General features: G+C 62.4%; 46 protein-coding genes (1 of these 46 running past the window's edge). 20 read left to right on the forward strand and 26 right to left on the reverse strand.

Annotated elements, in window-relative coordinates; all coding sequences use genetic code 11:
* The 3 genes in view from ACI2JX_RS20710 to ACI2JX_RS20720 are tightly spaced (at most 10 nt apart) and all read right to left on the reverse strand, a layout consistent with a single transcriptional unit that may run on beyond the window.
* A protein-coding gene (locus ACI2JX_RS20710) for a heme A synthase (protein ID WP_264234243.1) crosses the window boundary here: on the reverse strand, positions 1 to 241 show its beginning. It extends 827 nt beyond the left edge of the window; only the first 241 of its 1,068 coding nucleotides appear in the window; the start codon lies at positions 239 to 241; its stop codon lies beyond the left edge, outside the window.
* A 10-nt stretch (positions 242 to 251) separates the two neighbouring features.
* Positions 252 to 836 (reverse strand): hypothetical protein, encoded by a 585-nt coding sequence (locus ACI2JX_RS20715; RefSeq protein WP_368972638.1) that lies wholly within the window; start codon positions 834 to 836, stop codon positions 252 to 254.
* Positions 802 to 1,542 carry an SURF1 family protein gene (locus ACI2JX_RS20720; protein ID WP_404690892.1) on the reverse strand — a complete coding sequence of 247 codons (741 nt, stop codon included), beginning with the start codon at positions 1,540 to 1,542 and terminating at the stop codon, positions 802 to 804. Before ACI2JX_RS20720 ends, ACI2JX_RS20715 begins: the two co-directional genes overlap by 35 nt.
* Positions 1,543 to 1,605: 63 nt before the next feature.
* On the opposite strand from ACI2JX_RS20720, the gene ACI2JX_RS20725 reads away from it, so the two are divergent.
* Positions 1,606 to 1,809, forward strand: coding sequence for a twin transmembrane helix small protein (locus ACI2JX_RS20725; RefSeq protein WP_186553183.1), 204 nt, complete (start codon positions 1,606 to 1,608; stop codon positions 1,807 to 1,809).
* A 137-nt stretch (positions 1,810 to 1,946) separates the two neighbouring features.
* Here ACI2JX_RS20725 and ACI2JX_RS20730 read toward each other — a convergent pair whose 3' ends face one another.
* The 4 genes from ACI2JX_RS20730 to coxB are packed head-to-tail and all read right to left on the reverse strand — an operon-like array spanning position 1,947 to position 6,188.
* Positions 1,947 to 2,834, reverse strand: a complete 888-nt coding sequence (locus tag ACI2JX_RS20730; RefSeq protein WP_186553182.1) for a cytochrome c oxidase subunit 3 — start codon at positions 2,832 to 2,834, stop codon at positions 1,947 to 1,949.
* Between the two features lie 16 nt (positions 2,835 to 2,850).
* Positions 2,851 to 3,417, reverse strand: a complete 567-nt coding sequence (locus ACI2JX_RS20735) for a cytochrome c oxidase assembly protein (protein WP_264234237.1) — start codon at positions 3,415 to 3,417, stop codon at positions 2,851 to 2,853.
* Between the two features lie 10 nt (positions 3,418 to 3,427).
* The gene (gene ctaD / locus ACI2JX_RS20740; protein WP_186553180.1) at positions 3,428 to 5,017 is read right to left on the reverse strand and encodes a cytochrome c oxidase subunit I; all 1,590 of its coding nucleotides are present in this window, start codon (positions 5,015 to 5,017) and stop codon (positions 3,428 to 3,430) included.
* 43 nt (positions 5,018 to 5,060) lie between these two features.
* Positions 5,061 to 6,188, reverse strand: coding sequence for a cytochrome c oxidase subunit II (gene coxB / locus ACI2JX_RS20745; RefSeq protein WP_264234236.1), 1,128 nt, complete (start codon positions 6,186 to 6,188; stop codon positions 5,061 to 5,063).
* Between the two features lie 387 nt (positions 6,189 to 6,575).
* Between coxB and ACI2JX_RS20750 the strand changes: the two genes are divergently transcribed.
* On the forward strand, positions 6,576 to 7,217 hold the full coding sequence (locus ACI2JX_RS20750; protein ID WP_404690893.1) for a hypothetical protein: 642 nt from the start codon (positions 6,576 to 6,578) through the stop codon (positions 7,215 to 7,217).
* 103 nt (positions 7,218 to 7,320) lie between these two features.
* Here the strand turns inward: ACI2JX_RS20750 and ACI2JX_RS20755 are convergent, their stop codons facing one another.
* From ACI2JX_RS20755 to prlC, 6 genes are all read right to left on the reverse strand, one after another.
* Complete coding sequence (locus ACI2JX_RS20755; RefSeq protein WP_404690894.1) at positions 7,321 to 8,853, reverse strand: SulP family inorganic anion transporter; 1,533 nt, start codon at positions 8,851 to 8,853, stop codon at positions 7,321 to 7,323.
* Positions 8,854 to 9,044: 191 nt separating this feature from the next.
* Positions 9,045 to 9,767 carry a carbonic anhydrase gene (locus ACI2JX_RS20760; RefSeq protein ID WP_186553176.1) on the reverse strand — a complete coding sequence of 241 codons (723 nt, stop codon included), beginning with the start codon at positions 9,765 to 9,767 and terminating at the stop codon, positions 9,045 to 9,047.
* A gap of 398 nt (positions 9,768 to 10,165) precedes the next feature.
* Positions 10,166 to 11,224 (reverse strand): PA0069 family radical SAM protein, encoded by a 1,059-nt coding sequence (locus ACI2JX_RS20765; protein ID WP_264234230.1) that lies wholly within the window; start codon positions 11,222 to 11,224, stop codon positions 10,166 to 10,168.
* Positions 11,225 to 11,293: 69 nt separating this feature from the next.
* Complete coding sequence (locus ACI2JX_RS20770; RefSeq protein ID WP_404690895.1) at positions 11,294 to 13,330, reverse strand: M3 family metallopeptidase; 2,037 nt, start codon at positions 13,328 to 13,330, stop codon at positions 11,294 to 11,296.
* A gap of 114 nt (positions 13,331 to 13,444) precedes the next feature.
* Positions 13,445 to 13,726 carry a YheV family putative zinc ribbon protein gene (locus tag ACI2JX_RS20775; RefSeq protein ID WP_189661663.1) on the reverse strand — a complete coding sequence of 94 codons (282 nt, stop codon included), beginning with the start codon at positions 13,724 to 13,726 and terminating at the stop codon, positions 13,445 to 13,447.
* Entirely contained in the window at positions 13,723 to 15,774 is a 2,052-nt protein-coding gene (prlC, locus tag ACI2JX_RS20780) for an oligopeptidase A (RefSeq protein ID WP_404690896.1), read from the reverse strand. Before prlC ends, ACI2JX_RS20775 begins: the two co-directional genes overlap by 4 nt.
* Positions 15,775 to 15,876: 102 nt before the next feature.
* Between prlC and ACI2JX_RS20785 the strand changes: the two genes are divergently transcribed.
* A complete protein-coding gene (locus tag ACI2JX_RS20785) occupies positions 15,877 to 16,425 on the forward strand; it encodes a gamma carbonic anhydrase family protein (protein WP_264234222.1) in 549 nt (182 codons plus the stop codon).
* A 132-nt stretch (positions 16,426 to 16,557) separates the two neighbouring features.
* Complete coding sequence (locus tag ACI2JX_RS20790) at positions 16,558 to 17,208, forward strand: HAD family hydrolase (protein ID WP_264234219.1); 651 nt, start codon at positions 16,558 to 16,560, stop codon at positions 17,206 to 17,208.
* A gap of 55 nt (positions 17,209 to 17,263) precedes the next feature.
* On the opposite strand, the gene ACI2JX_RS20795 is transcribed toward ACI2JX_RS20790, so the two are convergent.
* Positions 17,264 to 18,385: an aminopeptidase gene (locus tag ACI2JX_RS20795; RefSeq protein ID WP_404690897.1), complete on the reverse strand. Its 1,122-nt coding sequence runs from the start codon at positions 18,383 to 18,385 to the stop codon at positions 17,264 to 17,266.
* A gap of 67 nt (positions 18,386 to 18,452) precedes the next feature.
* Between ACI2JX_RS20795 and ACI2JX_RS20800 the strand changes: the two genes are divergently transcribed.
* Entirely contained in the window at positions 18,453 to 18,866 is a 414-nt protein-coding gene (locus ACI2JX_RS20800; protein WP_264234215.1) for a hypothetical protein, read from the forward strand.
* A 56-nt stretch (positions 18,867 to 18,922) separates the two neighbouring features.
* Entirely contained in the window at positions 18,923 to 19,336 is a 414-nt protein-coding gene (locus tag ACI2JX_RS20805) for a hypothetical protein (protein WP_186553169.1), read from the forward strand.
* A gap of 72 nt (positions 19,337 to 19,408) precedes the next feature.
* Here the strand turns inward: ACI2JX_RS20805 and ACI2JX_RS20810 are convergent, their stop codons facing one another.
* Both ACI2JX_RS20810 and ACI2JX_RS20815 read right to left on the reverse strand, forming a co-directional pair.
* A complete protein-coding gene (locus ACI2JX_RS20810; protein ID WP_186553168.1) occupies positions 19,409 to 19,642 on the reverse strand; it encodes a DUF1161 domain-containing protein in 234 nt (77 codons plus the stop codon).
* Between the two features lie 73 nt (positions 19,643 to 19,715).
* Entirely contained in the window at positions 19,716 to 20,141 is a 426-nt protein-coding gene (locus tag ACI2JX_RS20815) for an OsmC family protein (RefSeq protein ID WP_264234210.1), read from the reverse strand.
* Positions 20,142 to 20,294: 153 nt separating this feature from the next.
* On the opposite strand from ACI2JX_RS20815, the gene ACI2JX_RS20820 reads away from it, so the two are divergent.
* The gene (locus ACI2JX_RS20820) at positions 20,295 to 21,299 is read left to right on the forward strand and encodes an LLM class flavin-dependent oxidoreductase (RefSeq protein ID WP_404690898.1); all 1,005 of its coding nucleotides are present in this window, start codon (positions 20,295 to 20,297) and stop codon (positions 21,297 to 21,299) included.
* Positions 21,300 to 21,425: 126 nt separating this feature from the next.
* On the opposite strand, the gene ACI2JX_RS20825 is transcribed toward ACI2JX_RS20820, so the two are convergent.
* Both ACI2JX_RS20825 and ACI2JX_RS20830 read right to left on the reverse strand, forming a co-directional pair.
* The gene (locus tag ACI2JX_RS20825; RefSeq protein ID WP_404690899.1) at positions 21,426 to 21,647 is read right to left on the reverse strand and encodes a DUF1161 domain-containing protein; all 222 of its coding nucleotides are present in this window, start codon (positions 21,645 to 21,647) and stop codon (positions 21,426 to 21,428) included.
* Between the two features lie 102 nt (positions 21,648 to 21,749).
* Positions 21,750 to 21,965, reverse strand: a complete 216-nt coding sequence (locus ACI2JX_RS20830) for a dodecin (RefSeq protein WP_186553164.1) — start codon at positions 21,963 to 21,965, stop codon at positions 21,750 to 21,752.
* 153 nt (positions 21,966 to 22,118) lie between these two features.
* On the opposite strand from ACI2JX_RS20830, the gene ACI2JX_RS20835 reads away from it, so the two are divergent.
* Positions 22,119 to 22,442, forward strand: coding sequence for a YqjD family protein (locus ACI2JX_RS20835; protein ID WP_186553163.1), 324 nt, complete (start codon positions 22,119 to 22,121; stop codon positions 22,440 to 22,442).
* On the opposite strand, the gene ACI2JX_RS20840 is transcribed toward ACI2JX_RS20835, so the two are convergent.
* Entirely contained in the window at positions 22,439 to 23,335 is an 897-nt protein-coding gene (locus ACI2JX_RS20840) for a LysR family transcriptional regulator (protein ID WP_404690900.1), read from the reverse strand. The genes ACI2JX_RS20835 and ACI2JX_RS20840 overlap by 4 nt on opposite strands.
* Before the next feature lie 110 nt (positions 23,336 to 23,445).
* On the opposite strand from ACI2JX_RS20840, the gene trpB reads away from it, so the two are divergent.
* Complete coding sequence (gene trpB, locus ACI2JX_RS20845) at positions 23,446 to 24,663, forward strand: tryptophan synthase subunit beta (protein WP_264234201.1); 1,218 nt, start codon at positions 23,446 to 23,448, stop codon at positions 24,661 to 24,663.
* The gene (gene trpA / locus ACI2JX_RS20850; RefSeq protein ID WP_404690901.1) at positions 24,660 to 25,469 is read left to right on the forward strand and encodes a tryptophan synthase subunit alpha; all 810 of its coding nucleotides are present in this window, start codon (positions 24,660 to 24,662) and stop codon (positions 25,467 to 25,469) included. The genes trpB and trpA overlap by 4 nt, the downstream gene beginning before the upstream one ends.
* 122 nt (positions 25,470 to 25,591) lie before the next feature.
* On the opposite strand, the gene ACI2JX_RS20855 is transcribed toward trpA, so the two are convergent.
* On the reverse strand, positions 25,592 to 25,924 hold the full coding sequence (locus ACI2JX_RS20855; protein WP_264234196.1) for a DOPA 4,5-dioxygenase family protein: 333 nt from the start codon (positions 25,922 to 25,924) through the stop codon (positions 25,592 to 25,594).
* A gap of 55 nt (positions 25,925 to 25,979) precedes the next feature.
* On the opposite strand from ACI2JX_RS20855, the gene ACI2JX_RS20860 reads away from it, so the two are divergent.
* The gene (locus ACI2JX_RS20860; RefSeq protein WP_404690902.1) at positions 25,980 to 26,585 is read left to right on the forward strand and encodes an NAD(P)-dependent oxidoreductase; all 606 of its coding nucleotides are present in this window, start codon (positions 25,980 to 25,982) and stop codon (positions 26,583 to 26,585) included.
* 114 nt (positions 26,586 to 26,699) lie between these two features.
* Here ACI2JX_RS20860 and ACI2JX_RS20865 read toward each other — a convergent pair whose 3' ends face one another.
* On the reverse strand, positions 26,700 to 27,599 hold the full coding sequence (locus ACI2JX_RS20865; protein WP_404690903.1) for a choline sulfate utilization transcriptional regulator: 900 nt from the start codon (positions 27,597 to 27,599) through the stop codon (positions 26,700 to 26,702).
* 108 nt (positions 27,600 to 27,707) lie between these two features.
* Between ACI2JX_RS20865 and betC the strand changes: the two genes are divergently transcribed.
* From betC to ACI2JX_RS20880, 3 genes are all read left to right on the forward strand, one after another.
* Positions 27,708 to 29,225: a choline-sulfatase gene (gene betC / locus ACI2JX_RS20870; RefSeq protein WP_404690904.1), complete on the forward strand. Its 1,518-nt coding sequence runs from the start codon at positions 27,708 to 27,710 to the stop codon at positions 29,223 to 29,225.
* A gap of 14 nt (positions 29,226 to 29,239) precedes the next feature.
* Positions 29,240 to 30,166 carry a choline ABC transporter substrate-binding protein gene (gene choX / locus ACI2JX_RS20875; protein ID WP_404690905.1) on the forward strand — a complete coding sequence of 309 codons (927 nt, stop codon included), beginning with the start codon at positions 29,240 to 29,242 and terminating at the stop codon, positions 30,164 to 30,166.
* A gap of 125 nt (positions 30,167 to 30,291) precedes the next feature.
* Entirely contained in the window at positions 30,292 to 31,857 is a 1,566-nt protein-coding gene (locus tag ACI2JX_RS20880; protein WP_404690906.1) for a SulP family inorganic anion transporter, read from the forward strand.
* Positions 31,858 to 31,961: 104 nt separating this feature from the next.
* On the opposite strand, the gene aroE is transcribed toward ACI2JX_RS20880, so the two are convergent.
* Entirely contained in the window at positions 31,962 to 32,786 is an 825-nt protein-coding gene (gene aroE, locus ACI2JX_RS20885) for a shikimate dehydrogenase (protein ID WP_186553153.1), read from the reverse strand.
* A gap of 26 nt (positions 32,787 to 32,812) precedes the next feature.
* Entirely contained in the window at positions 32,813 to 33,724 is a 912-nt protein-coding gene (gene hemF / locus ACI2JX_RS20890) for an oxygen-dependent coproporphyrinogen oxidase (protein ID WP_312151878.1), read from the reverse strand.
* Positions 33,725 to 33,859: 135 nt separating this feature from the next.
* Between hemF and ACI2JX_RS20895 the strand changes: the two genes are divergently transcribed.
* Positions 33,860 to 34,837, forward strand: a complete 978-nt coding sequence (locus tag ACI2JX_RS20895) for an NADPH:quinone reductase (protein WP_264234182.1) — start codon at positions 33,860 to 33,862, stop codon at positions 34,835 to 34,837.
* A 128-nt stretch (positions 34,838 to 34,965) separates the two neighbouring features.
* On the opposite strand, the gene ACI2JX_RS20900 is transcribed toward ACI2JX_RS20895, so the two are convergent.
* The 3 genes from ACI2JX_RS20900 to dprA all read right to left on the reverse strand — a co-directional run bounded on the left by ACI2JX_RS20900 (position 34,966) and on the right by dprA (position 37,448).
* Positions 34,966 to 35,277 carry a DUF3077 domain-containing protein gene (locus ACI2JX_RS20900; RefSeq protein WP_186553150.1) on the reverse strand — a complete coding sequence of 104 codons (312 nt, stop codon included), beginning with the start codon at positions 35,275 to 35,277 and terminating at the stop codon, positions 34,966 to 34,968.
* A gap of 477 nt (positions 35,278 to 35,754) precedes the next feature.
* Positions 35,755 to 36,312, reverse strand: coding sequence for an L-threonylcarbamoyladenylate synthase (locus ACI2JX_RS20905; RefSeq protein WP_186553149.1), 558 nt, complete (start codon positions 36,310 to 36,312; stop codon positions 35,755 to 35,757).
* A gap of 38 nt (positions 36,313 to 36,350) precedes the next feature.
* A complete protein-coding gene (gene dprA, locus ACI2JX_RS20910; RefSeq protein ID WP_404690907.1) occupies positions 36,351 to 37,448 on the reverse strand; it encodes a DNA-processing protein DprA in 1,098 nt (365 codons plus the stop codon).
* A 209-nt stretch (positions 37,449 to 37,657) separates the two neighbouring features.
* Here dprA and def point away from each other — a divergent pair, with 209 nt between their 5' ends.
* Genes def through ACI2JX_RS20935 form a run of 5 tightly spaced genes read left to right on the forward strand, consistent with a single transcriptional unit; the run spans position 37,658 to position 42,186 of the window.
* Entirely contained in the window at positions 37,658 to 38,164 is a 507-nt protein-coding gene (gene def / locus ACI2JX_RS20915) for a peptide deformylase (protein WP_186553147.1), read from the forward strand.
* A gap of 60 nt (positions 38,165 to 38,224) precedes the next feature.
* Positions 38,225 to 39,157 (forward strand): methionyl-tRNA formyltransferase, encoded by a 933-nt coding sequence (gene fmt, locus ACI2JX_RS20920; RefSeq protein WP_264234173.1) that lies wholly within the window; start codon positions 38,225 to 38,227, stop codon positions 39,155 to 39,157.
* The gene (gene rsmB / locus ACI2JX_RS20925; RefSeq protein ID WP_404690908.1) at positions 39,154 to 40,464 is read left to right on the forward strand and encodes a 16S rRNA (cytosine(967)-C(5))-methyltransferase RsmB; all 1,311 of its coding nucleotides are present in this window, start codon (positions 39,154 to 39,156) and stop codon (positions 40,462 to 40,464) included. Before fmt ends, rsmB begins: the two co-directional genes overlap by 4 nt.
* Positions 40,465 to 40,486: 22 nt before the next feature.
* Positions 40,487 to 41,860, forward strand: coding sequence for a Trk system potassium transporter TrkA (trkA, locus tag ACI2JX_RS20930; protein WP_186553144.1), 1,374 nt, complete (start codon positions 40,487 to 40,489; stop codon positions 41,858 to 41,860).
* A gap of 11 nt (positions 41,861 to 41,871) precedes the next feature.
* Positions 41,872 to 42,186 (forward strand): tetratricopeptide repeat protein, encoded by a 315-nt coding sequence (locus ACI2JX_RS20935; protein ID WP_264234170.1) that lies wholly within the window; start codon positions 41,872 to 41,874, stop codon positions 42,184 to 42,186.
* Positions 42,187 to 42,786 lie beyond the last annotated feature (600 nt).

Here is a 42,786-nt window from a genome sequence, read left to right on the forward strand (position 1 = left end):
CAAAGTAGCGGTGGACCATCTCCGCCCAGCCTTTGGCCGCTTCCACCGGGTGTTCCGGGAAATGCAGTTCGGCGTGGGCCAGCTGAGCGTCGGACTTGGGCACGCTGATAAAACCGTAGCAGCCCGGCCAGTCGGGGCAACCCAGGCCTGCATGGGTGAGGCGGGTATAGGCACCGAGCAGAACGACCACAAGTGCCAGCAGGGTGGCGAACACGGCGAGGCGGTATCCGGGTCTGGCCATGGTTTGGCTCCTATCCGATGTTGGACAGCTTGAGCAGGTGACGCAGATCGTCCAGCACGTGCTTGCCCTTGACCTTGGCGTCGTAGCGCAGCACCAGGTTGCCGTGCGGATCGACGATCCACAGCTGCGGGCCAGGCTCGCTGACCTTGTGGCCGTAGCGCTGCAGGTCGAGGGGATAACGCTGTAGTTGCGGGTACTCGCGGCCGAGCAACGCTTGGTAATCAGCGGCCAACGGCTGGGCACTGGCCAACGCATGGCTGGCACGGCTGGCGTCGCGACCCAGGCCTACCTGAATCTGCCGGGCCAGGTACACCAGCTGCTGGCAGTCCTCGGCACAGGCGGCAGGTGCGCTGACCAACAGCTGCCAGCGCTCACCCTGCGCATCGATACCGATATCGGCCCGGGTCTGGCCGTTGCCGATCATTGCGCCGTGATAGCTGCGCCCCTCAGGCACCCAGAACTTGAACTTGTACATGCTGGTGGCCAGGATCATCGGGCCGACCGCCACCAAAAGAATCAGCAGCAGCTGCAAACGCCCGCGGGCTCTAGGTTTGCGGCCTTCAGGCACGTCCAGTGGACTCGTGGCGGTGCTCATGGTCGTTCTCCTTTTTGTGGTGCCAGCCGAAGTACAGGTAGAGCAATACCAGCGCCGCCGACAGGGCGAACCACTGCACGGCATAGCCCAAGTGCTTTTCCGGGCCCATGGCGACTACCGGCCAGTCCAGCCGATAGCTGCCAGGGCCAGGCTCCAGGCGCAGTTCATGGGCAAAGCCGTCGCGGCCTAGCTGCTGCCACAGTTGGCCGGCGTCGATGGTGGTCAACAGCTGCGGCCATTGCTCGCCGACTGGGTCGGCGTGTAATTGGAAGGCACTGCCCGGCGTTACGTAGACCGAGGCTTGCAGGGTCAGCGCTTGTGCAGGGGTGTCGAAGGCCACTGGCACGCGCCGATCAGGCCACGGCAACCAGCCTCGATTGACCAGCAACCACAGGCCGCTGGCCTGATCGTGGAACGGTTGCAGCAACTCGACGCCCGCGCGGCCATCGCGCAGGCGGTTATCCAGCAGCAGGCTGTGCTCGCTGTCGAAACGGCCATGCAGGTGTACCCGGTAGAACGCTGGATCGGGCAATTGCTCGATTTGCGCTATGGCCAGTGGCGCCTCGACGCGGCGTTCGGCATAGGTATCGAGCAGCACGCGTTTTTCATCGGCCCGGCGCAATTGCCAGCAGCCGAGCGCGATCAAGCCCGGCAGCAGCGCTAGCACTACCAAGGTGGGTACCAGGCCTGGGCGAAACGGCTTCACCGGGGCCTCGTCAGGTCGAGCGCTATACTCAAAGTCATCACTGCATCCCCCCGGAGTGCCGCCATGCTCAAGGCCGCGATTGTCCTATTGCTGTTGGCCACTATCGCCAGCCTGTTCAGTGGCCTGGTGTTTCTGGTCAAGGACGATGAGAACTCGACCCGCTTGCTCAAGGCGCTGACGGTGCGGGTCACCCTGGCGGCCCTGACGCTTGCGCTGGTCACCTGGGGCTTGATGAGCGGCCAGCTGGTGTCTCACGCGCCCTTCTGAATTTTGGGGCCGCTTTGCGACCCATCGCAGGCAAGCCAGCTCCTACAGGTATTGAGTCTTCATGCATTGCGCAGTACCTGTAGGAGCTGGCTTGCCTGCGATGGGCTGCAAGGCAGCCCCCAAACCCCCAGCCAAACTCAAAGCACATAGACAAAAATAAACAGCCCCACCCAAACCACATCGACGAAGTGCCAATACCAACTGGCCGCCTCAAAACCAAAGTGCTTGTCGGCATTGAAGTGCCCGCGCAACACCCGACAGAACATCACGATCAAGATCAAGGTACCCAAGGTCACATGCGCGCCGTGGAAACCGGTAAGCATGAAGAACGTCGCCCCGTAGATCCCCGACCCCAGGGTCAGGCCCAGATGGGTGTAGGCCTCGTAATACTCATAGGCCTGCAACGCCAAAAACGACAGCCCCAAGACAATGGTCAGCCCCAGCCACAGTTTCAGCGGGCCACGGTGATCCTTGCGCAACGCATGGTGGGCAATGGTGATGGTCACGCTGGAGCTGACCAGCAAGATGGTGTTGATCAATGGCAGGTGCCAGGGGTCGATGATGTCCTTGGGCGGCGGGAATAGTTTCGGGTCCGGCGTATGCAGCAGCGGCCAGGCAAACTCGAAGCTCGGCCAGAGCATGTGCGCCACGCCCTTGTCACCCTCGCCGCCCAACCATGGCCCGGCCAGCACCCGCACGTAGAACAGCGCGCCAAAGAAGGCCAGGAAAAACATCACCTCGCTGAAGATGAACCAGCTCATGCCCCAACGGAACGAACGGTCCATCTGCGGGCTGTACAACCCCGCCTTGCTCTCCTTGATCACCGCGCCAAACCAACCGAACAGCATGTAAGCCAGGCACAAGGCACCAACGAAGAAGATCAGCGGCCCGAGGGAATCCGGGTGGCCAGCCTTCATATCATTGAACCAGGTTCCCAGGCCGAACACGGTGATGAACATGCCGACCGTGGCGATGATCGGCCATTTGCTCTGCGCCGGGACGTAGTAGTGATCATGACTTGCCATTGCTGTTCTCCTTCCCTCAGCGGGCGCGCTGGACGTCCTCGGCGGCGACATGCGCAACCGGCGGGTGGCGAGCGGTGATGTCGAACAAGGTGTAGGCCAGTGTCAGGTGCTTCACGTTGCCCGGCAGGTCGCGGTCAACAATGAAGCGCACCGGCATCTCGATGCGTTCACCGGGCTGCAGCACCTGCTGGGTAAAGCAGAAGCACTCGGTCTTGTGGAAATACGCTGCCGCCTCGGCCGGGGTGATGCTGGGGATGGCCTGGGCGCTCATGGGTTTGTCGGTCGGGTTGTGGGCAACGAAGACCATCTGGTTCACCGCCCCCGGGTTGACCTCGATCTGGTCAGCGGTGGAGTAGAAATCCCAGACCATGTCGCTGGCATTGGTCGACATGAACTGCACGCGCACCGTGCGCGAGGGGTCGCTGACCTGGCTGCCCGCGTACTGCCCGCCAGTCTTGCCATTGATGCCGAACGCCTTGCACATCACGTCATAGATTGGCACCAGGGCAAAGCCGAAGGCGAACATCACCACCGTCAGCAGCAGCAGGCGTCGCACCAGGCGCTTGAGCGGCAGGCTGTTCATCGAGGCGCTCCTACTTCACTTGCGGTGGGGTCTGGAAGGTGTGGTACGGCGCCGGCGATGGCACCGACCACTCCAGCCCCTCGGCACCGTCCCATGGCTTGGCCGGTGCCGGGGCGCCGCCACGAATGCACTTGATGACGATGAACAGGAAGAAGATCTGCGTGGCGCCAAACATGAATGCGCCAACCGACGAGACCATGTTGAAGTCGGCAAATTGCAGGTTGTAGTCGGGAATCCGCCGCGGCATGCCGGCCAGACCGACGAAGTGCATGGGGAAGAAGGCCAGGTTCATACCGACGAACGACAGCCAGAAATGCAGCTTGCCGAGGGTTTCGTCGTACATGTGGCCGGTCCATTTCGGCAGCCAGTAGTAGGCCGAGGCGAAGATGCCAAAGATCGCCCCCGGCACCAGCACGTAGTGGAAATGCGCGACCACGAAGTAGGTGTCGTGGTACTGGAAGTCCGCCGGGGCAATCGCCAGCATCAGCCCGGAGAAACCACCAATGGTGAACAGAATGACGAAGGCGATGGCAAACAGCATCGGTGTCTCGAAGGTCAGCGCGCCCTCCCACATGGTGCTGACCCAGTTGAACACCTTCACCCCGGTGGGCACGGCGATGAGCATGGTGGCGTACATGAAGAACAACTCACCGACCACCGGGATGCCGACCACGAACATATGGTGGGCCCAGACGATGAACGACAGGAAGGCGATCGCCCCAGTGGCGTAGACCATCGAGGTGTAACCGAACAGCGGCTTGCGCGAGAACGCTGGGATGATCGAGCTGACCGCGCCGAATGCCGGCAGGATCATGATGTACACCTCGGGATGGCCAAAGAACCAGAACACATGCTGGAACAACACCGGATCACCGCCGCCGGCAGCGCTGAAGAAGCTGGTGCCGAAGTGGATGTCCATCAGCATCATGGTCACCACGCCCGCCAGCACCGGCATTACCGCGATCAGCAGGAACGCGGTGATCAGCCAGGTCCAGACGAACAGCGGCATTTTCATCAAGGTCATGCCGGGCGCACGCAGGTTGAGGATGGTGGCGATCACGTTGATCGCGCCCATGATCGAACTGACCCCCATCAGGTGAATGGCGAAGATGAAGAAGGTCACGCTGGCTGGCGCGTAAGTGGTGGACAACGGCGCGTAGAACGTCCAGCCGAAGTTCGGCCCGCCGCCAGGGCTGAACAGGGTCGAGACCAGCAGCAGGAAGGCCGCCGGCAACAGCCAGAAGCTGAAGTTGTTCATCCGCGGCAGGGCCATGTCGGGGGCGCCGATCATTAGCGGGATCATCCAGTTGGCCAAGCCGACGAAGGCCGGCATCACCGCACCGAACACCATGATCAGGCCATGCATGGTGGTCATCTGGTTGAAGAACGCTGGCTCCACGATCTGCAAGCCCGGCTGGAACAGCTCGGCGCGGATCACCATGGCGAACGAGCCGCCAAGCAGGAACATGATGAAGCTGAACCACAGGTACATCGTGCCGATGTCCTTGTGGTTGGTGGTCAGCACCCAGCGCATCAGGCCCTTGGCCGGACCGTGGGCGTGCTCATGGCCGTGGGCGTGGTCGTCGATCACTGCACTCATGTCCTGTCTCCTGCAATCCACTGGCTGCGGCGGGGATAGCGGTTCATTGGCCTTCTGCCTGCTTGAGCGCCAGTACATCCTTCGGCGTGACCATGTCGCCCTTGTTGTTGCCCCAGGCGTTGCGCTCGTAGGTCACCACGGCGGCGATATCGACTTCCGAAAGCTGCTTGCCGAAGGCCGCCATGGCGGTCCCCGGCTTGCCGTGGAAGACAATCCCCAGGTGCGCATCCTTCGGCCCGGTGGCGATCTTCGATCCCTTGAGCGCCGGGAACATCGGCGGCAAGCCCTGGCCCTCGGCCTGGTGACAGGCCACGCAAGTGGTGTGGTAGACCTTGTCGCCACGCTCGACCAGCTCTTCAAGCGTCCATTCCTTGCTGGTCAGCTCCTTGAGCTTGGCCGCTTCAGCCTTGCGCTCGCCAAGCCAGGTGTCGTAGTCGGCCTTGGACTTGACCTCGACCACCACCGGCATGAACCCGTGGTCTTTGCCGCACAACTCGGTGCACTGGCCGCGATAGATGCCGGGCTTCTCGATCCGGGTCCAGGCCTCGTTGACGAAACCAGGGATGGCGTCACGCTTGACCGCGAAAGCCGGCACCCACCAGGAGTGGATGACATCGGCGGCAGTGACCAGGAAGCGCACCTTGGCGCCCACCGGCAGTACCAGCGGCTGATCGACTTCGAGCAGGTAATGCTCGTCTTTGGGGGCCTTGTTCTGGATTTGCTCGGCGGGGGTGGCCAGGTTGCTGAAGAACTCGACGTCCTGACCGAGGTATTTGTAGTGCCATTTCCACTGGTAGCCGGTGACCTGGATGTCGATGTCCGACTCGCTGGCGTCATAGATGTCGATCAGGGTCTTGGTGGCCGGGATGGCCATCACGACCAGAATCAGGAAGGGGACCACGGTCCAGAGAATTTCTACCCAGGTGTGCTCGTGGAAATGCGCCGGCTGCTGGCCGGTGGAGCGGCGGTGGATGACCATCGACCAGAACATCGCGCCGAATACCACGATACCGATGACCACGCAGATCCAGAAGATGGTCATGTGTAGGTCGAACACAGCGTGGGAGACTTCCGTAGCCCCCGGTGCCATGTTGACGGTCCATGCGCCGTGCGCCTGACCGAAAACCGACCACAACAGAAGGCCCATCCAGACATGTGGATGTCGCATCATTGCGGGTTCCCCTTATCGTTCTTGTAGTCCCGGAGGCGTAGACCTTGGGCAAGGGGGGGCGGCAGTCAAGACAGCCTACTTCGACGACCGAGCTCCTCTGCAAACTGCAGGCGGGCCTCATCAACGAATCACGTTCAACCCGAGTATAGACAGCGACCAATGGCGCGCAATGCAGCCTATGAAATGATCGTCACGAATCGACAAAAACACTTGAAAGCCGCATGAATGCTGGGCTCTGGCACAATAGTGGCACCGTGATATATCGCAGCGCGCACACGTTTGCCTGTTTTATAACAAATGCGTCTTAGGCATTCCGTATACCGAGCTAACTTAGAGTCTTCCGTAAAATATGTCTTCCGTTTGTCATCCCTTGTCCCTGGAGTTGTCATGAACATCGCTGCTGTACGCGAGCAGATCAAACAAGCCCATCAACATGAGAGCCTGACCGGCCAACTGAAACAACGACTCGAGGCGCAGCTGCCTCACCTGCATCCTTCGATCCAACTCCCCGAGCAGGATGCCCAGGGCACCATGGCGCGCTTCGTCGGCGCCTACATCGATGAGGTTCCGCAACTGCTGGAGGCTGCCCATGAGGTGGCGCGTGAGGCCGGAATCGAATCGCAGATCAAACCGGTGTTGAAGATCGCCGAGGCCTACTTCCTGCAGCCACCGAGTGTGATGGCCGGGCATGTTGGCCTGGATTGCCTGCTGGATGAGGCGTACTTGGCTCATCGTTTGGTAGAGGAGGTCAATGACCTGTACATCCGCCACTTCCAGCAGCCGTTGATTCCGGTGGATACCACCGTGGCCAACGTGATTGCCCATCAGCTGATTGGCGAGACGTTTGCCAATCAGCTGGATGAGGTGGTGCATCATTCGGTGGATGAGATGTTGAATGATGAGAGTTTTGCCCTGGAATCGGTGGAAGCCTATCGGGCCAAGCTGAGCAGCCCTGAGACGGGCGAAGCGTGGAAGCGTTGGCCGTGCCTGTCGCGCCAACTCGGTGTCGAGCTAGGACAGCCGGCCTGAAGTGTCTTGATATAACGCCATCGCGGGGCAAGCCCGCTCCCACGCCAGGCATTACGCAGGCTGCGTGGGAGCGGGCTTGCCCCGCGATGGCGTTTTCCGGGTATTAAACCCCCACGCCAGCCGTAGTCCGAATCCTGCCCTCGATCCTGCGCTTCAACCGCCGCTGCTCGATCTTCAACCTCGATCCCTTGGCGGCATTACTGCGTCCCCAGTCCTCGAGCAATTCCAGGCACGAGTGGTCGATATAGCTGAGATTACCCAACGGCACATGCAAGGTCGTCCCGGCCGGTACCGCTTCGAGTACCTGGGTCAGCGCCGGCACCTTGAGGAAGGTGGCCGCGCCGCTCAAACGCAGCTCCATATGCCCAGGCTTGTCCAGCGTGACCAGATTGATCTTCAGCCGTGCAGCTTTGAACGCCAGCTTCAACAGGGTCAGGGCAAAGCCCAACAGCACCCCGGTCAGCAGGTCAGTGAAGATAATCGCCAACGCGGTCGCCGCGTAGGTGAACATCGGCATCCGCCCATAACGGCCAAGCCCGCGAAAGGCCTTGAAATCGACCAGTTTGACCCCGGTGTAAACCAACACACCGGCCAGGCTCGCCACCGGAATCTGTTGCAGCACGCTGCTCAGCACCACCACGAACGCCAGCAGCCAGAGGCCATGCAGGATCGCCGAGGCGCGGGTCTGTGCACCGGCCTGGACGTTGGCCGAGCTGCGCACGATCACCCCGGTCATCGGCAGTGCGCCAAGGATGCCGCAGAGCATGTTGCCGATACCCTGGGCCGACAGTTCCTTGTCGAAGTCCGAACGTTGGCCACTGTGCATGCGGTCTACCGCTGCAGCCGACAGCAGGGTTTCGGCACTGGCGATGAAGGCCAGGGCAAAAGCGGCTACCAGCAAGGTCGGATCGGCCAGTTTCAGCAAGTCATCAGGCCGTAGCCAGTCGATCGCCTCGGACAAATCCGCCGGCACCACCACGCGATTGACTGGCAACGCCAACCACATGCTGATCATCGTCATCGTCGCCACGCCCAACAGCGCACCGGGAACGAAACGCAGACGCTGCGGGCGCCAGCGCTCCCAGGCCCACATCATGGCGATGGTGCCCAGCCCTAATGCGCCCGCCTGCCAGCCACTGCCCGCGTTTTCCAGCGGCATCGCCGCCATTAACGTCGCAGGGAATTCCAGCAGGTTTTGCAGCCCCGAAGGCTGCGGTGCGGTGTCGAACATCACATGCACCTGAGACAGCACGATCAGCACACCAATACCGGCGAGCATGCCGTACACCACCGCAGGCGCGGTGACCCGGAACCAGCAACCCAGGCGAAAACGCCCGGCCAGCAGTTGCAGCAGACCGGCCAACAGCAGGATCGGCCCGAGCATGGCCATGCCATGCTGGCGCACCAGCTCGAATACCAGTACTGCCAAGCCTGCGGCAGGGCCGCTGACTTGTAGCGGCGAGCCTGCGATAAAGCCCACCACGATGCCACCGATGATGCCGGTGATCAGGCCCTTGGCCGGCGGCATGCCCGAGGCAATCGCGATGCCCATGCACAAGGGCAGGGCCACCAGAAAGACCACTACCGACGCCAGCAACTCACGCGGCAGGGCCGCTTTGATCTGTGTCTTGTTCACCCTACTTCTCCTTTCTCTATCACACGGCCATTCCGCTGGCCGTGGGCACGTGGGACCCCTGACTCGCGCCCAGGCGCGGGCCGCCAGCAGCTATGCCGGCAAGGCAGTCAGGGAAATTCAAGGCAGCCGAAGGCCGCACCACACCCCTAGGGGTGTAGCCGGCTATCAAGGTCTTAAGGTGTCAGGGTCGCTTAGTAGCGGCCTCTCGGGGTGGCGCTAGGGATCGGCTCGCCTGCGGTCAGCGGCAGGAAGCGGTCGCTGGCGGCATCATAGGCTTCGATCTTGCTGGTCTCGATGTCGTAGATCCAACCATGGATATACAGCTGACCGGCAGCCAGGCGCGAGGCCACAGAGGGGTGAGTGCGCAAGTGATGCAGCTGGGCGATGACGTTCTCTTTGGTGACCACTTGCATGGTCTCGTGCTCACTGCCACACGAGCAGTTGTCCTCGACCACCGTGCGCGCGACCTCAGCATGGCGCAGCCAGGCTTTGACCGTTGGCATCTTTTCCAACGAATTGGGGTTGAGTACCGCACGCATGGCGCCGCAGTCAGAGTGGCCACATACGATGATGTGGTGCACGCCCAAGGCCAATACGGCGTATTCGATGGCGGTGGACACGCCGCCGTTCATCTGGCCGTACGGCGGCACAACGTTACCGACGTTACGAGTCACGAACAGATCGCCAGGCGAGCTCTGGGTGATCAGCTCAGGGACGATGCGCGAATCGGCGCAAGTGATGAACATGGCGCGCGGCTTCTGCGCGGTGGCGAGCTTCTTGAACAGCTCCTGCTGCTCCGGAAACACGTCATGGTGGAAGCGCAGGAAGCCGTCGACGATATGCTTGAGGGCGGCATCGGCGCTCTCGGCGGGAGCATCAGCCGGAGTGGCCTTGGATGGGTCCTTGATGGGCATGATTCATCCTCTTGACGGTGTGTAGGTAAGTTCCATTTTACCGGTTAAAGATCATGGCTATGCGTGGAATTAGATGACGCGCAGGGGCCATTAATCACAGTCGGTGTGGACTGATTTCATACGCTACGGGAGAAAACTTAATTGAAACTGAATTTGAAGGCTCTAGAACGGGCGTTCCAGCTTCATGAGGCGGGACTTTGATAATAGCAAAAAAACATCAAACGCCAAGACCCATTAGTAAAAATAGTGTGAAGTATTAGTTGTACTTGTTGTTTCGGCGGTGACTTCTTCGCGGGCAAGCCCGCTCCCACAGGGGTAGCGTTGATCATCAGAACGGCGCTGTCCCTGTGGGAGCGGGCTTGCCCGCGAAGAGGCCAGTATGATCAAGGCTCAAAGGTTCAGAACAACGCCATCTGCCCACCCGGTGGACAAAATGCCGAGCAGTCCAACACCTGTGCCTCCCGCCCTTCGAACTGCAACCGACGCATTGCCCGGGCAAACCGCTGCGCCAGCAACTCGGCAAACACGCCTTCACCCCGCATTCGCGAACCAAAACGGCTGTCATACAACTCGCCGCCTCGGCTTTGGCGAATCAAGCTCAGTACATGCGCCGCCCGCTGCGGGTAGTGATCCTGAAGCCACTGCTCGAACAACGGCGCCACCTCCAATGGCAGACGCAGCATCATGTAGGCCGCGCTTTGCGCGCCAGCCTCCTTGGCCGCCTCCAGCAGATGCTCAAGCTCACTGTCGTTGATCATCGGAATCATCGGCGAGCACAGCACGCCCACGGGCACACCTGCCTCGCGCAACACCTTAATCGCCCGCAAACGCGCCTTTGGCGCGGCCGCCCGAGGCTCGAGTACACGCTTGAGCTCATCGTCCAGCGTAGTCAGGCTGATCATCACCCGCGCCAGGCGCTGGCTCGCCAGCTCGGCAAGCACGTCGAGATCGCGCAGGATCAGCGAACCCTTGGTGACGATGGTCACCGGATGGCGATAGCGCAACAGCACTTGCAGCAGGCGTCGGGTGAGCTGCTGTTCACGCTCGATGGGCTGGTAGGGATCGGTATTGGAGCCCAGATTGATCGGCGCGCAGATGTAGCCAGGCTTGCTCAGTTGTTGCTCGAGCACTTCGGCAGCGTTGGTCTTGGCGATCAGCTTGGTTTCAAAGTCCAGGCCTGGCGACAGGTCCCAATAGGCGTGGCTGGGGCGGGCATAACAGTAGATGCAGCCATGCTCGCAGCCGCGATAAGGGTTGATCGAACGGTCGAAGGGCAGGTCGGGCGAGGTGTTGCGGGTGATGATGGTCTTGGCCGTCTCGATCCGCACCTCTGTGCCTTGGGTAGGCGGGACTTCCTGGTACCAGCCATCGTCCTCGGCCACCGAACGGTTAGCGGCAAAGCGGTTGTCGGGGTTGTGGGTCGTACCACGACCTCGAACCGGTGCTGGAGTGTGCATGGCTGTGCCCTGATACTGTTTTTATATACAGTATCCGAGTACATGCATTTGCTCCAGCACCGTTGGGCATTATTCTGGCGCGGCCTCCAACCCATTCCAGCGCAAGTAGGCATCAAGGTTCAATGGGCGACCCAGGAAGTCTGCAACGCTCATCGCCAGGCTTCGCGATATTCCATGAGCAATGAATTTCTCGCGCAACGCATGCCCCGTTGCCCCGTCGCGCAAGCCCACTTGCTCGAAGCAGGTAAATAGATCGACGGCGTGGGCATCCGACCACAGATAGGCAAAATAGCTCCCATCGTAGCCACCCACCAGATGCTCGAACGCCTGGGCTGGCCGCTCGAATTCGGCCAGTGGCCTGCCGAATACCTGGCGGTAACTGTCCTCTACACGCACCTGTAGGGCTCGACCGTCCTTCACATTGCGATGCAGATCCAGGTCCAACAGGGACAGCGCCAACCCCCTGGCAACTTCACCAACAGCATCACGCTGCAAGCGCTTGAGCACAGGTTGCAGCGTCGAAACGGTCAGTCTCCCCCCGGTCTGGTAATCCGCTGAAATGCTGGCCAGAAACTCTGCCGACCAGACCCAACGCTCGAGCAACTTGCTGCACACCTCATTACCTACCCTGCCCAACCGGCGGGTATCGGACAGCAAATGATTGCGGGTTCGCAGCAAAAGATGCTGCAGGGCATGGCCGAATTCATGGAACAGTTTGCGCAATGCCAAGTGGTCCAGCAGTGGCGGGGCGCCGTCGACGGCCTCGGGCACATCACAGAAGATCATTGCCATAGGCCCGTGGTAGACACCCTCGGTATCGACCCGGCGATTGAAGGCATAGCTGGTGTAGACACTTCCAGGCTCCTTGCCCTCCCGGGCAACGCCATCCACATAGAGGTGGCCGATGGTTGCGTGATGTTCAACCAACTCGAAAGTCAGCACCTCAGGATGCCAAGCCTGCACCGAGGTCACCGGTACCAAGGCGATACCGAACAGCTCTCGAGTCAGCTCTACAAGCGCCGCGATAACCTTGTCATAGGGGAAAAACGCGCGTACCTGTTCTTCATCAAGTGCCGTTAGCCGGTCTTGCAGCGAGTGCTGCAGGTTGGCGACATCCCAAGGTTTGAGCTGATCAAGGCCTTGCTCCTTGGCCTGTTCCAGCAATGTGCGCCAGTGCCCCTGTACCACGGGGGTGACCCTTGCTTGCAGGTCCTGGAGAAAACCTTGTACTTCACTCCAGGCCCCCAGGTTTTTCTCCTCCAGGCTGAGCGCCACGGCATCTGTAAAGCCAAGCAACTCAGCGCGTTCCTGCCTGACCTGGGCCAACGCCTGTAGCACTGGGCCGTTATCGAGCGCGGGGTCATCGTGCGCGCCGCGGGTGTGGTAGGCCCGATACACCTGCTCGCGTAGCAAGCGATCCTGGGCGTACTTGAGGACCGCCTTGCAGGGCTGATCTTCACAGGGCACCAACCAGCCTTGAAGGCCTGCGGCGTGGGCATGAGCGGCCAGTTCTGCAAGGTTGCGCGCAGGCAGGCCGCGCAGACGCTGCTGATCTTGGACATGTATTTTTCGATCGCTGACCGAGCGATCCAGATTGTCGCCAAATTCACGCTGTAGACGAGCAATCGTCGTGTCTAGCTCACCCAATCGTTGCCGTGCCGACTCATCCAACAGTACGCCTGCCAGACGAAATTCGCGCAAACGCTTCTGCAGGGTCAGCTGCTTGTCCGCAGAGAGGCCACGGCCAATTTCGCTCTCAGCCAAGCGCTGATACAGCTGGTACAAACGCAGGTTTCTGTCCTTTTGCTTGAACCAACTGTCCACTTTGCCCAACAGCTCAATCACCAAATCAGACCAATCAGGGCCACGAGTGTGCAGAGGCATGACGCTATACGCAGCGCCCTGCAGGCGTGCCTCCAATTGATCCACGGCCAGCACCAGGTCATCCCAGGTCGGCAGCTGTTGCTGGCGTTCGATGATCTGCTCAAGCAGCGCTTCATCGGTACTTGCCAGGGCATGCTCTACAGCCGACTTCAGGTGTTCCAGGGTGACCTGGTCGTAGGCGATCAACCGATCGCCACGCAGCAAGGGGTTTGGGTTAGGCATGGGACATCCTCGGACCTTGGGAGAAAGGTCCGAATGTGGGCTACCCACCGGCAATACAGGTGCTAAATAGCTAACACCGCACCGCCCAGGCAGATGCCTGGGCGGTGGGTCAAGTTACTCCGCAGGCTTCTTCAGCTTCGGATTGGGGAAGAACTGCACAGTCTGCACCTTGACCGGCTCGGCTTTGACCGCCTGCTGGTTGACCCGGGTGCCCAGCTCTTTGGGCACCGACAAACCCTGCTCATTGAGGGTGTCGGTAAAGCCACAGGCGACGCACTCGCGGTGCGGTACGCCATCCTCGTTCCACATCATCAACCGGTCCGGCTCGCTGCACGCCGGGCAGACAGCCCCGGCGATGAAGCGCTTCTTGGTCTTGATCACAGACACCTCACTCATGCCGCCGCGTCCTCGCTCAGGCCACAATGGCGCAGCAAGGCATCGATGGAAGGCTCACGGCCGCGGAAGTCGACGAACAGCACCATAGGCTCACGCGAACCGCCACGGGCCAGGATCGCCTCACGGAAGGCGCGGCCGGTCTCGGCGTTGAGCACGCCTTCTTCCTCGAAGCGCGAGAAGGCATCGGCCGACAGCACTTCGGCCCACTTGTAGCTGTAGTAGCCCGCCGCATAACCACCAGCAAAGATGTGCGCGAAGCTGTTGGGGAAGCGGTTGTAGGCCGGCGGACGCATGACCGACACCTCGTCTCGTACGCCTTCGAGCACTTGCAGCACGCTGCGGCCATCGCCATGGCTGGCGTGCAGCTCGAAGTCGAACAGCGAGAACTCCAGCTGGCGCACCATCATCATGCCGGACTGGAAGTTCTTCGCCGCCAGCATTTTGTCCAGCAGGTCCTGAGGCAGTGGCTCGCCGCTCTCGTAGTGGCCGGAAATCAGCGCCAGCCCTTCCGGCTCCCAGCACCAGTTTTCCATGAACTGGCTCGGTAGCTCGACCGCGTCCCAGGCCACACCATTGATACCCGACACACCCGCGTGCTCGATGCGGGTCAGCAGGTGGTGCAGGCCGTGGCCGAACTCGTGGAACAGGGTGGTGACTTCATCGTGGGTCAGCAGCGCAGGCTTGCCAGGGGCGGCCGGGGTGAAGTTGCATACCAGGTTGGCCACTGGGCTCTGCAGAGTACCCGCCTCGGTACGACGACGGTCGCGGGCGCCGTCCATCCAGGCGCCGCCGCGCTTGTTGGCACGGGCATACAGGTCGAAGAAGAAGCGGCCGACGTGCTGGCCGTTTTCTTTGATCTCGAACAGACGCACGTCAGGGTGCCAGGCATCGAAGCCCTTGAGTTCGGCAATTTCGATGCCGTACAGGCGCTGGACGATGGTGAACAGGCCAGACAGCACCTTGTCGATCGGGAAGTAGGCGCGCAGGGTTTCCTGCGAGACGCTGTAGCGCTGCTCACGCAGCTTCTCGCCAAAGTAGCCAGCATCCCAGCTGGCCAGCTCCGGGCAGCCCTGCTCGGCAGCGTAGGCCTTGAGCTGGGCCAGGTCCTGGGCGGCAAATGGCTTGCTGCGCTTGGCCAGGTCACGCAGGAAGCTCAATACCTGGTCGCTGGATTCGGCCATCTTGGTCGCCAGGCTCAATTCGGCGTAATTGGCGTAACCCAGCAGTTGGGCCAGCTCTTGGCGCAGGTCGAGGATCTCGCCCATTACCGGACCGTTGTCGAACTGGCCAGCGTTCGGGCCTTGATCCGAGGCGCGAGTGCAGTAGGCGGCGTACAGCTCTTCGCGCAGGGCGCGGTCGCTGGCGTAGGTCATTACCGCGTAGTAGCTGGGGAATTCGAGGGTAATCAGCCAGCCGTCGAGGCCCTTGGCCTGGGCAGCGGCGGCCATCTGTGCCTTGGCCGACTCCGTCAGGCCGGCCAGTGCGGTTTCATCGGTAACGTGCTTGGTCCAGGCCTGGGTGGCATCGAGCAATTGGTTGGAGAAACGGCTGCCCAGTTCGCTGAGCTTGCTCTGCACTTGGGCATAGCGCTGCTGCTGGTCTGCCGGCAGGTCGATACCCGACAGGCGGAAGTCGCGCAGAGCGTGTTCGAGAATGGTTTTTTGCGCCACGTCGAAACCTGCCGCTTCCGGGCTGTTGGCCAGGGCATGGTAGGCCTCGAACAGCGCGCGGTTCTGGCCAAGCTCGGTGGAATAGGCGCTCAACGCAGGCAGGCAGGACTCATAAGCCTCGCGCAGCTCTTGGCTGTTGCACACCGCATTGAGGTGGCTGACCGGGCTCCAGGCAGCGCCGAGGCGGTCGTTGAGTTCGTCCATCGCCAGCACCAGGCCCGCCCAGGTCGGGGCTTTGCCTTGCTCGGCGAGGATCTTGGCGATGGCTTGGCGGTTGTCGGCCAGGATCTGTTCGATCGCCGGCAGCACATGTTCGGCACGGATCGCCGAGAAGGGCGGCAGATCGTAGGACTGCAGAAGTGGGTTGTTCGCACTCACGGTTTAGATACCTTGGCAGGAGAAACACGGGACCATCTTAATTACAATCGACGCCGTCCGCAGCAGGCAGCCCGCCTATTGGCAATCAAGAGAGGCGCTATCATGGCCATTCGAAACTTCCAGCAACACACTCCGAAAGTTGGACCACGCGCTTTTATCGACCGTTCGGCGGTGGTGCTGGGGGATGTGGAGATCGGTGAAGACAGCTCGGTCTGGCCACTGACGGTGATCCGCGGTGACATGCACCGCATCCGCATTGGCGCGCGCACCAGCGTGCAGGATGGCAGCGTGCTGCACATCACCCATGCCGGGCCGTTCAACCCCGATGGCTTTCCACTGATCATAGGTGACGAGGTGACCATCGGTCACAAGGTCATGCTGCATGGCTGTACCCTGGGTAGCCGGATTCTGGTTGGCATGGGCAGCACCATCATGGATGGCGCGGTGGTCGAGGATGAGGTGATCATCGGTGCCGGCAGCCTGGTGCCGCCCGGCAAGCGCCTGGAGAGTGGTTACTTGTATGTGGGTAGCCCGGTGAAGCAGGCGCGGGCGCTGACTGACAAAGAGCGGGCGTTTTTCCCGTACAGTGCCAGCAATTACGTCAAGCTCAAGGACCAGCATCTGGCCGAAGGCTACGACCAACCCGAATGACGCTATCGCGGGGCAAGCCCGCTCCCACGAGAGTTCCACAGCCCTACAAGTTTTAGCAACCTACTGGGCTATCGTGGGAGCGAGCTTGCCCCGCGATGAGGCCCTCAAGACAACCCCAGTGGACCGCACCGCATGCACCAGCAGAACATCCTCTTCGACCTCGACGGCACCCTGACCGACCCACGCCTGGGCATCACCCGCTCGATCCAGTACGCGCTCGCCAAGCTGGGCATCGACGAACCCGACCTGACCCGCCTGGAACACTTCATCGGCCCGCCGCTGTTGCAGGCGTTCATGCAGTTCTATCGCTTCGATGAGGCCAAGGCCTGGGAGGCGGTGAATTTCTACCGGGAACGTTTCAAAGTCACCGGTCTATACGAAAACCTGGTGTTCGACGGCGTGCCGGCGTTGCTCCAAGCGCTCAACGGCCAGGGCCGGACCTTGTATGTCGCGACCTCCAAGCCGTGGCAATTCGCCCGCGAGATCGCCCGGCATTTCGACTTCGCCCATCACTTCAAGGTGATCTACGGCAGTGAGCTGGATGGCACCCGCACCAACAAGGTCGAGTTGATTGGCCACCTGCTGGAGCAGGAAGGTCTGGACCCGGCGCAGACTCTGATGATCGGCGATCGCAAACATGACCTGATCGGCGCGCGCAGCAATGGCTTGCAGGCGGTGGCAGTGGGCTATGGGTTTGGCAGTCGCGAGGAGTTGGTGGCTGAGCAACCGGCGTTCCACTTTGAGACGCTGGCTGAGTTGCATCAGGCCTTCATCAACGGCTGAGCCGTCCGCCCTCATCGCCGGGCAAGCCCGTTCCCACGCAGGCCTTCGAACGCATCTATGGCGTGAGAGCTATGGCGTGGGAGCCGGCTTGCCCCGCGATGAGCGCCGCCAGCGCTGCCTTGCGCTGATCCACCGGCAGCCGCCCCAATTGCTCAACCCGCTGATAAAACCGCGCCCAATCCCCGCCCCCTTCGGCAAACAACGCCGCAAACGCTGGCACCCACTGGTCATACAACCCAAACGGCAGCAACTTGGCATTGTTCATCGGCGCATACATCCACGCGTCATAACGCCCATCCCCCGCCCAAGCGCCATCGCGCAACTGCCGATACTCGCGGCGCAGGCGCTCGAATTCAGCCTGCTTCGCCGCCCGTTTGCCTGCATCGTTCAACGGCCCGGCATAAATCTCCTGCAAGCGCTCACGGCTGGCGAGCACCAGCCCGATAAACTGCTCCCGCTGGCGCCCAGCGCCCTCTGCAACCGCTGGAAGCCCACGGCTGGCGCGCCATTGCCGCGTTCCCTGCTGCTCGACAAAGGTGGCGAATGACTCGTTGAATTCAGTGTCGTCCTGCACATAGAAGCGCTGGTGTGCCAGCTCATGGAAGATCAGCGAGGCCAGTCGCTCATCACCCCAGCCGACCATCGACGACAGCAACGGGTCGTCGAACCAGCCCAACGTCGAGTAGGCCTCCACCCCGCCCACGTAGACATCCATGCCTTGCTGGCGCATCAGCGCCGCCGCGCCGCGTGCGGCACCTTGGCGGTAGTAGCCGCGATAAGCCACGCAACCGGCGATGGGGAAGCAATGAGTGACCGGTTGCAGCGATAGCTCCGGCGTGGCGAACACGTTCCACACCACATAGGGCCGGCCCAGATCGGCGTAGACCCGGTAACTGCGGTTATCGGGCAGTTTCAACTGTTCACTGGCAAATACCCGCGCCTGCTCGGCGTGCAACAGGCGCTGGCGCAGCGTCGGCTCAGTCGCCGGATCCGCAAGCAAGCGCTCCACCGGTTGACGGGCGCGCAACAACTGCCATTGGCCCTCGGCCAGCTGGCTGTAATAGCTGACACTGCTGCAACCGCTGAGCAGAAGCGCGGCAACTACGGGAACAAAAGCGGTTAAAACGCGGTCGAGTGCCCCAGGGCCTGAGCGCTGGAAAAGAAAAATTCGAAACATTGCAGCTGTCTATCTCGCTCAAGGCCGGTGCAAGTCAAAGATTATCTCGCCAAGGGGGAGTATCGCCATGCGTTCACAGTTAGCCATCGGCACATTGCTGCTGTTGTCAGGTTGCTCCACCCTGCCAGATCCCGACCCGAACCAGGCCTGGATCGACCTGGCCCCGCACGATGACACCTCATTGCACGCCGTGCAGGTGGATGAGCGCGACTGGGCCGATAACCGCTATTTCGAAGTCGCCCCTGGCAACCATGAGCTGACCGTGCGCTACCAGTTTCCTGTCGCCCCGAGCAATATCGGCCCCGTCGCCGAGCCGCTGTGGCGCGATTGCCAGCTCAATGTCAGCTTCAAGGACTTCAACGCTGGCCAGCGCTATCGCCTGCAAGCGGGCAGCATTGGCTTCCGTCCGTGGATCAAGCTGTATGACCAGCAGCAAAAACTGGTGGGACAGGGCGAACCGGCAGGCTGCCAACGCACCTGAACGTGCTGATTGGCGCTATGCTTGTGCCTTGTGAACGTGCAAGTGGGAGTTTCACCATGCGCCAGCCCATGATGCTGATCGCCCTCAGTGCACTGGGGGCTTGCGCCAGCCCCTTGCCCCCCGCCGACCCCAAGCAAGCCTGGATCGACCTGTACACCATCACGCCAGGTCGAGTGATCATGGCCGATCGCCTGGATGGCAAGCGACTCAACGATGGGCGCTACTTCCAGGTCACCCCTGGCAAACACGAGTTGGTCGTGCGCTTTGACTACGAAGTGACCAGCGGGCTGTTTACCACCGACCCCACCGAACGCACCTGCTACCTGACCGTGCGCTTCGACAATTTCGAGGCTGGCCAGCGTTATCGCCTGGAAGCCCGGGCGCCAGCCATGCAGCCGCAGGTGTACCTGTACGACAACAGCCGCAAGGTGTTGGTCGATGAGCCTAGCGACATCTTCTGTATTCCCTAGCGCTTTTCAGGCAGTCCGCTGGAACGAAAAGCCTACTCACCAAGGGCCGCCACGCGGCCCTTGGCTTAGACGCTACTGATCATTCTTCTGATAAATGATCTTTTTGGTCCCAGCATCACAGCTGCCAACGACCATGTTCTGATCCTTGACCTCGCTATTAGGGACGATCTCCAGCGTGTATGAGGCTACCCCTCGCGCTTGAATCTTCGCTTCGATCTCAGCCTTGAGTTCCTCACACGGCTTGACAGCCGCCAACGCGGACGTTGCGAGCAGGGAAGCCAGCACGGCGATTGCAACGCGGATCATGGAACGGCTCCTGAAAGGGCAGGCAAACTGCCAACGCCCTTTAGACTACAGCAAACGTCCGCCGTTGCGCCGCCTACGGCACCAAGGTGGCGTCCAGGCTGATCTGCGCGTTGAGTACCTTGGATACCGGGCAACCGGCCTTGGCCTTGTTGGCGATTTGCTGGAACTGCGCGTCGTTGGCGCCGGGCACCTTAGCCTTGAGAATCAGGTGCACAGCCGTGATAGCGAAGCCGTCTGGCTGCTTGTCCAAGGTCACCTCAGCGATGGTATCGATCCGCTCCGGGGTCAGCCCCGCCTCACCGAGCATCATCGACAGCGCCATCGAAAAGCAGCCGGCATGGGCCGCGCCAATCAGCTCTTCCGGATTAGTGCCCGGAGTCCCTTCGAAGCGGGTATTGAAGCCATACGGGTTTTGCTTGAGGGCGCCGCTCTCGGTAGACAGCAGGCCATTGCCATCCTTGAGACCACCTTGCCAAACCGCCGATGCTGTCTTCTTCATTGTTGCCTCCTGGACATGGGTTCGTGTGCCTAAGGTTGAGAGGATTGTGCCTACGGCAAGTTCAGAACAATCGCAGGCCTTGCATTGAATCCGTCGAATCTGCCCATACAGAGTCTAAAAGGCACTTGGCCAACCACTTCTGCGGAGGCTCCAATGACGCACCTGCGTGACCTGAAGATATCCACCCTCGACCTGGTGCCGGTGCGCGCTGATGCCGGCCCCGCCCAGTCGCTGCGCAACTCGCTGGACCTGGCGCGCAACGTCGAGCGTTTCGGCTACAACCGCTTCTGGGTGGCCGAACACCACAACATGGACGGTATCGCCAGCTCTGCGACGTCGGTGCTGATCGGCTATTTGGCCGGCGGCACTTCGACCATTCGTCTGGGCGCAGGCGGGGTGATGCTGCCCAACCATGCGCCGCTGGTCATCGCTGAACAGTTCGGCACCCTGGCCAGCCTGTATCCGGGCCGCATCGACCTGGGCCTGGGCCGCGCCCCCGGTTCCGACCAGATGACAGCCCGCGCGCTGCGCCGTGAGCGCTCAGGCAGCGCTGATGATTTCCCAGATGACGTCGAGGAGCTGGTGCGTTATCTGGGTCCACGCACGCCGGACCAGCGTGTAATTGCCGTGCCAGGGCATGACACCGAAGTACCGATCTGGCTCTTGGGCTCTAGCCTGTTCAGCGCACAATTGGCGGGGATGCGTGGTTTACCCTACGCGTTCGCCTCACATTTCGCGCCACGCCTGATGCATGAAGCGATTCGGATTTACCGCGATCACTTCAAGCCCTCGACGGTGCTCGACAAGCCCTACGTGATGCTCGGCGTGCCGATGGTGGTGGCCGAGACGGACGAACACGCTCAATACCTCGCCACCTCGGTGTATCAACGCATTCTTGCCCTGATGCGTGGCCAGAGCCTGATGCAGCGGCCACCGGTCGAGAGCATGGATGGGTTGTGGCTGCCGCATGAGCGCGAATCGGTCATGAGCTTCCTGGGGCTGGCGATGATAGGTAGCCCGCAGAAGGTGCGGGCCCAGGTCGAGGTGCTGCTGGAGCAGACCGGGGCGGATGAGCTGATCTTTACCTGTGATCTGTATGAACATGTCGACCGAGTCAGGTCTTATGAGCTGCTGGCTCAGGCCTTGAAGACTGAGTGAGACCCATCGCGGGGCAAGCCCGCTCCCACGCCAGTGATTTGAGCTGCGCCCCAGATGATGGATGGGTGTCCAACATCTGGGGCGCAGCTCAATTTGCCGTGGGAGCGGGCTTGCCCCGCGATGGCCTCAACCCCGGCGGTAGACAATTTCCTTGGTCCCACCTTCACAGCTCCCAACCACCTTGCCCGCCGGCTCACCCTTGTCGACGATCTCCAGCGTGTAGCCAGTAACCCCTTTGGCATCCAACTTCGCCGCAATCTCCGCCTTGAGCTCCTCGCACGGCTTACCCGCCGCCATCGCGCCACCTGCCACCGCCAGCAAACCCATCGCTAATAGCAGATTCTTCATCGATCGCTTTCCTTGTTCAGATCAAAGTCGAAAAGGGCGCCGGCTGGGCGCCCTGTATCTGTATTACCCCATCGCGCCGGAACACGCTAGCCCGGCACTGTTTCAGCTATTAGCGATGCGGAAACCGACTTTCAGGGTCACCTGAAAATGCGCGGCCTTGCCATCGCGAATGTGCCCACGGGTATCCACTACCTCGAACCATTCCAGATGCTTGATGCTCTTGCCCGCTTCGGCAATGGCATTGTTGATCGCGTCTTCGATGCTGGTGGGCGACGACCCGACCAGTTCGATCTTCTTGTAGGTGTGATGATCGGACATGAGCGCTCTCCTTGAGTGAAGTATCGGATTGAGCCTAGCAGCGCAGGCCTGGTTTACCTGCGAGCCATCGCCACCTGTGAAAGTTCGATCGCACTTTCGCCACCCCGCGCAGTCGCAACCCTAACAGCCAATCCACTGCGAAGGAGAGTCAACATGGCCCGCAACGCCCTGCGTAAAACCTCATTGGAAAACATGGAAGCCGAGATCGAGAGCCTGCTCAAGACCCTGGAGACCCTCAAGCACGACGCATCCGAGGAATCGCACAAGACCATCAAGGCGATCCGCGGCAATGCGGAAAATGCACTCAAGCACTCGCGCAGCGTGCTCAGCGACGCTTATGACGAGGTCAAGACGCGCACGCGCCAGACCGGTATCGCTACCCGTGACTATGCCCAGGAACACCCTTGGACCGCCGCTGGCGTTGCCGTCGGCGCCCTGGGCCTGCTGGCCGCCTACCTGTTGACCAAGCGCAACTAAACCGCCTGCTGGTCCAACTCACGGCGCAGCCATTGCGCCAACTGCTCGGCGCGCCCATCTGCGGCGCGCCGCGGCACCCACAGCGCCAAGGCAGCCTGGGTGGGCGAGAAGCCCCACGGGGCGATCAAACGCCCGGCGCGCAGGTCGTCCGCCACCAGCGGTTGCGGCGCGATGGCCACGCCCAAGCCTGCAACTGCCGCCTCCAACAAGTAATACAAATGCTCGAAGGTCTGGCCGAAATGCAACGCGCCAGCGTCCAGACCGTGCTGCATCGCCCATGCCGGCCACGCCTGCGGACGCGAGGTGGTATGCAGCAAGGCCTCGCCGAGCAACGCCTGCGCGGGCGCATTACGTAAACGCTCGGAGCCTGCGAAGTGCGGGCTGAGCACCGGTCCAATACGCTCCTCGGCCAGTACATGCACCTGCATATCTGCCGGCCACGGCGGCTCGGCATACACCAGCAAGGCATCCAGCCCGGGACGGCGCGGGTCAAGGTCGCCTTCACCCGCCGACAAGTGCAAACGCAACTCCGGCAAATCTGCCTTGAGCCGACCCAGGCGGGGGATGAACCAGCGCGCCAGCAGGCTGCCCGAGCAGCCAAGGACGAACGGCGCCTCACTGACATCTCGGCTCAATTCGGCGCAAACCCCACGCAGCCGGTCAAACGCATCAACGCTGGCATCGCGCAGGCGCACGCCGGCATCTGTGAGTTTGACGCCACGCCCGTCCTTGACGAAAAGCGCCACCCCTAGATGCTCCTCGAGCACCTTGATCTGCCGACTCACGGCCCCATGAGTCACGTGCAGCACTTCGGCGGCCTGACTGACGCTGTTGAGCCGGGCGGTTGCTTCAAAGGCCCGCAAGGCATTGAGAGGAGGCAGATCCTGGCGCATGGGACGTGTGAGATTTCCTGACATGTTGTAGCAATCTTATCGGTTTTCAGCCGAGCCTGTCGTGGTTAGAGTAAAGCCCATCACTCATTCATAACGCCCTGGAGCGCCCCATGACCCAGACCCAATTCCGCGCCGGCCCCGACGCCAACGGCCTGTTCGGCTCGTTCGGTGGCCGCTACGTGGCAGAAACCCTGATGCCGCTGGTGCTGGACCTGGCCCGCGAGTACGAAGCGGCCAAGGCCGACCCGAAGTTTCTCGAAGAGCTGGCCTACTTCCAGCGCGACTACATCGGACGCCCCAATCCCCTGTACTTCGCCGAGCGCCTGACCGAGCACTGCGGCGGCGCGAAGATCTTCTTCAAGCGTGAAGAGCTCAACCACACCGGCGCGCACAAGGTGAACAACTGCATCGGCCAAGTGCTGCTGGCCAAGCGCATGGGCAAGAAACGCCTGATCGCTGAAACCGGCGCTGGCATGCACGGCGTGGCCACCGCCACCGTCGCCGCACGCTTCGGCCTGCCGTGCGTGATCTACATGGGCGCCACCGACATCGAGCGCCAGCAAGCCAACGTGTTCCGCATGAAGCTGCTCGGCGCCGAAATCGTTCCGGTCACCGCCGGCACCGGTACCCTCAAGGACGCCATGAACGAAGCGCTGCGCGACTGGGTGACCAACGTCGACGACACCTTCTACCTGATCGGCACCGTTGCCGGCCCGCACCCATACCCAGCGATGGTCCGCGACTTCCAGTCGATCATCGGCAAGGAAACCCGTGCCCAGCTGCAAGAAAAAGAAGGTCGTCTGCCCGACAGCCTGATTGCCTGCGTAGGCGGCGGCTCCAACGCCATGGGCCTGTTCCACGACTTCCTCGATGACGCCAGCGTACAGATCATCGGCGTTGAAGCCGGTGGCCACGGCGTCGACACCGACAAACACGCCGCCAGCCTCAACGGCGGCGTACCCGGCGTGCTGCACGGCAACCGCACCTACCTGCTGCAGGACGCCGATGGCCAGATCACCGACGCCCACTCGATCTCGGCAGGCCTGGACTACCCAGGCATCGGCCCGGAGCACGCCTACCTGCATGAAGTGAAACGGGTCGAGTACGTCAGCATCACCGACGACGAAGCCCTCGATGCCTTCCACGCCACCTGCCGCCTGGAAGGCATCATCCCGGCCCTGGAGAGCTCCCACGCCCTGGCCGAAGCGATCAAGCGCGCGCCGACCCTGCCCAAGGACCATCTGATGGTCGTGTGCTTGTCCGGCCGTGGCGACAAAGACATGCAAACCGTGATGAACCACATGGCCGCCCAGGAGAAACAGGCATGAGCCGTCTTGAACAACGCTTCGCCGACCTGAAGGCCGAAGGCCGCTCGGCGCTGGTCACCTTCATCACCGCTGGCGACCCCGGCTACGACGCCTCGCTGGCGATCCTCAAGGGCCTGCCTGGCGCTGGCGCCGACGTGATCGAGCTGGGCATGCCGTTCACCGATCCCATGGCCGATGGCGTGGCCATCCAGCTCGCCACCCTGCGTGCCCTGGAAGCCGGTCAGACCCTGGCGAAAACCCTGCAGATGGTCCGCGAGTTCCGCGTCGGCAACCAGACCACGCCGATCGTGCTGATGGGCTACTACAACCCGATCCACCGTTTCGGCGTGGAGCAATTCGTCGCCCAAGCGAAAAAAGCCGGCGTCGATGGCCTGATCATCGTCGACCTGCCGCCAGAGCACGATGCCGAGCTGGCCACCCCGGCCCAGGCGGCGGGCATCGACTTCATCCGCCTGACCACGCCGACCACCGACGATGCGCGCCTGCCGCGCGTGCTCGAGCGTAGCTCCGGGTTCGTCTACTACGTCTCGGTAGCGGGTGTGACCGGCGCAGGTTCCGCGACTACCGAGCACGTCAGCGAGGCTATCGCGCGTCTGCGTCGGCATACCGATCTGCCGGTCAGCGTTGGTTTTGGTATCCGTACTCCAGAACAAGCGGCTGCGATCGCCCGCCTGGCGGAAGGGGTGGTGGTAGGGTCGGCGCTGGTCGACAAAATTGCCCAGGCCAAAGATGCCGATCAGGCCGTTAGCGATGTGTTGAGCCTGTGCTCGGCGCTGGCTGAAGGGGTGCGCTCGGCGCGTAACTGAGTCGCCTGCCTTGCGAGGGCTTCGCCCTCGTTCGCGGGCAAGCCCGCTCCCACAGAGAATGCGCAGCTGTGACGATTAGCGCTATCGCTGTGGCGGCGCGCTTGCCGGCGAAAAGGCCACGATTAATCTTCGAAGATGGACAGATCCAGCGGCCTGACCGCTCCCATCCAGATCGCATGATCGCGATGATCGGCCAACTCATCCCCCGTCAGTGGATGCAGAAACACCACCAGTCCCTTGCGATACAGCGCCAGCCACGGCAGCACCACCCCCACCAGTTCCGGCTCGAAGGCCAGCTGGCAGCTCCAGTCCGGATGCGGCCCGACCGGCTTCTGGTGCATACGCCCCATGCTCACCCCAAACAGCCGCGCAGCCTCCTCGCACAGCGCCCGGGCCTGCTCCATGGTCTGCGCATCGTAGTAAATATGGGCGTGATAGCCCTTGATCCTTTGCACGATAACTCCTGAATGCGGTCCAACGATCACCCCCACCGGCACAGGGAGCGATCAGGTGAAAAATGCCGAAACCCCAGTCTTCAAACTGGTCCTGTTCGGGATCCAGAGCAGCCTTGGCAGTGCACTGGCGGTCGAGTTGCTGTCGCGCCAGCACGAGGTTACCGCAGTGGTCGACGACCTCAACCGCCAGGCGCCGCGCCCAGGCCTGCACTTCAAGATAGGCGGGCTGGGCAGTGCTGACCAGGCGCAACAAAGCGTGGCTGGAGGGTCCGCGGTGATCGTCTTGCTCTCGGCGCTGGCACCCGGCGATTGGCTGGCGCAGCGGCAGATGAGCCAGGCACTGGTGGCTGGGCTTGAGCGCACGACTATACGCCGGCTGTTGCTGGTGGGCGATTTTGCTGTGCTGGATACGCCGGGGCAGCAGGTCGACGAGGCCAATCAGATCGTCGATGTGCTGCAACGCAGTGGACTGCATTGGACGTTGATCAATGCACCGCAAGACGCGCCAGGGCTGGGCATCGAGCATTTTCGCAGCGCCGATGGAACGCTGGAACCGGGGCTGGCTGCGCCTTTGCGGCGGTTGGCCGGGGTCGCGGCGGGGATGGTCGATTGCCTGGAGCTGGATCTGCATCGGGGCGAGCATGTGAACTTCGTGCAGTAACTGCTGGGCCCGCTTTGCGGGCCATCGCAGGCGAGCCAGCTCCTACAGGGCTGGCGTTGCTTTTTGTGGGAGCGGGCTTGCCCGCGAAGGGCTGCGCAGCAGCCCCAAAAAACCTCAAATGCGACGCTCACTTTCCAACCAATCGACAAACCGCTCGATCAACGCCCCACGCCGCTTACGCGGTGGCAGCACCACGTAATAGCCACGCTCCGAGCGCAAACTGCCCAGCAATGGCCGACACAGCAAGCCCTGTTCCACCAGCCCATCGACCAGATGCGCCCAACCAATTGCCAGCCCCTGCCCAGCAATCGCCGCCTGGATCAGCAAGGTGTAATTGTCGAAGCGCAGCTGCCCAGCCGGCGGTGGGCTGGACAAACCCAAGCCGCGAAATACCCCCGCCCAATCAAACCAGCGGCTGGCCTGCTCACCGCGCAAATGCAGCAATGGCAATCGTTGCAAAGCCACGGATGACAAGGGTTTGCCATGAATCAGCCTTGGGCTGCAAACCGGAAAAACCTCTTCATTGAACAGCCAGCGACTTTCGCCCTGATGAAAGCGCCCATCTCCAAACAACACAGCCACATCGATATCCGGGCGCAACATGCCCTGGCTGCGCTCGCCGGTCACCAGGCTCACATCCACCTGTGGATAAGCTTCATGAAAACGCTGCAAACGTGGCATCAGCCAAAAAGCAGCGAAGGCAAAGTCCGTCGCCACCTGCAGCACTTCACGCTGGCTGTGGCCGCTGGCCTGGGTCACACCTTCATCCATCGCCTGCAAACCTTGATGCACCTGCTCGAACAGAAGCTGCCCCGCTTCAGTCAGGGTAATGCCCCGGTAGATCCGGTCGAACAGCCGCGCGCCTAGCTGCGCCTCCAGGCGCTTGACCTGCTGGCTCACCGCCGGCTGGGTTGTCCCCAGCTCCAGCGCCGCCGCAGTAAAGCTGCGCAAACGGGCAGCGGCCTCGAACACCCGCAAGGTATCCAGCGACAACTCGGCAAGGTGCTCAAACATAAGCTCAGCTAATCCCAGTCATTGCCCGCCATGGGCTTTACCCATGTTATCCACAGTCGCATCCTCGATCGCAAGCCGCTCGCATAACTCTCGACGATGGAAGCCACCATGAAACGACCCCATATCCTGTTCATCATGGCCGACCAGATGGCCGCGCCCATGCTGCCGATCTACGCCCCTTCGCCGATCAAGATGCCGAACCTCAGCCGCCTGGCAGAGCAGGCGGTGGTATTCGACGCCGCCTACTGCAACAGCCCACTGTGTGCGCCCTCGCGCTTCACCTTGGTCAGCGGCCAGCTGCCCAGTCGTATTGGCGCCTACGACAACGCGGCCGATTTCCCTGCCGACGTGCCTACCTACGCCCACTACCTGCGCCACCTCGGCTACCGCACGGCGCTGTCAGGCAAGATGCACTTCTGTGGGCCGGACCAGTTGCATGGCTACGAAGAACGCCTGACCAGCGACATCTACCCGGCCGACTACGGCTGGGCAGTGAACTGGGACGCACCCGAGCAGCGCCCCAGCTGGTACCACAACATGTCTTCGGTGCTGCAAGCCGGGCCGTGCGTGCGCACCAACCAGTTGGATTTCGATGAAGAGGTGGTGTTCAAGGCCCGCCAATACCTCTATGACCATGTCCGTGCAGGCGACGACAAGCCGTTCTGCCTGACCGTGTCGATGACCCACCCGCACGATCCGTACACCATTCCCCAGCACTATTGGGATCTGTACCAGGCTGTGGATATCCCGATGCCGGGCGAGGTGCTGGCGCAGCACGAACACGACCCGCATTCGCAACGTCTGCTCAAGGTCTACGACCTGTGGGACAAACCGCTGCCTGTGGATAAGATCCGCGACGCCCGCCGTGCCTACTTCGGTGCTTGCAGCTACATCGACGACAACATCGGCAAGCTGCTGCAAACCCTGGAAGAATGCGGGCTGAGCGATGACACCCTGATCGTGTTCTCCGGCGATCATGGCGACATGCTTGGCGAGCGTGGCCTTTGGTACAAGATGCACTGGTTCGAGATGTCGGCGCGCGTCCCCCTGCTGGTACATGCACCCAAGCGGTTCGCTGCCGGACGGGTCAGCGCCGCGGTGTCTACCTGTGACCTGTTGCCGACCCTGGTCGAACTGGCCGGTGGCCAGGTGCAGGCCGATCTGCACCTGGACGGCCGCTCGCTGCTGGGCCATCTGCAAGGGCAGGGCGGCCATGACGAAGTGATCGGTGAGTACATGGCCGAAGGCACGATCGGCCCACTGATGATGATTCGCCGCGGCCCGTACAAGTTCGTGTACAGCGAAGACGACCCCTGTTTACTCTATGACCTGAGCCGCGACCCGCACGAGCGGGAGAACCTCACCAGCAGCCCGGAACACCAGGCGCTGCTGCAGGCATTTGTCGATCAGGCCCGCCAACGCTGGGATATCCCCAGCCTGCGCCAGCAGGTGCTGGCCAGCCAGCGCCGCCGCCGCTTGGTGGCGCAAGCGTTGGCCATCGGCAAGCTGAACAGCTGGGACCATCAACCGATGGTCGACGCCAGCCAACAGTACATGCGCAATCATATCGATCTCGACGACCTCGAGCGCAAGGCACGTTATCCACAGCCCGCACCTATCGATTGAGTAAAGAGGCCGCCATGAACACATTCTCCACCGCCATGATCAGCCTGGCCCTGAGCCTGGGCGCGGTCACCGCCAACGCCGACAGCGACGCACAGTGCAGCACGGTCAAACTGGCCGACCCTGGCTGGAGCGATATCGCCTCGACCAACGCCGTCGCCCGCTTGCTCCTGGAAAGCCTGGGTTACCAGGTGAAGATCGACAGCCTGGCGGTGCCGATCATCTATGGCGGCCTCAAGGACGGCAAGGTCGATGCCTTCCTCGGCAACTGGATGCCCGCGCACCAAGGCTTTCATGACAAGTTCATCGCCAACGGCGATGTGCAGAAACTCAGCCGCAACCTGCAAGGCACCGAGTTCACCCTGGCGGTACCTGATTACGTGTGGGATGCCGGGGTCAAGGACTTCGCCGACCTGCAAAAACATGCCGCTCAGTTCGACAACAAGGTGTATGGGATCGGCTCTGGGGCACCGGCTAACCTGTCGCTCAAAGAGATCATCGAAAAAAACCAGTTCGACCTGGGCAAATGGAAACTGGTCGAGTCCAGTGAACAGGCAATGCTCACCCAGGTTGAGCGGGCAGTGAAGAAGCACCAGTTCATCACCTTCCTCGGCTGGACCCCGCATCCGATGAATGTGAAGTTTAAGATGCATTACCTCACCGGCGGCGAGCAGTGGTTTGGCAGTAAAGGCGAGGTGTACACGCTGGTGCGCAAGGGTTATCCACAAGCCTGCCCCAATGCGGCGAAGCTGCTGGCGAACCTGAGCTTCGATCTGGACATGGAGAACAGCATCATGGCGCAGGTTGTGGATAACAAAGTGAGCTTCGATGTGGCGGCCAAGGACTGGCTGAAGGCGCATCCCGAGCGGCTGCAGGGTTGGTTGGCTGGGGTGACGGCAAAAGAGGGTGGTGATGCGCTGACGGCGGTTCAAGCCAAGCTATAGTGGCGCTTTAATCGCGGGGCAAGCCCGCTCCCACGCAACATCCTTTTACCTAGGGGTAATTCGTGGGAGCGGGCTTGCCCCGCGATAGCGCCCGCTCAAACACTGCAAACCTTGGATAGATCGCCATGCCCCGCCTGACCCACCTGCTGCCGTTCCTCGCCTGGCTCCCCCGGCAATCGCGCCGTAGCCTGCGCCAGGACCTGCTGGTCGGCCTCAGCGGCGCGATCCTGGCCCTGCCGCAATCGATCGCCTACGCCCTGATCGCCGGCCTGCCCGCCGAATACGGCTTGTACGCGGCCATCGTGCCGGTGCTGATCGCCTGCCTGTGGGGCTCATCCTGGCACCTGATCTGCGGCCCCACCGCGGCAATCTCGATCGTCCTCTACACCAGCATCAGCCCCCTGGCCGTCAGCGGCAGCGCCGACTACGTCACCCTGATCCTGCTGCTGACCTTCCTGGGCGGCGCCTTTCAGCTATTACTCGGACTGCTGCGCTTCGGTGCGCTGGTCAACTTCGTCTCGCATTCGGTGGTCCTCGGCTTCACCCTCGGCGCGGCTATCGTCATCGCCCTGGGCCAACTGCCAAACTTGCTGGGCATGGACCTGCCCAGCCAGGCTACAGCGCTAAAAACCCTCCAGGATCTGCTCGCCCATGCCGGGGACGTCGACCTGCCATCGCTGGGCCTGGGCCTGGCCACATTGTTGATCGGCATCGTGATCAAGCTGTTGCGCCCGCGCTGGCCCGGCCTGTTGATAAGTCTGATCGTGGTCAGCCTGGTTGCTTGGCTGATGCCGAGCATGTTCGGCCACGTGCCACGGGTGCCGGCGTTCATTGGCCAACTGCCGCCGCTGAGCCCGCTGCCACTGCTCGACCTGGAACTAATCCTGCGCCTGCTCCCCAGCGCCGTGGCGATCGGCATGCTCGGCCTGGTGACCAGCCTATCCATCGCCCGCTCGCTGTCGGCGCGCTCCGAACAACTGATCGACGCCAACCAAGAGATCCGCGCCCAAGGCCTGTCGAACATGGTCGGGGCGTTGTTCTCCGGCTACCTGTCGTCCGGGTCTTTCACCCGTTCCGGCCTGAGCTACGAGGCCGGCGCCCGCTCGCCCTTGGCCGGGGTGTTCTCGGCACTGTGGGTGGCGCTGTTCGCAGTGACCGGCGCCGGGCTGATCGCGCATTTGCCGATTCCGGCCATGGCCGGGAGCATTTTGTTGATCTGCTGGGGCTTGGTGGATCATCGCGGCATTCGTGCGTTGTTCCGGGTCAGCCGCGCCGAGTTCCTGGTGATGGCGCTGACGGCTGCCGCCACGCTGCTCCTTGAATTGCAGACAGCGATCTATGCAGGGGTGCTGGCGTCGCTGTTCTTCTACCTCAAGCGCACCTCGCGGCCACGGGTGCAGCAGAGTCGAGAAGGGCAGGCGGATGTGCTGCGGGTGGGCGGATCGATCTTCTTTGGTGCCGCGCATTACCTGCAGGTGCGTTTGCAGCGCTGCCAGGGGCCGCACGTGGTGATCGATGCGCGGCAGGTCAACTTCATCGATTACTCAGGGGTCGACATGCTGCACCGCGAGGCGCGGAGATTAGGCCGCAATGGCGGCAGCCTGACCCTGCAAAGGGCGCGCCCGCAGGTGATTGAAGAGTTGCAGAAGCTGGAAGGGGCTGAGTTGTGTCCGATCCGCTTTGAACAGTGAGACCCACATCGCCGGGCAAGCCCGCTCCCACAGGGACAACGTGAACCCACGTGGGAGCGGGCTTGCCCCGCGAAGGGCCGCAAAGTGGCCCCAAAATCTCAAATTCAGCCGCGCGCCAACTGCCGACGCAGCTCGTCGAGCACCGGCCCGGTCTCGGGACGAACCCCACGCCAGATGAAGAACGCCTCAGCTGCCTGCTCCGCCAGCATCCCCAACCCATCCAGCACCTGCGCGGCGCCTAACCGGCTGGCCCATTGGCAAAACGGGGTTGGCTCCTTGCCATACATCATGTCGTAGCACACCGTGCGCCCGGCCTCTACCAAGCTCTCGGCAATCGCTGGCATCTCACCCGCCAGGCTCGCCGAAGTTGCATTGATGATCAGGTCGACCGGCTCCTGCAACCAGGCAAAACCACTGGCGACCACGGGCCCAAGTTCATCGAACTCCTGCGCCAGCTGTTCAGCCTTTTCCACCGTGCGGTTTGCGATCACCACCGACTGCGGGTTATGCGCCAGAAGCGGCTCCAACACCCCACGCACGGCGCCGCCGGCACCGAGGATGAGGATGCGCTTGCCCGTCAGCTCGACCCCAGCATTCACTGTCAGGTCACGCACCAGGCCCGCTCCGTCGGTGTTATCGCCTTGCAGCGTGCCATCGGCCAGCTTGCTCAGCGTATTCACCGCGCCAGCGCGCTGGGCTCGTGGGGTCAGGCTGTCGCACAGACGATAGGCCTCTTCCTTGAAGGGTACCGTGACGTTGGCGCCGCTGCCCTGCTTGAAGAAGCCCCGGGCGCAGTCGCTGAAGTCATCCAGTGGCGCCAGCAGCGTGTTGTACTCGATGTCCTGGCCGGTCTGGTCGGCGAACAGGCGATGGATCAACGGCGACTTGCTGTGGCCGATCGGGTTGCCGAAAACGACGTACTGGTCCATGAGGGCTCCTCGGTTATCCACAGGGCTCACTGGCCGAGCCAGTCGCGATCCTGCAGGAAGTACTCGGTCAGGCGCGCTTCTTCGCTGCCCGGCGCGGCCTTCCAATCGTAGCCCCAACGCACTTGCGGCGGCAGCGACATGAGGATCGACTCGGTACGGCCACCCGACTGCAGGCCGAACAGGGTGCCGCGGTCATAGACCAGGTTGAACTCAACATAGCGCCCGCGGCGGTATTCCTGGAACTCGCGCTGCTCAGCGGTATAGGGCGTGTCCTTGCGGCGCTGGACGATTGGCAGGTAGGCCTGAACATAGGCATCGCCGATGGCGCGGATGAAGGCAAAGCAGGTGTCGAAGTCCCACTCGTTCAAGTCATCGAAGAACAACCCACCAATACCACGCGGCTCGCCGCGGTGCTTGAGGTGGAAGTAGCGGTCGCACCAGGCCTTGTAGCGCGGGTAGACATCAGCGCCAAACGGCGCGCAGGCCTGCTCGGCGACGCGGTGCCAATGCACGCAGTCTTCCTCGTTGCCATAGTAGGGCGTCAGGTCGAAGCCACCGCCGAACCACCAGACCGCTTCCTCGCCTTCTTTCTCGGCGATGAAAAAGCGCACATTGGCGTGCGAAGTAGGGACATGCGGGTTGTGCGGGTGGATCACCAGCGACACGCCCAGCGCCTCGAAGCCGCGTCCGGCCAGCTCCGGCCGGTGAGCGCTGGCCGAAGGCGGCAGGCCTGTACCGAATACGTGGGAGAAATTGACTCCCCCTTTTTCGATCACCTTGCCCTCACCGATCACCCGCGTGCGCCCGCCACCACCGGCTTCGCGCACCCAGGCGTCCTCGACGAAGCGGGCGCCGCCGTCTTCGGTTTCAAGGGCAGAGCAGATGCGGTCTTGCAGGTCGAGCAGATAGGCCTTCACGGCCTCGGTGCGGCTGGTCATCGGGTCACCTGGGAGGGGCAGGGGAAGAATTCGCCGCGTAGCATACCACCGGCAACTGGCCCGCCGCAGTTGACGGCGATCAAGCAAAGGCGTCCGATAGAAGGCCTGCTTCAATCCCGACAACAGGAGTGCGAGATGGCCCAGCGTATCCAGTTCAGCCAGCATGGCGGCCCAGAAGTCCTGCAACTGGTCGAGTTCGACCCGGCCCCACCCGGCCCACAGCAAGTGCGTGTACGTAACCAGGCCGTCGGCCTGAACTTCATCGACACCTATTTTCGCAGTGGCCTGTATGCACCACCGTCGCTGCCCTCGGGCCTGGGCACCGAAGGCGCCGGCGTGGTCGATGCCGTGGGCGAGGGCGTCACCCGCCTGAAGGTCGGCGACCGCGTGGCCTATGCCGGCGGCCCGCTGGGTGCCTATAGCGATGTGCACACCCTGCCAGCAGCGAATCTGGTCAAGCTACCCGACAGCATCAGCTTCGAGCAGGCCGCTGCGGTGATGCTCAAGGGCCTGACCGTGCAGTACCTGCTCAAGCAGACCTATGCCGTACAGCCGGGCGATGTGATTCTGTTCCACGCCGCTGCCGGTGGGGTCGGTTCGCTGGCGTGCCAGTGGGCGGCAGCTCTGGGAGCCAAGCTGATTGGCACCGTCAGCTCGGCCGAGAAGGCCGAACGGGCCAAGGCGCTGGGCGCCTGGGAGACGATCGACTACAGCCGCGAAGACGTCGCCAAGCGCGTCCTGGAGCTGACTGACGGCAAGAAAGTGCCAGTGGTGTACGACGGGGTTGGCGCCGATACCTGGCTGACCTCGCTGGATTGCCTGCAACCGCGCGGCCTGATGGTGAGCTTTGGTAATGCCTCGGGCGCGGTCAGTGGGGTGAACCTGGGAATCCTGTCGCAGAAGGGTTCGCTGTATGTGACCCGCCCGACGTTGGCTAGCTATGCCAACAATGCCGAGAACACCCAGGCCATGGCCGATGACCTGTTCGCGATGATTGCCAGTGGCAAGCTGACCGTGGATATCCAGCAGCGTTATCCGCTGAGTGAAGCGGCCAAGGCGCAGGCTGAGTTGTCGGCGCGGCGCACGGTGGGTTCGACGGTGCTTCTGCCCTGAAGCCAGTGGGGCCGCTTAGCGGCCCAATCGCGGGGCAAGCCCGCTCCCACGTTATAAGTGTGACCCCGAAGATTTTCGCGGTACTCATGGTCCACGTGGGAGCGGGCTTGCCCCGCGATAGCGTCAACTCAGACCGCCAATCGCTTGCTCAATGTCCCGGACTCGAAGCTGTCGAGCAACGCTTCAACCACCCCCTCAGCCGCCTCGACCGCATGCAGGTTCGCCCAGAACATGCCGCGGCCTTCTTCGCGCAGATGATCAATGGCCTGCATGCCTGTTTCGTAGGCACAGCGCAGGTGCAGGGCTACGTGGACCAAGGCGTCTTCGATGGGGATGTTGGGGTTTACCGAATACAGCGGCGGGTGGCCGGCATCGCAGCGGCCGAAGGGGTGAGCGGTAGTTGTAGGAAGTGGCGGATCCGGTACGAGCTTTCTAGTCATGGCAACCTCAATAATTGAAGCTGGCACATCATTCGTTACCACACGAATGGGTGGCAGCTGCACGCGGGGTGGTAAACCGGAGAGGTACCAGACCCGGCAGGCTCGAAAGCCTCCCGCGCACAGCCGCCATAGACGACTCTGATACCTATTCCAATGGGGTTACCACACCCCATCGCCGAGTTATTCAGCGACGAAATGAAGCCTAGAGGTACGAGTTCCCACTGAGAAGGTAACGGCGTTCGACAGCGTGCGTAGGATATTTCCCTAAATCCGCTTCGGACAGCCTTGAGGACAAAATCAGAATTGTCAGCACCGCACCGGATAGCGACGAAGCCCCCTGTGGGAGCGGGCTTGCCCGCGAACGAGGGCGAAGCCCTCGCCATCCACCACTACGGGCTGCCACCGGCCTCTTCGCGGGCAAGCCCGCTCCCACAGGGTCAAGTGGTGCAGGCAAGATCCAGTTCTATAAGCGAGCCATCAGCCCGCCCGAACCACTTCACCGGTGGCCAGATCACGAATCACACTCGGATTCTTCCGCCCCCCCAGCGCCCCGCCCAGCACCAAGTCCAGCTGGCCGCGGAAATACTGCTCGACGCGCAACCGGCTCTTGGCCGCTGGCCGCCCCCCAGGGTTGGCCGACGTCGAGATCAACGGCCCGACCAGCGCACACAACTCGCGCACCAGCGGATGATCGCTGACCCGCAACGCCACCGTATCGTGCTGCCCGGTCACCCACTCGGGCAACAAGCCTTGATGCGGCACCAGCCAGGTATTAGGCCCGGGCCAGGTGCTGCTCATGCGCTCGATCCAGTCTTCGGGGAAGTCCTCGAACAGGAAGTCGAACTGGTGAATGTTGTCGGCAACCAGAATCAGGCCTTTATCCACAGGCCGCGACTTGAGCGCCAGCAGGCGATACACCGCGTCTTCGTTCCACGGGTCGCAGCCCAGGCCCCAGACCGCTTCCGTCGGATAGGCAATCACCGCGCCCGCCCGAATCTCCCGTGCGGCTTGTTGCACACGCCAACTGCTCACCATTGCTGTCTCTCCGCATATAAAGCTGATCTGCAGTTTACTTAGCCGGACCGCGCAAACCAACGCCCAGCTTCATTGCTGACCCGCCCTTCAAGCTCAAGCTCGGTGAGGCTGGCCAACACCTGCGCCATGGGCTGGCCGCTGCTGCGCGCCAGGCCCTCGCTGGTCTGCGGTTGGGCATGCAACAAGGCGAGCAGGGGATGGGCAGGCTTATCCACAGGCGCAGGAGGCAGGTTCTGCCAACCGCGCAGACTGTCGAGGATCTGTTCCACGCTCTCTACCAACAAGGCGCCGTCGCGAATCAGTTGGTGACAACCCTTGGCGCCAGGGTGGTGGATGGAGCCAGGCAGCGCGTACACCTCACGGCCTTGCTCAGCTGCCAGCCGCGCGCTGATCAACGAGCCACTGGCCAGGCTCGCCTCAACCACCAGCACGCCCAACGACAGGCCGCTGATGATCCGGTTGCGGCGAGGGAAGTTGGCAGGCAACGGGCCGGCGTCCAGGGGGAACTCGGAAACCACCGCGCTACCACGCTCGATCATCGCCTGGGCGAGCGACTGGTGACGCTGTGGATAAAGTTTTTCCAAGCCCGTGCCCAGCACCCCAATCGTGCTCCCGCCCGCCTCCAATGCGGCCCGATGAGCGGCACCGTCGGCGCCCACCGCCAAGCCGCTGGTGATGGTAAATCCGGCTTTGGCCAGGTAGCGCGAGAACATCGCCGCGTTATCCAGCGCAGGCGGTGTCGCCCTGCGACTGCCAACGATCGCCAGCTGCGGGCGCTCGAGCAGGGCTGGGTTACCGGCGACAAAAAGCAGCGGCGGGGCATCATCGATTTCGCCCAGCAGCGGTGGATAACCCGGCTGGTCCCACATCAGTAAATGCTGGCCAGGCCGCTCTAGCCAGGCCATTGCGGCACTTGCGCCATCGCGCACCTCTGGGCTGCGGCGCGCTTCGCAGGCGGCTGCGGGAATGCCCAACGTACGCCACGCGGTGGCCGGCGCACTGAGTGCCGAAGAGGCACTGCCGAAGGCTTCGATCAGCGTTTGGAAGCGCCGCAGGCCCACCTCGGGGAGCCGATGCAGACGCAAACGCGCCTCCAGCTCGGCAGGCGGACAAGCAGACGAATGGTGTTCAGGCATGGCAGATCATCCTTGATCGACAGAGGGTCATCCACCTAGCACAACCTGTGGATAACTGTGTTGATAATACTTTGACAACCTGTCAGTCGAATGGGCTATAAGGCGTCCTTTGAAACCCTAGACGAGCTTTGCCAGGTGCTGAATCCCCCGTTTCCCTTTATTATGTGTGCTCAATTTTCAACCGACCGCACAGTGACTGCCTGACCCCTATGGCCATTTTGAACATTCTCGAATTCCCTGACCCGCGCCTGCGCACCATCGCCAAACCGGTGACGGAGTTCGACGACGCCCTGCGCCAGCTGATCGACGACATGTTTGAAACCATGTACGAAGCCCCTGGCATCGGCCTGGCCGCAACCCAGGTCAACGTACACCTGCGCCTGGTGGTGATGGACCTGAGCGAAGATCGCAGCGAGCCACGGGTGTTCATCAACCCCGAGGTCGAAGAGCTGACCCACGACATGGGCCAGTACCAGGAAGGCTGCCTGTCGGTGCCGGGCTTCTACGAGAACGTCGACCGCCCGTTGCGGGTCCGGGTCAAGGCCCAGGATCGTGATGGCAAACCGTACGAGCTGGAGGCCGAGGGCCTGCTGGCGGTGTGCATCCAGCACGAGCTGGACCACCTCAACGGCAAGCTGTTCGTCGACTACCTGTCGCAGCTCAAACGTGACCGGATCAAGAAGAAGCTGGAAAAGCAGCACCGCCAGCAAGCCTGATTCCCACCTTGCAGAAGGCTTGCTCCGGCAAGCCTTTTTCTTTTCTAAAGCGAGAACTCCATGCGCATCGTCTTCGCAGGCACCCCAGAGTTTGCCGCCGAACACCTCAAAGCCCTGCTCGACAGCCCCTACCAAGTGGTGGCGGTGTACACCCAGCCGGATCGCCCGGCGGGCCGTGGGCAGAAGCTCATGCCGAGCCCGGTCAAGCAATTGGCCGTGGCCCATGACATTCCGGTGTTGCAGCCGCCAACCTTGCGCAATGCCGAGGCTCAGGCGGAGCTGGCCGCGCTCAAGCCCGACCTGATGGTGGTGGTTGCCTACGGCCTGATCCTGCCGCAGGCGGTGCTCGACATCCCGCGCCTGGGCTGCATCAACAGCCATGCCTCGCTGCTGCCACGCTGGCGCGGTGCGGCGCCGATCCAACGCGCCGTGGAAGCCGGCGATGCCCAGAGCGGCGTCACCGTGATGCGCATGGAAGCAGGCCTGGATACCGGGCCGATGCTGCTCAAGGTGGTCACCCCGATCAGCGCCGACGATACCGGCGGCAGCCTGCACGATCGCCTCGCCGAGATGGGCCCGCCAGCCGTGGTCCAGGCCATCGCCGGCCTGGCCGATGGCAGCCTGCAAGGTGAAGTGCAGGACGATGCCCTGGCCACCTATGCGCACAAGCTGAACAAAGACGAAGCACGCATCGACTGGAACCGCCCGGCGGTGGAACTGGAGCGCCTGGTGCGCGCCTTCAACCCTTGGCCGGTGTGCCACAGCACCCTCGATGGCGAGAGCGTCAAGGTACTGGCCGCCAATTTGTCCACAGGCAAGGGCGCACCTGGCGAGATCCTCAGCGCCAGCAAAGACGGCCTGGTGGTCGCCTGCGGTGACCAGGCACTGAGCCTGACCCGCCTGCAACTGCCAGGTGGCAAGGCGCTGAATTTCAGCGACCTGTTCAACAGCCGTCGCGAGAAATTCGCCAGCGGTAAGGTGCTCGGCCAATGAACCCACGTCTGGCTGCCGCCCGCGCCCTGGCTGCCGTGCTCAGCGGCAAGGCTTCGCTGAACAGCTCGCTGCCAGCTCAACTGGACAAGGTCGACGAGCGCGACCGTGGCCTGACCCAGGACCTCGCATTCGGCACCGCCCGTTGGCAGCCACGCCTGGAGCTGTTGGCCGAGAAGCTCTTGCAGAAGCCTTTCAAAGCCGCCGACTGCGATGTGCAGGCGTTGTTGCTGGTCGGCCTGTACCAGCTGTTCTACACGCGCATTCCGGCCCATGCCGCCATTGGCGAGACCGTGGGCTGCGCCGACAAGCTGAAAAAACCCTGGGCCAAGGCCCTGCTCAATGCCGTGCTGCGCCGCGCCCAGCGGGAAGGGGAAGAGATCCTCGCCGGCATGGAGCGCGATCCGGTGGTGCGCACTGCCCATCCGCGCTGGCTGCAGAAGTCGCTCAAGGCCTTCTGGCCCGAGCAGTGGGAAGCGATTTGCGCGGCCAACAACGCCCACCCGCCGATGATCCTGCGGGTCAACCGCCGTCATCACAGCCGCGATGCCTACCTGGCGTTGCTGGCTGAAGCGGGCATCACTGCCAGCGCTTGCCAATACAGCCGTGACGGCATCGTGCTCGAAGCCGCCTGCGACGTGCGCGGCCTGCCGGGCTTTGCCGACGGTTGGGTCAGCGTTCAGGACGAGGCCGCGCAACTGGCTGCCGATCTGCTCGATCTGGCGCCCGGCCAGCGCGTGCTCGACGCCTGCTGCGCGCCGGGCGGCAAGACCTGCCACCTGCTCGAAGCCGAACAGGGCCTGAGCGAAGTGGTCGCCATCGACCTGGAAGCCAAGCGCCTGACCCGTGTACGCGAGAACCTCGACCGTTTGCAGCTGGACGCCAAGCTGATCGCCTGTGACGCTCGCGAAACCGCCGCCTGGTGGGACGGCAAGCAGTTCCAACGGATCTTGCTCGACGCCCCATGCTCGGCCACTGGCGTGATCCGCCGTCACCCCGACATCAAGCTGACTCGCCAAGCCGACGACATCCCGGCCCTGGCCAGCCTGCAAGGCGAGTTGCTCGATGCCCTGTGGCCGACCCTGGAAGTCGGCGGCATGCTGCTCTACGCCACTTGCTCGAGCCTGCCGACGGAAAACACCGAAGTGATCGATGCCTTCCTGGCCCGCACCCCTGGGGCTCGCGAGCTGGACCTGGCCACCACCGCCGGCCTGCGCCAGGCGCATGGTCGCCAGCTGTTGGCCCAGGAAGGCGGCCACGACGGCTTCTACTATGCCAAGCTGATCAAGATTGCCGCTTCGCGCGGATAAAAATAAAGGTTAGGAGTAGCGGATGAAGATCATCATCCTCGGCGCAGGCCAGGTAGGCGGCACGCTGGCGGAACACTTGGCCAGCGAAGCCAACGACATCACGGTGGTCGACACCGACGGCGAACGCCTGCGCGACCTCGGCGATCGCCTCGATATCCGTACCGTACAAGGCCGTGGCTCGTTGCCAACGGTCCTGCGCCAGGCCGGCGCCGATGACGCCGACATGTTGGTCGCGGTCACCAACAGCGACGAGACCAACATGGTCGCCTGCCAGGTCGCCTATTCGCTGTTCCATACCCCGACCAAGATCGCCCGGGTGCGTGAGTCGGCCTACCTCACCCGCGAAGAGCTGTTCCACAACGACCACATTCCGGTCGACGTGCTGATCAGCCCAGAGCAAGTGGTGACCAACTACATCAAGCGCCTGATCGAGCACCCGGGCGCGCTGCAGGTGATCGACTTCGCCGAAGGCAAGGCGCAGCTGGTGGCGGTCAAGGCCTACTATGGCGGCCCCCTGGTCGGCCAGCAGCTGCGCCAGATCCGCGCGCACATGCCCAACGTCGACACCCGGGTGGCGGCGATCTTCCGTCGCGACCGGCCGATCAAGCCGCATGGCGATACCGTGATCGAAGCTGACGACGAAGTGTTCTTCATCGCCGCCAAGGCCCACATCCGGGCGGTGATGGGCGAGCTGCGGCGCATCGACGAAACCAATAAGCGTGTGGTCATCGCCGGTGGCGGGCAGATCGGCGAGCGCCTGGCCGAGGCCATCGAGAGCCGCTATCAGGTCAAGATCATCGAGATGAGCCCGGCGCGTTGCCGCTATCTGTCCGACACCCTGGAAAGCACTGTGGTGTTGCAGGGCAGCGCTTCGGACAAGGACCTGATGCTTGAAGAGAACATCGCCGACGCCGATATCTTCCTGGCCCTGACCAACGACGACGAGGCCAACATCATGTCCTCGCTGCTGGCCAAGCGCCTGGGTGCGAGCAAGGTCATGACACTTATCAACAATCCGGCCTATGTCGACCTGGTCCAGGGCGGCGATATCGATATCGCCATCAGCCCGCAGCTGGCGACCATCGGCACCTTGCTGGCGCACGTGCGCCGCGGCGATATCGTCAGCGTGCACTCGCTGCGTCGGGGCGCGGCGGAAGCCATCGAAGCGGTGGCGCATGGCGATTCGAAGTCGAGCAAGGTGATTGGCAAGGCCATCGAAGACATCGCCCTGCCGCCCGGCACCACCATCGGCGCGATCATTCGCGACGAGCAAGTGCTGATTGCCCACGACGACACGGTGATCGAGGCCGGTGACCATGTGATTCTGTTCGTTGTGGATAAAAAGCATATCCGTGACGTGGAGAAGCTGTTCCACGTGGGCTTGAGCTTCTTCTAAGGAGAAACGGCATGCGCGAATCGCTGGAAAAAATGCTCGCCAAGGGTGTGGATAACGCGCTGTTGCGCTTCGGTCTGGGCAAGGCTTGGCTGGATGAAGGCAACGGCGCTGAGGCGGCGGTGCACCTGGCGCGGTGTGTCGAGCAGGATCCTAAGTATTCGGCGGCTTGGAAGCTTTTAGGTAAGGCGTATCAGCTGGACGGCAACCTGGAGGCGGCGCGCAAGGCCTGGGAGGAGGGCATTGCCGCGGCGCAGGCGCATGGCGACAAGCAGGCCGAGAAAGAGATGACCGTTTTTCTGAAGAAGCTAAACAAAACATCGCCTTGACGCTGTCGCTGTGGGAGCGGGCTTGCCCGCGAACACCGGCGAAGCCGGTGCCATCCACCGCAGTGCCTGCTTCGCGGGCAAGCCCGCTCCCACAGGGGCCCTGCTAAAACAGACAGACCTGTATTCAGCCTGCTAGCAGGGCGGTGGATAACTCAATACCAGCGCGCTTCACCCGCCGGACATCGTCGCTGGATATCGCCGCTGCTCCCCGTGACTTGACGGCGGCGCAGCCCCTGAAAAACAGATGACCGTTTCCTGACGAAGCTCAACAAAGCTTCGCCTTGACGCTGTCCCTGTGGGAGCGGGCTTGCCCGCGAACACCGGCGAAGCCGGTGCCATCCACCGCAGTGCCTGCTTCGCGGGCAAGCCCGCTCCCACAGGGGCCCTGCTAAAACAGACAGACCTGTATTCAGCCTGCTAGCAAGGCAGTGGATAACTCAATACCAGCGCGCTTCACCCGCCGGACATCGTCGCTGGATATCTCTTCCGGCGCTGCTCCCCGTGACTTGACGGCGGCGCAGCCCCTGAAAAACAGATGACCGTTTCCTGACGAAGCTCAACAAAGCTTCGCCTTGACGCTGTCCCTGTGGGAGCGGGCTT

The sequence above is a fragment of the Pseudomonas sp. NPDC088890 genome (assembly GCF_044900155.1).
GTDB lineage: Bacteria > Pseudomonadota > Gammaproteobacteria > Pseudomonadales > Pseudomonadaceae > Aquipseudomonas > Aquipseudomonas urmiensis.

What these genes read in the sequence shown, in the direction of transcription:
- ctaD (WP_186553180.1), bottom strand. Translation starts at nt 5,017, where the DNA reads ATGAGTGCAGTGATCGACGACCACGCCCACGGCCATGAGCACGCCCAC.
- ACI2JX_RS20825 (WP_404690899.1), bottom strand. Translation starts at nt 21,647, where the DNA reads ATGAAGAATCTGCTATTAGCGATGGGTTTGCTGGCGGTGGCAGGTGGC.
- def (WP_186553147.1), top strand. Translation starts at nt 37,658, where the DNA reads ATGGCCATTTTGAACATTCTCGAATTCCCTGACCCGCGCCTGCGCACC.
- ACI2JX_RS20935 (WP_264234170.1), top strand. Translation starts at nt 41,872, where the DNA reads ATGCGCGAATCGCTGGAAAAAATGCTCGCCAAGGGTGTGGATAACGCG.
- trpB (WP_264234201.1), top strand. Translation starts at nt 23,446, where the DNA reads ATGACCCAGACCCAATTCCGCGCCGGCCCCGACGCCAACGGCCTGTTC.
- ACI2JX_RS20725 (WP_186553183.1), top strand. Translation starts at nt 1,606, where the DNA reads ATGCTCAAGGCCGCGATTGTCCTATTGCTGTTGGCCACTATCGCCAGC.
- coxB (WP_264234236.1), bottom strand. Translation starts at nt 6,188, where the DNA reads ATGATGCGACATCCACATGTCTGGATGGGCCTTCTGTTGTGGTCGGTT.
- ACI2JX_RS20765 (WP_264234230.1), bottom strand. Translation starts at nt 11,224, where the DNA reads ATGCACACTCCAGCACCGGTTCGAGGTCGTGGTACGACCCACAACCCC.
- ACI2JX_RS20770 (WP_404690895.1), bottom strand. Translation starts at nt 13,330, where the DNA reads ATGCCTAACCCAAACCCCTTGCTGCGTGGCGATCGGTTGATCGCCTAC.
- ACI2JX_RS20735 (WP_264234237.1), bottom strand. Translation starts at nt 3,417, where the DNA reads ATGAACAGCCTGCCGCTCAAGCGCCTGGTGCGACGCCTGCTGCTGCTG.
- ACI2JX_RS20785 (WP_264234222.1), top strand. Translation starts at nt 15,877, where the DNA reads ATGGCCATTCGAAACTTCCAGCAACACACTCCGAAAGTTGGACCACGC.
- trpA (WP_404690901.1), top strand. Translation starts at nt 24,660, where the DNA reads ATGAGCCGTCTTGAACAACGCTTCGCCGACCTGAAGGCCGAAGGCCGC.
- ACI2JX_RS20835 (WP_186553163.1), top strand. Translation starts at nt 22,119, where the DNA reads ATGGCCCGCAACGCCCTGCGTAAAACCTCATTGGAAAACATGGAAGCC.
- rsmB (WP_404690908.1), top strand. Translation starts at nt 39,154, where the DNA reads ATGAACCCACGTCTGGCTGCCGCCCGCGCCCTGGCTGCCGTGCTCAGC.
- ACI2JX_RS20880 (WP_404690906.1), top strand. Translation starts at nt 30,292, where the DNA reads ATGCCCCGCCTGACCCACCTGCTGCCGTTCCTCGCCTGGCTCCCCCGG.
- ACI2JX_RS20750 (WP_404690893.1), top strand. Translation starts at nt 6,576, where the DNA reads ATGAACATCGCTGCTGTACGCGAGCAGATCAAACAAGCCCATCAACAT.
- ACI2JX_RS20815 (WP_264234210.1), bottom strand. Translation starts at nt 20,141, where the DNA reads ATGAAGAAGACAGCATCGGCGGTTTGGCAAGGTGGTCTCAAGGATGGC.
- choX (WP_404690905.1), top strand. Translation starts at nt 29,240, where the DNA reads ATGAACACATTCTCCACCGCCATGATCAGCCTGGCCCTGAGCCTGGGC.
- ACI2JX_RS20840 (WP_404690900.1), bottom strand. Translation starts at nt 23,335, where the DNA reads ATGCGCCAGGATCTGCCTCCTCTCAATGCCTTGCGGGCCTTTGAAGCA.
- aroE (WP_186553153.1), bottom strand. Translation starts at nt 32,786, where the DNA reads ATGGACCAGTACGTCGTTTTCGGCAACCCGATCGGCCACAGCAAGTCG.
- ACI2JX_RS20775 (WP_189661663.1), bottom strand. Translation starts at nt 13,726, where the DNA reads ATGAGTGAGGTGTCTGTGATCAAGACCAAGAAGCGCTTCATCGCCGGG.
- trkA (WP_186553144.1), top strand. Translation starts at nt 40,487, where the DNA reads ATGAAGATCATCATCCTCGGCGCAGGCCAGGTAGGCGGCACGCTGGCG.
- ACI2JX_RS20715 (WP_368972638.1), bottom strand. Translation starts at nt 836, where the DNA reads ATGAGCACCGCCACGAGTCCACTGGACGTGCCTGAAGGCCGCAAACCT.
- ACI2JX_RS20810 (WP_186553168.1), bottom strand. Translation starts at nt 19,642, where the DNA reads ATGATCCGCGTTGCAATCGCCGTGCTGGCTTCCCTGCTCGCAACGTCC.
- ACI2JX_RS20830 (WP_186553164.1), bottom strand. Translation starts at nt 21,965, where the DNA reads ATGTCCGATCATCACACCTACAAGAAGATCGAACTGGTCGGGTCGTCG.
- ACI2JX_RS20900 (WP_186553150.1), bottom strand. Translation starts at nt 35,277, where the DNA reads ATGACTAGAAAGCTCGTACCGGATCCGCCACTTCCTACAACTACCGCT.
- ACI2JX_RS20905 (WP_186553149.1), bottom strand. Translation starts at nt 36,312, where the DNA reads ATGGTGAGCAGTTGGCGTGTGCAACAAGCCGCACGGGAGATTCGGGCG.
- ACI2JX_RS20790 (WP_264234219.1), top strand. Translation starts at nt 16,558, where the DNA reads ATGCACCAGCAGAACATCCTCTTCGACCTCGACGGCACCCTGACCGAC.
- hemF (WP_312151878.1), bottom strand. Translation starts at nt 33,724, where the DNA reads ATGACCAGCCGCACCGAGGCCGTGAAGGCCTATCTGCTCGACCTGCAA.
- ACI2JX_RS20805 (WP_186553169.1), top strand. Translation starts at nt 18,923, where the DNA reads ATGCGCCAGCCCATGATGCTGATCGCCCTCAGTGCACTGGGGGCTTGC.
- ACI2JX_RS20865 (WP_404690903.1), bottom strand. Translation starts at nt 27,599, where the DNA reads ATGTTTGAGCACCTTGCCGAGTTGTCGCTGGATACCTTGCGGGTGTTC.
- ACI2JX_RS20730 (WP_186553182.1), bottom strand. Translation starts at nt 2,834, where the DNA reads ATGGCAAGTCATGATCACTACTACGTCCCGGCGCAGAGCAAATGGCCG.
- ACI2JX_RS20795 (WP_404690897.1), bottom strand. Translation starts at nt 18,385, where the DNA reads ATGTTTCGAATTTTTCTTTTCCAGCGCTCAGGCCCTGGGGCACTCGAC.
- ACI2JX_RS20895 (WP_264234182.1), top strand. Translation starts at nt 33,860, where the DNA reads ATGGCCCAGCGTATCCAGTTCAGCCAGCATGGCGGCCCAGAAGTCCTG.
- betC (WP_404690904.1), top strand. Translation starts at nt 27,708, where the DNA reads ATGAAACGACCCCATATCCTGTTCATCATGGCCGACCAGATGGCCGCG.
- ACI2JX_RS20760 (WP_186553176.1), bottom strand. Translation starts at nt 9,767, where the DNA reads ATGCCCATCAAGGACCCATCCAAGGCCACTCCGGCTGATGCTCCCGCC.
- dprA (WP_404690907.1), bottom strand. Translation starts at nt 37,448, where the DNA reads ATGCCTGAACACCATTCGTCTGCTTGTCCGCCTGCCGAGCTGGAGGCG.
- fmt (WP_264234173.1), top strand. Translation starts at nt 38,225, where the DNA reads ATGCGCATCGTCTTCGCAGGCACCCCAGAGTTTGCCGCCGAACACCTC.
- ACI2JX_RS20800 (WP_264234215.1), top strand. Translation starts at nt 18,453, where the DNA reads ATGCGTTCACAGTTAGCCATCGGCACATTGCTGCTGTTGTCAGGTTGC.
- ACI2JX_RS20820 (WP_404690898.1), top strand. Translation starts at nt 20,295, where the DNA reads ATGACGCACCTGCGTGACCTGAAGATATCCACCCTCGACCTGGTGCCG.